At 70.4% G+C, this 54,106-nt stretch carries 62 protein-coding genes (2 of these 62 running past the window's edge); 32 read left to right on the top strand and 30 right to left on the bottom strand.

Annotated features, from left to right (window positions below; translation table 11 throughout):
- The 5 genes from AB0383_RS31895 to AB0383_RS31875 form a co-directional block, all read left to right on the top strand.
- Window positions 1-326, top strand: the 3' portion of a protein-coding gene (locus tag AB0383_RS31895; protein ID WP_364171705.1) for an FAD-dependent oxidoreductase. 910 nt of this gene lie to the left of the window's left edge; only the last 326 of its 1,236 coding nucleotides appear in the window; its start codon lies beyond the left edge, outside the window; its stop codon occupies window positions 324-326.
- A gap of 26 nt (window positions 327-352) precedes the next feature.
- Window positions 353-1,528, top strand: a complete 1,176-nt coding sequence (locus AB0383_RS31890; protein ID WP_364171703.1) for a 4-hydroxybenzoate 3-monooxygenase — start codon at window positions 353-355, stop codon at window positions 1,526-1,528.
- A 490-nt stretch (window positions 1,529-2,018) separates the two neighbouring features.
- Window positions 2,019-2,834, top strand: a complete 816-nt coding sequence (locus AB0383_RS31885) for a MerR family transcriptional regulator (RefSeq protein ID WP_364171701.1) — start codon at window positions 2,019-2,021, stop codon at window positions 2,832-2,834.
- A 56-nt stretch (window positions 2,835-2,890) separates the two neighbouring features.
- On the top strand, window positions 2,891-3,622 hold the full coding sequence (locus tag AB0383_RS31880) for a Clp protease N-terminal domain-containing protein (RefSeq protein ID WP_364171699.1): 732 nt from the start codon (window positions 2,891-2,893) through the stop codon (window positions 3,620-3,622).
- Window positions 3,623-3,688: 66 nt separating this feature from the next.
- A complete protein-coding gene (locus tag AB0383_RS31875; protein ID WP_364171697.1) occupies window positions 3,689-4,213 on the top strand; it encodes a hypothetical protein in 525 nt (174 codons plus the stop codon).
- 47 nt (window positions 4,214-4,260) lie between these two features.
- On the opposite strand, the gene gndA is transcribed toward AB0383_RS31875, so the two are convergent.
- Together gndA and AB0383_RS31865 are read right to left on the bottom strand one after the other, a co-directional pair.
- Complete coding sequence (gene gndA, locus AB0383_RS31870; RefSeq protein ID WP_364171695.1) at window positions 4,261-5,697, bottom strand: NADP-dependent phosphogluconate dehydrogenase; 1,437 nt, start codon at window positions 5,695-5,697, stop codon at window positions 4,261-4,263.
- A 74-nt stretch (window positions 5,698-5,771) separates the two neighbouring features.
- On the bottom strand, window positions 5,772-6,332 hold the full coding sequence (locus tag AB0383_RS31865; RefSeq protein WP_364171693.1) for a PadR family transcriptional regulator: 561 nt from the start codon (window positions 6,330-6,332) through the stop codon (window positions 5,772-5,774).
- A gap of 104 nt (window positions 6,333-6,436) precedes the next feature.
- Between AB0383_RS31865 and AB0383_RS31860 the strand changes: the two genes are divergently transcribed.
- On the top strand, window positions 6,437-7,234 hold the full coding sequence (locus AB0383_RS31860; protein WP_366189308.1) for an SDR family NAD(P)-dependent oxidoreductase: 798 nt from the start codon (window positions 6,437-6,439) through the stop codon (window positions 7,232-7,234).
- A 3-nt stretch (window positions 7,235-7,237) separates the two neighbouring features.
- Here AB0383_RS31860 and AB0383_RS31855 read toward each other — a convergent pair whose 3' ends face one another.
- Complete coding sequence (locus AB0383_RS31855; protein WP_366189307.1) at window positions 7,238-8,155, bottom strand: MBL fold metallo-hydrolase; 918 nt, start codon at window positions 8,153-8,155, stop codon at window positions 7,238-7,240.
- A 273-nt stretch (window positions 8,156-8,428) separates the two neighbouring features.
- Here AB0383_RS31855 and AB0383_RS31850 point away from each other — a divergent pair, with 273 nt between their 5' ends.
- Window positions 8,429-9,286 carry a helix-turn-helix transcriptional regulator gene (locus AB0383_RS31850; RefSeq protein WP_366189306.1) on the top strand — a complete coding sequence of 286 codons (858 nt, stop codon included), beginning with the start codon at window positions 8,429-8,431 and terminating at the stop codon, window positions 9,284-9,286.
- Here AB0383_RS31850 and AB0383_RS31845 read toward each other — a convergent pair.
- Window positions 9,243-10,397: a glycosyltransferase gene (locus tag AB0383_RS31845; RefSeq protein WP_366189305.1), complete on the bottom strand. Its 1,155-nt coding sequence runs from the start codon at window positions 10,395-10,397 to the stop codon at window positions 9,243-9,245. The genes AB0383_RS31850 and AB0383_RS31845 overlap by 44 nt on opposite strands.
- A gap of 170 nt (window positions 10,398-10,567) precedes the next feature.
- On the opposite strand from AB0383_RS31845, the gene AB0383_RS31840 reads away from it, so the two are divergent.
- The gene (locus tag AB0383_RS31840; protein WP_364171683.1) at window positions 10,568-11,416 is read left to right on the top strand and encodes an SAM-dependent methyltransferase; all 849 of its coding nucleotides are present in this window, start codon (window positions 10,568-10,570) and stop codon (window positions 11,414-11,416) included.
- 62 nt (window positions 11,417-11,478) lie between these two features.
- Here the strand turns inward: AB0383_RS31840 and AB0383_RS31835 are convergent, their stop codons facing one another.
- Window positions 11,479-11,733: a hypothetical protein gene (locus AB0383_RS31835; RefSeq protein ID WP_285970871.1), complete on the bottom strand. Its 255-nt coding sequence runs from the start codon at window positions 11,731-11,733 to the stop codon at window positions 11,479-11,481.
- A 523-nt stretch (window positions 11,734-12,256) separates the two neighbouring features.
- Here AB0383_RS31835 and AB0383_RS31830 point away from each other — a divergent pair.
- Window positions 12,257-12,517: a DUF397 domain-containing protein gene (locus tag AB0383_RS31830; protein ID WP_364171681.1), complete on the top strand. Its 261-nt coding sequence runs from the start codon at window positions 12,257-12,259 to the stop codon at window positions 12,515-12,517.
- Window positions 12,518-12,684: 167 nt separating this feature from the next.
- Here AB0383_RS31830 and AB0383_RS31825 read toward each other — a convergent pair whose 3' ends face one another.
- The 4 genes from AB0383_RS31825 to AB0383_RS31810 are packed head-to-tail and all read right to left on the bottom strand — an operon-like array spanning window position 12,685 to window position 16,184.
- The gene (locus AB0383_RS31825) at window positions 12,685-13,233 is read right to left on the bottom strand and encodes a hypothetical protein (RefSeq protein ID WP_364171679.1); all 549 of its coding nucleotides are present in this window, start codon (window positions 13,231-13,233) and stop codon (window positions 12,685-12,687) included.
- Window positions 13,226-14,356: a hypothetical protein gene (locus AB0383_RS31820; RefSeq protein ID WP_364171677.1), complete on the bottom strand. Its 1,131-nt coding sequence runs from the start codon at window positions 14,354-14,356 to the stop codon at window positions 13,226-13,228. The genes AB0383_RS31825 and AB0383_RS31820 overlap by 8 nt, the downstream gene beginning before the upstream one ends.
- A 14-nt stretch (window positions 14,357-14,370) precedes the next feature.
- On the bottom strand, window positions 14,371-14,772 hold the full coding sequence (locus tag AB0383_RS31815) for a FixH family protein (protein ID WP_364171675.1): 402 nt from the start codon (window positions 14,770-14,772) through the stop codon (window positions 14,371-14,373).
- A complete protein-coding gene (locus AB0383_RS31810; protein WP_366189304.1) occupies window positions 14,769-16,184 on the bottom strand; it encodes a hypothetical protein in 1,416 nt (471 codons plus the stop codon). Before AB0383_RS31810 ends, AB0383_RS31815 begins: the two co-directional genes overlap by 4 nt.
- 197 nt (window positions 16,185-16,381) lie before the next feature.
- Between AB0383_RS31810 and AB0383_RS31805 the strand changes: the two genes are divergently transcribed.
- Together AB0383_RS31805 and AB0383_RS31800 are read left to right on the top strand one after the other, a co-directional pair.
- Window positions 16,382-17,401: an aldo/keto reductase gene (locus AB0383_RS31805; RefSeq protein ID WP_364171672.1), complete on the top strand. Its 1,020-nt coding sequence runs from the start codon at window positions 16,382-16,384 to the stop codon at window positions 17,399-17,401.
- A 12-nt stretch (window positions 17,402-17,413) separates the two neighbouring features.
- Window positions 17,414-18,271: an LLM class flavin-dependent oxidoreductase gene (locus AB0383_RS31800; protein ID WP_364171670.1), complete on the top strand. Its 858-nt coding sequence runs from the start codon at window positions 17,414-17,416 to the stop codon at window positions 18,269-18,271.
- Here AB0383_RS31800 and AB0383_RS31795 read toward each other — a convergent pair.
- Entirely contained in the window at window positions 18,268-19,122 is an 855-nt protein-coding gene (locus tag AB0383_RS31795; protein WP_364171668.1) for an alpha/beta hydrolase, read from the bottom strand. The two genes, AB0383_RS31800 and AB0383_RS31795, sit on opposite strands and share 4 nt — an antisense overlap.
- Before the next feature lie 55 nt (window positions 19,123-19,177).
- Between AB0383_RS31795 and AB0383_RS31790 the strand changes: the two genes are divergently transcribed.
- Window positions 19,178-19,717, top strand: a complete 540-nt coding sequence (locus AB0383_RS31790; RefSeq protein ID WP_364171666.1) for a CGNR zinc finger domain-containing protein — start codon at window positions 19,178-19,180, stop codon at window positions 19,715-19,717.
- 1 nt (window position 19,718) lies between these two features.
- On the opposite strand, the gene AB0383_RS31785 is transcribed toward AB0383_RS31790, so the two are convergent.
- From AB0383_RS31785 to AB0383_RS31775, 3 genes are read right to left on the bottom strand one after another with little or no spacing between them, the layout of a single operon-like run.
- Window positions 19,719-20,564: an oxygenase MpaB family protein gene (locus AB0383_RS31785; RefSeq protein WP_364171664.1), complete on the bottom strand. Its 846-nt coding sequence runs from the start codon at window positions 20,562-20,564 to the stop codon at window positions 19,719-19,721.
- 1 nt (window position 20,565) lies between these two features.
- Entirely contained in the window at window positions 20,566-21,138 is a 573-nt protein-coding gene (locus AB0383_RS31780) for a TetR family transcriptional regulator (protein WP_364171662.1), read from the bottom strand.
- Window positions 21,105-22,493: an amidase gene (locus AB0383_RS31775; RefSeq protein ID WP_364171660.1), complete on the bottom strand. Its 1,389-nt coding sequence runs from the start codon at window positions 22,491-22,493 to the stop codon at window positions 21,105-21,107. The genes AB0383_RS31780 and AB0383_RS31775 overlap by 34 nt, the downstream gene beginning before the upstream one ends.
- A gap of 146 nt (window positions 22,494-22,639) precedes the next feature.
- Between AB0383_RS31775 and AB0383_RS31770 the strand changes: the two genes are divergently transcribed.
- Window positions 22,640-23,668: a D-cysteine desulfhydrase family protein gene (locus AB0383_RS31770; protein ID WP_364171658.1), complete on the top strand. Its 1,029-nt coding sequence runs from the start codon at window positions 22,640-22,642 to the stop codon at window positions 23,666-23,668.
- A gap of 1 nt (window position 23,669) precedes the next feature.
- Here AB0383_RS31770 and AB0383_RS31765 read toward each other — a convergent pair whose 3' ends face one another.
- Together AB0383_RS31765 and AB0383_RS31760 are read right to left on the bottom strand one after the other, a co-directional pair.
- A complete protein-coding gene (locus AB0383_RS31765) occupies window positions 23,670-24,347 on the bottom strand; it encodes a DUF998 domain-containing protein (RefSeq protein WP_364171656.1) in 678 nt (225 codons plus the stop codon).
- A gap of 60 nt (window positions 24,348-24,407) precedes the next feature.
- Window positions 24,408-25,181, bottom strand: coding sequence for a hypothetical protein (locus AB0383_RS31760; RefSeq protein ID WP_364171654.1), 774 nt, complete (start codon window positions 25,179-25,181; stop codon window positions 24,408-24,410).
- Window positions 25,182-25,267: 86 nt separating this feature from the next.
- On the opposite strand from AB0383_RS31760, the gene AB0383_RS31755 reads away from it, so the two are divergent.
- Together AB0383_RS31755 and AB0383_RS31750 are read left to right on the top strand one after the other, a co-directional pair.
- Window positions 25,268-25,477: a sigma factor-like helix-turn-helix DNA-binding protein gene (locus AB0383_RS31755; protein WP_004559389.1), complete on the top strand. Its 210-nt coding sequence runs from the start codon at window positions 25,268-25,270 to the stop codon at window positions 25,475-25,477.
- A complete protein-coding gene (locus AB0383_RS31750; protein WP_364171652.1) occupies window positions 25,477-26,019 on the top strand; it encodes a Clp protease N-terminal domain-containing protein in 543 nt (180 codons plus the stop codon). Before AB0383_RS31755 ends, AB0383_RS31750 begins: the two co-directional genes overlap by 1 nt.
- On the opposite strand, the gene AB0383_RS31745 is transcribed toward AB0383_RS31750, so the two are convergent.
- Complete coding sequence (locus AB0383_RS31745) at window positions 26,016-26,657, bottom strand: hypothetical protein (protein WP_364171650.1); 642 nt, start codon at window positions 26,655-26,657, stop codon at window positions 26,016-26,018. The genes AB0383_RS31750 and AB0383_RS31745 overlap by 4 nt on opposite strands.
- A gap of 61 nt (window positions 26,658-26,718) precedes the next feature.
- On the opposite strand from AB0383_RS31745, the gene AB0383_RS31740 reads away from it, so the two are divergent.
- A complete protein-coding gene (locus tag AB0383_RS31740) occupies window positions 26,719-28,173 on the top strand; it encodes a PLP-dependent aminotransferase family protein (RefSeq protein ID WP_364171649.1) in 1,455 nt (484 codons plus the stop codon).
- A gap of 470 nt (window positions 28,174-28,643) precedes the next feature.
- Here the strand turns inward: AB0383_RS31740 and AB0383_RS31735 are convergent, their stop codons facing one another.
- Window positions 28,644-29,618, bottom strand: coding sequence for a hypothetical protein (locus tag AB0383_RS31735; RefSeq protein WP_366189303.1), 975 nt, complete (start codon window positions 29,616-29,618; stop codon window positions 28,644-28,646).
- Window position 29,619: 1 nt separating this feature from the next.
- Here AB0383_RS31735 and AB0383_RS31730 point away from each other — a divergent pair, with 1 nt between their 5' ends.
- The gene (locus AB0383_RS31730) at window positions 29,620-29,793 is read left to right on the top strand and encodes a hypothetical protein (protein WP_366189302.1); all 174 of its coding nucleotides are present in this window, start codon (window positions 29,620-29,622) and stop codon (window positions 29,791-29,793) included.
- An 827-nt stretch (window positions 29,794-30,620) separates the two neighbouring features.
- Here AB0383_RS31730 and AB0383_RS31725 read toward each other — a convergent pair.
- The gene (locus AB0383_RS31725; protein WP_366189301.1) at window positions 30,621-31,787 is read right to left on the bottom strand and encodes a pyridoxal phosphate-dependent aminotransferase; all 1,167 of its coding nucleotides are present in this window, start codon (window positions 31,785-31,787) and stop codon (window positions 30,621-30,623) included.
- Between the two features lie 29 nt (window positions 31,788-31,816).
- Here AB0383_RS31725 and AB0383_RS31720 point away from each other — a divergent pair, with 29 nt between their 5' ends.
- Window positions 31,817-33,115, top strand: coding sequence for a DUF445 family protein (locus AB0383_RS31720; protein ID WP_366189300.1), 1,299 nt, complete (start codon window positions 31,817-31,819; stop codon window positions 33,113-33,115).
- 251 nt (window positions 33,116-33,366) lie between these two features.
- Here the strand turns inward: AB0383_RS31720 and AB0383_RS31715 are convergent, their stop codons facing one another.
- Window positions 33,367-33,834, bottom strand: a complete 468-nt coding sequence (locus AB0383_RS31715) for a CGNR zinc finger domain-containing protein (protein WP_366189299.1) — start codon at window positions 33,832-33,834, stop codon at window positions 33,367-33,369.
- 86 nt (window positions 33,835-33,920) lie between these two features.
- On the opposite strand from AB0383_RS31715, the gene AB0383_RS31710 reads away from it, so the two are divergent.
- The 3 genes from AB0383_RS31710 (at window position 33,921) to AB0383_RS31700 (ending at window position 35,799) form a co-directional block, all read left to right on the top strand.
- Window positions 33,921-34,289: a VOC family protein gene (locus AB0383_RS31710; RefSeq protein ID WP_366189298.1), complete on the top strand. Its 369-nt coding sequence runs from the start codon at window positions 33,921-33,923 to the stop codon at window positions 34,287-34,289.
- A 33-nt stretch (window positions 34,290-34,322) separates the two neighbouring features.
- Window positions 34,323-34,709, top strand: coding sequence for a zf-TFIIB domain-containing protein (locus AB0383_RS31705; protein ID WP_366189297.1), 387 nt, complete (start codon window positions 34,323-34,325; stop codon window positions 34,707-34,709).
- 469 nt (window positions 34,710-35,178) lie between these two features.
- The gene (locus tag AB0383_RS31700) at window positions 35,179-35,799 is read left to right on the top strand and encodes a nucleoside kinase (protein ID WP_366189296.1); all 621 of its coding nucleotides are present in this window, start codon (window positions 35,179-35,181) and stop codon (window positions 35,797-35,799) included.
- A gap of 470 nt (window positions 35,800-36,269) precedes the next feature.
- Here AB0383_RS31700 and AB0383_RS31695 read toward each other — a convergent pair whose 3' ends face one another.
- On the bottom strand, window positions 36,270-37,445 hold the full coding sequence (locus AB0383_RS31695) for a methyltransferase domain-containing protein (RefSeq protein ID WP_364171631.1): 1,176 nt from the start codon (window positions 37,443-37,445) through the stop codon (window positions 36,270-36,272).
- A 109-nt stretch (window positions 37,446-37,554) separates the two neighbouring features.
- Here AB0383_RS31695 and AB0383_RS31690 point away from each other — a divergent pair, with 109 nt between their 5' ends.
- From AB0383_RS31690 to AB0383_RS31665, 6 genes are all read left to right on the top strand, one after another.
- Window positions 37,555-37,995: a helix-turn-helix transcriptional regulator gene (locus tag AB0383_RS31690; protein ID WP_366189295.1), complete on the top strand. Its 441-nt coding sequence runs from the start codon at window positions 37,555-37,557 to the stop codon at window positions 37,993-37,995.
- A complete protein-coding gene (locus AB0383_RS31685) occupies window positions 37,992-38,657 on the top strand; it encodes a hypothetical protein (RefSeq protein WP_364171627.1) in 666 nt (221 codons plus the stop codon). The genes AB0383_RS31690 and AB0383_RS31685 overlap by 4 nt, the downstream gene beginning before the upstream one ends.
- 681 nt (window positions 38,658-39,338) lie before the next feature.
- On the top strand, window positions 39,339-39,638 hold the full coding sequence (locus AB0383_RS31680) for a DUF2516 family protein (protein ID WP_364171625.1): 300 nt from the start codon (window positions 39,339-39,341) through the stop codon (window positions 39,636-39,638).
- Between the two features lie 25 nt (window positions 39,639-39,663).
- Entirely contained in the window at window positions 39,664-40,209 is a 546-nt protein-coding gene (locus AB0383_RS31675; protein ID WP_364171623.1) for a YbaK/EbsC family protein, read from the top strand.
- The gene (locus tag AB0383_RS31670; RefSeq protein WP_364171621.1) at window positions 40,206-41,213 is read left to right on the top strand and encodes an ornithine cyclodeaminase family protein; all 1,008 of its coding nucleotides are present in this window, start codon (window positions 40,206-40,208) and stop codon (window positions 41,211-41,213) included. Before AB0383_RS31675 ends, AB0383_RS31670 begins: the two co-directional genes overlap by 4 nt.
- Window positions 41,213-42,610, top strand: coding sequence for an aromatic amino acid lyase (locus AB0383_RS31665; RefSeq protein ID WP_364172003.1), 1,398 nt, complete (start codon window positions 41,213-41,215; stop codon window positions 42,608-42,610). Before AB0383_RS31670 ends, AB0383_RS31665 begins: the two co-directional genes overlap by 1 nt.
- Before the next feature lie 66 nt (window positions 42,611-42,676).
- Here the strand turns inward: AB0383_RS31665 and AB0383_RS31660 are convergent, their stop codons facing one another.
- Genes AB0383_RS31660 through AB0383_RS31650 form a run of 3 tightly spaced genes read right to left on the bottom strand, consistent with a single transcriptional unit; the run spans window position 42,677 to window position 44,433 of the window.
- On the bottom strand, window positions 42,677-42,985 hold the full coding sequence (locus AB0383_RS31660; RefSeq protein ID WP_366189294.1) for a hypothetical protein: 309 nt from the start codon (window positions 42,983-42,985) through the stop codon (window positions 42,677-42,679).
- A gap of 42 nt (window positions 42,986-43,027) precedes the next feature.
- On the bottom strand, window positions 43,028-43,738 hold the full coding sequence (locus tag AB0383_RS31655; RefSeq protein WP_364171619.1) for an ABC transporter permease: 711 nt from the start codon (window positions 43,736-43,738) through the stop codon (window positions 43,028-43,030).
- Window positions 43,735-44,433, bottom strand: coding sequence for an ABC transporter permease (locus tag AB0383_RS31650; protein ID WP_354866993.1), 699 nt, complete (start codon window positions 44,431-44,433; stop codon window positions 43,735-43,737). The genes AB0383_RS31655 and AB0383_RS31650 overlap by 4 nt, the downstream gene beginning before the upstream one ends.
- Window positions 44,434-44,569: 136 nt before the next feature.
- On the opposite strand from AB0383_RS31650, the gene AB0383_RS31645 reads away from it, so the two are divergent.
- From AB0383_RS31645 to AB0383_RS31635, 3 genes are all read left to right on the top strand, one after another.
- Window positions 44,570-45,496 carry an ABC transporter substrate-binding protein gene (locus tag AB0383_RS31645; protein ID WP_366189293.1) on the top strand — a complete coding sequence of 309 codons (927 nt, stop codon included), beginning with the start codon at window positions 44,570-44,572 and terminating at the stop codon, window positions 45,494-45,496.
- Window positions 45,497-45,647: 151 nt separating this feature from the next.
- The gene (locus AB0383_RS31640; protein WP_364171615.1) at window positions 45,648-46,082 is read left to right on the top strand and encodes an SRPBCC family protein; all 435 of its coding nucleotides are present in this window, start codon (window positions 45,648-45,650) and stop codon (window positions 46,080-46,082) included.
- A 129-nt stretch (window positions 46,083-46,211) separates the two neighbouring features.
- A complete protein-coding gene (locus AB0383_RS31635; RefSeq protein ID WP_366189292.1) occupies window positions 46,212-47,225 on the top strand; it encodes an NADP-dependent oxidoreductase in 1,014 nt (337 codons plus the stop codon).
- Here AB0383_RS31635 and AB0383_RS31630 read toward each other — a convergent pair.
- Window positions 47,218-47,862 (bottom strand): haloacid dehalogenase type II, encoded by a 645-nt coding sequence (locus tag AB0383_RS31630; RefSeq protein ID WP_364171611.1) that lies wholly within the window; start codon window positions 47,860-47,862, stop codon window positions 47,218-47,220. The genes AB0383_RS31635 and AB0383_RS31630 overlap by 8 nt on opposite strands.
- A 515-nt stretch (window positions 47,863-48,377) precedes the next feature.
- Window positions 48,378-48,989, bottom strand: a complete 612-nt coding sequence (locus AB0383_RS31625; protein WP_366189291.1) for a TetR/AcrR family transcriptional regulator — start codon at window positions 48,987-48,989, stop codon at window positions 48,378-48,380.
- A gap of 105 nt (window positions 48,990-49,094) precedes the next feature.
- Here AB0383_RS31625 and AB0383_RS31620 point away from each other — a divergent pair, with 105 nt between their 5' ends.
- Window positions 49,095-50,144, top strand: coding sequence for an NAD(P)-dependent alcohol dehydrogenase (locus AB0383_RS31620; protein WP_366189290.1), 1,050 nt, complete (start codon window positions 49,095-49,097; stop codon window positions 50,142-50,144).
- 21 nt (window positions 50,145-50,165) lie between these two features.
- Here AB0383_RS31620 and purU read toward each other — a convergent pair whose 3' ends face one another.
- The 5 genes from purU to AB0383_RS31595 all read right to left on the bottom strand — a co-directional run bounded on the left by purU (window position 50,166) and on the right by AB0383_RS31595 (window position 53,762).
- Entirely contained in the window at window positions 50,166-51,038 is an 873-nt protein-coding gene (gene purU, locus AB0383_RS31615) for a formyltetrahydrofolate deformylase (RefSeq protein ID WP_364171604.1), read from the bottom strand.
- A 15-nt stretch (window positions 51,039-51,053) separates the two neighbouring features.
- Window positions 51,054-51,656, bottom strand: a complete 603-nt coding sequence (locus tag AB0383_RS31610; RefSeq protein ID WP_364172002.1) for a maleylpyruvate isomerase N-terminal domain-containing protein — start codon at window positions 51,654-51,656, stop codon at window positions 51,054-51,056.
- A complete protein-coding gene (locus AB0383_RS31605) occupies window positions 51,559-52,347 on the bottom strand; it encodes a VTT domain-containing protein (RefSeq protein ID WP_366189289.1) in 789 nt (262 codons plus the stop codon). The genes AB0383_RS31610 and AB0383_RS31605 overlap by 98 nt, the downstream gene beginning before the upstream one ends.
- Before the next feature lie 135 nt (window positions 52,348-52,482).
- Window positions 52,483-53,283 (bottom strand): class I SAM-dependent methyltransferase, encoded by an 801-nt coding sequence (locus AB0383_RS31600; RefSeq protein ID WP_364171600.1) that lies wholly within the window; start codon window positions 53,281-53,283, stop codon window positions 52,483-52,485.
- Complete coding sequence (locus AB0383_RS31595; RefSeq protein WP_364171598.1) at window positions 53,262-53,762, bottom strand: DUF2505 domain-containing protein; 501 nt, start codon at window positions 53,760-53,762, stop codon at window positions 53,262-53,264. Before AB0383_RS31595 ends, AB0383_RS31600 begins: the two co-directional genes overlap by 22 nt.
- A 25-nt stretch (window positions 53,763-53,787) precedes the next feature.
- Between AB0383_RS31595 and AB0383_RS31590 the strand changes: the two genes are divergently transcribed.
- Window positions 53,788-54,106, top strand: the 5' end (the start) of a protein-coding gene (locus AB0383_RS31590) for a UDP-N-acetylmuramate dehydrogenase (protein ID WP_364171596.1). The gene runs 752 nt beyond the window's last position; only the first 319 of its 1,071 coding nucleotides appear in the window; the start codon lies at window positions 53,788-53,790; its stop codon lies off the right edge, out of view.

Below are 54,106 nucleotides of genomic sequence, written 5' to 3'. Positions count from 1 at the left end.
GCGTCGCCGCCGCGATCACCGGCGACGCCGCGCCGTATGAGAGCCTGCCGTGGTTCTGGACCGACCAGACGGGCGCGAAGCTGCAGATCGTCGGCATCCTCGCGAACGCCGACCAGACCGTGGTGACCGGCGAGCGGGCCGAGGGACGGTTTTCGGTGCTGTCCTTCCGCGACGGTGTGCTGATCGCCGTCGAGTCCGTGAACCGCCCGCCCGACCACATCGCCGCGCGCCGGCTGTTCACGGCGGAGCTGCGCCCGTCGTACGCCGACCTCGAAGCCAGCTCGTTCGATTTGAAAGCCCATGTGAAGTCGCGTTCCGCGGCTTGACGTTTATTCGTTCGGAGGTACCCCCGTTGCGCACCCAGGTCGCTGTGATCGGCGCCGGCCCGGCCGGTCTGCTGCTTTCGTACCTGCTCCACTCCGAAGGCGTGGACGCCGTCGTACTGGAGGCGCGCGACCGCGAGTACGTGCGGCAACGCGTGCGCGCGGGGGTCTGCGAACAACCGACGGTCGAGCTGTTGACGGAGATCGGGCTCGGCGACCGGCTGGCCCGGGAAGGCCTGCCGCACGAGGGTTTTTCGCTGCGGTTCGACGGCCAGGACCACCGCATCGCGCTGACCGAGCTCACCGGTCGGTCGATCACGGTGTACGGGCAGCAGGAGATCGTCAAGGACCTCGTGGACGCGCATGAGCGTCAGGCTTTGCCATTGGAGTTCGAGGTTTCGGACGTCGCCGTGTCTGATGTGGACACACCTCGGCCAGTGGTCCGGTATGTGGATTCCGCTGGTGCTTCGCAGGTTCTCGAATGCGACGCCATCGTCGGCTGCGACGGTTTCCACGGCGTGTCTCGTCCGTCCATTCCGGACGGTGTGTTGCAGTTCTTCGAGCGCGAATACCCCTTCGCGTGGCTGGGTGTTCTGGCGCAGACGCCGCCTTCGCACGAGGAGCTGATTTATACGCATCACCCACGTGGCTTCGCCTTGCACAGCATGCGCTCGCCGGAAATCACGCGCCTCTACCTGCAGGTCGACCCTCACGAGGACCTCGCGGCCTGGTCCGACGACCGCATTTGGTCCGAGCTGTCCGTGCGCCTGGCGGTCGACGGCGAGTTCACCCTGCGCGAAGGCCCGATCCTCGACAAGGGCATCACGCCCATGCGCAGCTTCGTCGCCGAACCCATGCGCCACGGCAGGCTCTTCCTCGCCGGCGACGCCGCCCACATCGTGCCGCCGACCGGCGCCAAGGGCATGAACCTCGCCGTCGCCGACGTCCGCGTGCTCTCCCGCGCTCTGGTCACCCTGCTCAAGGGCGACCCTTCCCTGGCCGATGCCTACTCCGACACGTGCCTCCGCCGCGTCTGGCGCGCCGAACACTTCTCCTGGTTCATGACGACCATGCTCCACGTCGACCCGGGCGCCGACGCTTTCGCCCGCCGGCTGCAGCTCTCGCAACTTCGCTACACGGCTTCGTCGCGCGCCGCGGCGACGAGCGTGGCGGAGAACTACGTGGGGTTGCCGTTCGCGGCGTGACGCTTCAGTCTCGCCGGCGGGCGAGTGGACCTTTCGCGCCACGCTGAGGTCGCGAGTGGACTGCTCGCGCGCCGGCGCTGGTGCGAGTGGACCTTTCGCGCTGCCGCGACGGTGCGGAGGGACCTCCGTGTAGTGCCGCTGCGACTGGACCGGCCGGACCGCCGCGATGCCACGAGTGGACCTTTCGTGCGGTGGAGTTTGCGCGACTGGACCGCTCGTGTCACGGCTGAGGCGCGACTGGACGTTTCGCGCGGCGGTGCGGGCACAGCGGGACCATTTATCCTGCCCCGGGGTGCGAAGGGACCTGTCGCGCGCTGGCGAACGACGCGAGGGGACCGTTCGGGTCGGGGCTCTGCATGCGAGGGGACCGTTCGGGCCGGGGCTCCGGACGCGAGAGGACCGCCGGCGCCCCCAAGTCGCACCGATTGCGAACCACCCGCCAAGCGCGCTTGACTCTGACACCGTGTGAGACCCGAACGTAGGTGGTGTCATGTTCAGCATCGGAGAGTTCGCCAAGGTCGGCCGCGTGTCCGTGCGGATGTTGCGGCACTACGACGCGCTCGGGCTGCTGAGGCCGGCGCGGGTGGATCCGCACAGTGGGTACCGCTACTACGCGGCGGACCAGCTCGCGCGGCTCAACCGCATCCTGGCGTTGAGTGATCTCGGCATCGGGCTCAAGCAGGTCGCCGAGGTGCTCGACGAGCGGCCCAGCGCGGAGCAGCTGCGCGGGATGCTCAGGTTGCGCCGCGGGGAGCTGGCGGAGCGGGTCGCGGCGGAGACGGCGCGGCTGGCGCGCGTCGAGGCGAGGCTCCGGTTGATCGAAGTGGAGGACACCATGTCCGAAGTGGACGTTGTGGTCAAGCCGGTCGAGGGTGCTCGCGTTGTTGCGGTCGGCGGGATTGCCGAGTCGTTCGAGTACGACGACATCGGGCCCGTCGTCGGCGGGCTGTGCGCGAGTCTCGCGGAACGGATGGAGCGTGCGGGCTTGAAGTTCGCCGGGCCGGCCATCGCTTGGTACGAGCCGGCCGACGATCGGGTGCACGTGCAGGCCTGCGCGCCCTACGTCGGGTCGCCGGAGGGCACCGGGCTGGACGAGGTGGAGCTGCCGAGCCTCGCCCGCGCCGCGACGCTCGTCCACCGCGGCACGATGGCCACCATCGCCGAGTCGTACCAGGCCCTCGCGCGCTGGATCGACGACAACGGCTACCGCGCCGAACCGGGCCACGCGCGCGAGGTCTACCTGCACACCGACGGCGACGAGACGGGCTGGGTGACCGAGTTGCAGATCCCGGTCTCGGCCGTCTGACGGACATCGTCAACCCAGGGTTGACGATGGGAGATCGTCAACCTACAGTTGACGCCATGACCTACCCAGTAAAGCTCGACGACCTCATCAGCGCCATCAAGGCGAACAACGACAAGGACGCCCTCGCGCAGCTGTCGGATGCCGTGTACATGGGGGAGCACCTCGGGGAGCTCGCCGATCACCTCATCGGGCACTTCGTGGACCAGGCGCGGCGGTCCGGCGCTTCGTGGACGGACATCGGCACGAGCATGGGTGTCTCGAAGCAGGCGGCTCAGAAGAGGTTCGTGCCGAAGGTGGACCCGGGAGGTGATCCGGGCGGGATGATCGAGCGCCTCTACGGCCGCTACACCGATCGCGCGCGGCACGTCGTCGTGGCGGCGCAGCAGGCGGCCAAGGACGCCAAGAGCCCGGGCATCGACACCGTGCACCTGGTGCTCGGGCTGCTCACCGAACCGGCCGCGCTGGCCGCCGGGATCATGGTGTTCCAGGGTGCGAGCCTCGACGCCGTGAAGGAAGCGGCGCAGGCGCGGTTGCCCGAGCCCGTCGACCCGGTGCCGGACCCCATGCCGTTCACCGCGGCCGGTAAGAAGACGCTCGAGCTGACCCTGCGCGAAGGCCTGCGCCTCGGCCACAACTACATCGGCACCGAGCACATCCTGCTGGCGATCCTGGAGCAGGGCGAAGGCGCCGGCTATGAGGTGCTCGCCGGGCTGGGCATCACGAAGGAGCCGGCGGAGGCGAAGATCCGCGAAGCCCTGGCCGAAATCCTGGCCGCGCGAGGGCAGTGAATGCTCAGGCGGTCGTCGTTGCCCTAGCTCTGGTGGCGGCGACCGTCTGACCCCTAGGCTGGCGCGATGGCCGACCGGTTCATGGAAGAGTTCCGCCAGGCGTTCGAAGACGCCCAAGGCGACGGCCCTCCCGCCATCCAGAGCTTCGAAATCGTGGACACCCCGCCGCCGGACAACGACGAAACCCTCGCCGCCGAAGCCAGCCGCCTGCTGGAGCCGATCGTGCAACAGCTGGCACTTCTCGGCCCGCAAGGCTGGGAATGGTTCTCCGCCGAGTTCTCCTTCACCGTCTCCGCGGAAATCGCGCTCCTGCGCTTCTTCGCCGGCAACCAGCACCAGGACGTCTACGTCCCCGAGCCCATCACGGCCATGCTGCGCAACCAGCGCCACGTCGCCGCGCAGATGTCCGCCGGTCCGTGGTGGCGCCTGATCCTCAGCGTCCTCAACAGCGGTCAGCTCAGCGTCACCTACGACTACGGCGACGAACCCTTCCCGCCGCACCAGCTCCTGCCGCCGCAGCACTACCGCGACGACCTCAAGACCTACCGCCGCCCGCAGGTCCCGCCCTGGCTCACCCAGTACACGCAATGAAAAAGGGACCCCCGCCGAGAAACGGCGGGGGTCCCTTCAGCAAAAGATCAAGCACCGACCTCGTCACGGGAATCCGTGGCCCACAGCGTGTGGAACGAACCCTCGCGGTCCACCCGCCGGTACGTGTGCGCACCGAAGAAGTCACGCTGACCCTGCACCAGCGCGGCCGGCAGCCGGTCGGCGCGCAGGCCGTCGTAGTAGGCGAGCGCGGTGGAGAAGCCCGGCGTCGGGATGCCGAGCTGCACCGCCGTGGAGATGACCGAACGCCAGGAATCCTGCGCGTCCTCGACGGCCTTCCGGAACGCGCCCGCGGTCAGCAGCGTCGGGAGAGCCGGGTCCTCGGCGTAGGCCGCGGTGATGTCGTTCAGGAACTTCGCGCGGATGATGCAGCCCCCGCGCCAGATCGACGCGACGGCGCCCAGGTCGATGTCCCAGCCGTACTCCGTGGCGCCGGCCTGGATCTGGTTGAAGCCCTGCGCGTACGCGACGACCTTCGACGCGTACAGCGCCTGCTCGACGTCGTCGGCGAACGTCTCCAGTGCGGCGCCCTTCAGCGGCGTACGCGCCGGCCCCGCCAGCCCGCGGGCGGCCGCGCGAAGCGGCTTCGAGCCCGAGAGCGAACGCGCGAACACGGCCTCGGCGATGCCGCTGATCGGCACACCCAGGTCGAGACCGATCTGCACGGTCCAGCGGCCCGTGCCCTTCTGCTCCGCCGCGTCCTCGACGATGTCGACGAACGGCTTGCCCGAACCGTCGACGTGCTTGAGCACCTCGGCGGTGATCTCGATGAGGTACGACTCGAGCCGGCCGGTGTTCCACGTCGAGAACACGTCGGCGGTCTCCGCGGGCGAATAGCCGGCGGCGCCGCGCAGCAGGTCGAACGACTCCGCGATCAGCTGCATGTCGGCGTACTCGATGCCGTTGTGGACCATCTTCACGAAGTGGCCCGCGCCGTCCGCGCCGATGTGCGTGCAGCACGGCTCGCCCTCGACCTTGGCCGAGATGTCCTCGAACAGCGGGCCGAGCGACTCGTACGACTCCTTCGACCCACCCGGCATGATGCTCGGGCCGTTGAGCGCGCCCTCCTCGCCGCCGGACACGCCCGTGCCCACGAAGTGCAGCCCGCGCTCGCGCAGCGCGGCTTCGCGGCGGCGGGTGTCGGCGAAGTGCGCATTGCCGGCGTCGACGATCACGTCGCCCGGCTCCAGCAGCGGTGCGAACTCCTCGATCACGGCGTCGGTGGGCCCACCGGCCTGCACCATGATCACGATCTGCCGCGGCCGCTCCAGCGCGTCGACGAACTCCTGCGCGGAGTACGCCGGGATGAAGTCGCCCTCGTCGCCGAACTGCTCGACGAGCGTGCGCGTCCGCGCCTCGGAGCGGTTGTGCAGGGCGACCGTGTGCCCGTGCCGGGCCAGGTTCCGCGCCAGGTTGCGGCCCATGACCGCCAAGCCGGTGACCCCGATGCTCGCCTTCTTGCTCATCCGAACCCTTTCAGAAGTCTCTTCTCCGGTGCGAGCCTAGCGTCGTTCGGGCCGCGGCGAACCTGCGAGAACATTCACCGGGAGTTCGGGAATGGCCCGTCCTCGGCCGTTGTCGCCGGGGGCACGGTCTGTGCCCACTCGGCCCAGTCGGCCATCGCCTGGTAGATCCGGATCGCCGCCTCCACGGCCACGCGCATCGCCTTGGTCTGCGGGCTCGTGCCGAAGTCACTGCGGTCCTTGGCCGCCGCGTAGGCACGCATGGTTTCGGCGGTGCCGCTGAAGAACTCGTGCTCGCGACGCAGGTGCTCGGTCAGGTCGTCCTGCTCCATCAGCCAGAAGAAGAACGACCGCAGCACCGACTCCGTGCGCAACGTGTGGTCGACCTCGCCTGCGGCCAACCACGCACGCACGGCAGTGAGCCCGGTCTCGGTTATCCGGTACGCCTTGCGCCCGCGCGGGCCGTGGCTGTCGACCTCGATCAAGCCGGCCTCGGCCAGCCGGGACAGCTCGGCGTAGATCTTCGGGTGCTGCGCCGGCCACACCGGGCCGAGCGCCTCTTCGAACCGCCGGGCCAGGTCGTAGCCGCTGGCCGGCCCCTCGGCGAGCAGGCCGAGCAGCCCATACCGCAACGACAAGGCGACACCTCCGGCGCGAAGCCTACCTTGACATGTCCCTAGGGACATGTGGAAGATCCGTCGTGTCCTGGGGTACATGTCCTTGAGTACATGTGGAGACGTTCATGCTGGAACAGAAGGCATTGGTGACCGGTGCGACCGCCGGGCTCGGCCGCGCGGTGGCCCTGGCGCTCGCGGAGCAGGGCGCGCACGTCGTCGTGCACGGGCGCGACGCCAAGCGCGCCAACGCGGTCGTGGAGCGGATCGCCGAGGCGGGCGGCAAGGCCGAGGCGTGCCTCGTCGACTTGGGTTCGCTCGCGCAGGTGCGCGACCTCGCCGAGCAGGTGGGCGAAGTCGGGTTGCTCGTCAACAACGCCGGGGTCGGCGCGGGCCGGCCGCCGTACCGCAAGCGGGAGCTCAGCGCCGACGGCCATGAGCTGCGGCTGGCCGTGAACTACCTCGCGCCGGTGCTGCTCACCCGGCGGCTGCTGTCCGGGCTGGGCTCCGGCGCCCGGATCGTCAACGTCGGCTCGGTCGGCCAGGCGCCGGTGGACTTCGCGGACCTGCGCCTGGATCGCGGCTACCGCGGCTCGGAGGCGTACTTCCGCAGCAAGTTCGCGCTCGCCGCGTTCACCTTCGACCTCGCCGCGGAGCTCGACGGCCGCGACGTCACCGTCAACTGCGTGCACCCGGCGTCGCTGATGAACACGCACATGGTCCGCGAGTCGCTGATCCCGCCGATGTCGACCGTCGGCACCGGCGCGAAGGCCATGCTCAACGTGGCGACCGGCGCGGCCGGCGAGCGCAGTGGCCGGTACTTCGACGGACTGAACCCGGCCCCCGCGCACGAAGGGACCTACGACCTCGCGACGCGCGCACGGCTGCGTGAGGCCACCGCGGAGATGCTCGCGTCTTTCCTGTGAACGTCAGGAGAAACAGCGGATGGGCGCGCCGTTGTAGGCGACCATGTCGGTGATCGCGGCGACCAGGTCGATCGGCGCGCCCCACTCCGCACCGTCCAGCTCGGCGTACGCGCGGTGCAGGTTGCCGGCCAGCCGTTCCTTTTCGGACAAGTCCGAAAAGGTCCCGAGGTCGGTCTCCTTCGCCAGCTGCAACGGGGAAAGGCCGGCCGCCTTGCCGCGTTCGGCCGTCTCCTGCACGAACTTCAGGTACGCGTCGACGACGTCCACCGTCTCCAGTCCGCACGGGCCGCCGTGGCCGGGCAGGATCAGCGCCGGCTCCAGCTCGCGGATCACGTCGAGCGCCGCGCGCCAGCCGGCGACCGAGCCCATCAACGCGAACGGGCTGCCGCCGTGGAAAATCAGGTCACCCGCGAACAGCACGCGCTGCTCGGGCAGCCAGGCGAGCACGTCGTTGGTGGTGTGGGCGGCGTGGCCGGGGTGCACGAGCTCGATCGCGGTGTCGCCCGCGTGGACGGTCAGCCGGTCGTCGAACACGACGTCGGGCGCGCGCAGCTCCAGGTGGCCCCAGTCGTTGCCGACGAGCACGCCGTCGTAGGTCTCGATGCCGGCGGCGAGCATCGCGTCGCGCGTCTTGCGCTGGCCGATGATCGTCGCACCGCCGACGAGGTAGTTGCCGTTGGTGTGGTCGGAGTGGTGGTGGGTGTTCACGAGCGTCGTGACGGGTCCCGTCGTGGCCTCCGCGGTGGCCAGCAGGGCGCGCGTGCGCCGTTCGGTGGCACACGTGTCGATGAGCACGGTGTGGTCGCCGGCCGCGACGAACCCGCAGTTGTTGATGAACCAGGAACCGTCGGGCTGCACGTAGCCGAAGACACCGTCTGCGAGGCGCTCGACCTTCGCGGCGCCGGGGGAGCGATCGATCACGTCCGCCACTATGCCGCAGAGCCCAGCGCCGCGGAACCACGGGCGAAGTAGTCCGGATGGAGCAGTGGCAGTGTCCAAAAGGCGCTGGATGGCCTGGTCCAGGCGAGTGACACCCGGGGTGACTGGCTTTTCGGATCATTTCCTGGAACGCTGCGCGGTGTCATCATCGAACCCCGTTGGGTAAAGGTACTAACCTGGGTGGTTCGAACGTTCGCGCGTCGGCAGTGGTCGAGAGACCGCTACGGCGGTTAGTGGTCCGGGAGAGCAAGGCTGATGGCGAGCACCGTCACCTCGCGCCGGAAGCAGCTCGGAAACGAGCTCCGGCATGCTCGAAACGCCGCGCGGATGACACAGCAGCAGGTCGCCGAAGTTCTCGGCTGCACCCAGGGCAAGGTCAACAAGATCGAGTCCGGAGCAGTGGGGGTCAAGCTCGGAGATGTGCGATCGATGCTGAACGCGTTCGGGATCAACGGCGAAGAAGCCGACACCCTGATGAACCTGGCCCGCGCCGCCGCCGGGCAGCGCGGCCACTGGTCGGGCTACCGCTCGGTGGTGCCGCACTGGTTCCGCACCTTCACCGACCTCGAGCCGGCCGCCGCGGAGATCCTCACCTGGCACGGTGAGCGCATCCCGGGCCCGCTGCAGTCCGAGCACTACATGCTCAAGCAGTTCACGGAGGCGGGTGCGACCGACGTCACGTCACTGGTGCGCAACCGGCTCGACCGCAAGACCGTGTTCGACCAGCAGCAGCCGCCGTACTACCGGTTCATCGTGAGCGAGGGTGCGCTGCGCCGCGCTCCCGGCGGGTCCGCCCCGGCCGTGATGCTGGACCAGGTCGAGCACATGCTGGCGCTCGACCGCTACCCCCGCGTGTACGTGCACGTGCTGCCCTTCGGCGCGAAGCTCGCCGCGGTGCCCAACGACTTCACGATCATGCGCTTCCCCGACCGCACACGGGACTTCGTCTACATCGAACACTCCGCGGGCGGGCTCTACCTCGACGACGTCAAGGACTTCAACATCTTCGTCGACTCGTGGGACCGGCTGCGCGGTGCGGCGCTGGAGCGCGCCGAGACGCGGCAGTTCCTCAAGGAGCTCGCCGAGGGCTACCGGGCGCAGATGTCGCAGTGATTTCCAGCAATGGCACGGTTTCTGCCGCGCCGGGCTGGCCGTTGATCTCCTCCTGCACGCGCTGAGCCGTCTCGCGCCACCGCGGTTCGGTGAGCAGCCGCACGGCCGTTTCGTGGATTTCGTCCAGTGTCGCGGTTTCCGGGTCCAGCGCGACGCCGGTGCCGAGCCGGTTGGCCTGGCGGGCGTTGCCGGGCTGGTCGGCGCCCATGGCGAACACGAGCGACGGCAGGCCGTGGGCCAGCGCGCCCAGCAGGCTGCCGGACCCGCCGTGGGACACCACGAGGTCGATCGACGGCAGCAGCTCGGCTTGGGGCACGAAGCGTTCGACACGCACGTGCGCGGGTTGCGGCCCGAAGACGGCCGGGTCGAGCTGGGTGCCGACGGTGGTGGTCACGTTCGCGGTCAGCCGCGCGAGCCCCGCCAGCACGCGTTCGAAGAGGTCGCCGGACGCGGTGTTGAAGTCCGTGCCGAGCGTGAAGTACACGCCGGGCGGCTCGTGCGGTGGCCGCGGCGGGATCGGGTCGCCCTGGCGGAAGGAGAACGCGCCGGGCGGTAACGGCGAGGCCGGGTCGCGAACCGACGGCGGGAACGGCGACAGTACGAGCTGCCCCTCCAGCATCGTCAGCTCCGGGTCCGCCGGCAGGCCGTGCGCGGCGCGGATCTCGTGCAATGGTTCGGCCACGAGGTCCTTGCGCAGCAACGTTCCCGCGGCCAGCACGAGGACGTTCACGCATGGCACACCCAGCCGTTCGGCGGCGATCGCGGCGCCGAAATCGACCTCGTCGCGGATCACGACGTCGGGCCGCCAGTCGCGGATGATGTCCAGCAACGCGGCGGCGCGCTCACGGCCGGCACGGCGGGCGAAGAGCTCCCGGATCTCCCAATCGTCGCGCGCCGGGTCGACGGGCGGCAGTGGCTCGCGCACCGGCGCCACGTCGGCCCTGGGGGCGCTCGTGGCCAGCGTCGTGAACCCTGCGCGCTCGATCGCCGGAACGTGGCTGCCCGCCCCCGCCACGGCGACGGTGTGCCCGCGCGCCGCGGCGGCCCGCGCGACGGGCGCCGTCGGATCGAAGTGGCCGCGGCCGCCGACGAAGGTGAAGAGGAAGCGCATTCCCGGCAAAATAGTGGTTGACGACGGGGCCGGTCTCGTCGTTTTTCCTGGGTTCTCGTCATCACAAGCCCCGATCGGGTGTCACCTGATCGGGGGTCGGCTGCGGGACGCGCCGGGAGATCGGCAGACTGGTCCGCACCAGCACACCGCGGGTCGGAAAGGGACAGCTGATGACACAGGTACCGGATCCCGAAGCCCCTGAGGGCATCGACCTCGATCGGCCCAACGCGGCCCGTATCTACGACTGGTTCCTCGGCGGCACGGCCAACTGGGCCATCGACCGCGAGTTCGGCGAACGCGCGGTCCAGACCTTTCCAATGATCAAGACGATCGCGAAGTCCGGGCGCGAGCTGCTCGGCCGCACCGTGCGCTACATGGCGCGCAACGGCATCGACCAGTACCTCGACCTCGGCTCCGGTGTGCCCACGGCGGGCAACGTTCACCAGATCGCCACGTCGGTGAACCCCGACGCGCGGTGCGTGTACGTGGACAACGAGCCCGTGGCCGTCGCCCACTCGCAGATCCTGCTGGAGCGCGAGGGCGTCGCCGACCGGCACGCGGTGCTGCAGGGCGACCTGCGCCACCCGGGGGACATCTGGCCGCGTGCGCTCGACACCGGCGTGCTGGACCCGAAGCGCCCGATCGGGTTGATCATGTCCGGCGTCCTGTACTTCATCGGCCGCGAGGAGGGGGCGCACGAGATGGTGCGCAAGTACCTCTCGCTCGTGCCTTCCGGCTCGTTCTTCATGGCCTCGCACATCACGCTCGACGGCGTGCCGGAGTCCGACGGCGACAGCCGCGAGTCGATCCACGAGCAGTACAAGCAGTCCAGCACCCCGATCCACTTCCGCTCGCGCGCGGAGTTCGCGGAGTTCTTCGACGGTCTGGAGCTCGTGGACCCCGGGGTGGTCTGGGTTTCGGAGTGGCGGCCGGAGGAAGGCGAGTCGCGCAACAGCGACCGCATGGCTGCCGACCCGTCGTTCAGCGGCGGCATCTGCGCCGTGGGACGGAAGCCGTAACGACGAAAGCGCGCCCCGGGAGGGTGACCCGGGGCGCGCTGGTTCGGTGGTCTGTGTCGCGCCTACGCGCGGGACGGGCCCAGTCCGTGGACGAGTGGTGCGAGGTCGACGCGCGCCTCCAGCGGCCTCGTGGCGCGGACCAGGTCCGGCTGGCGTGGGGCGGGCACGTCGAGATCGGTGTCCCAGGTGACCGGGCTGCGCAGCGGTGCCTGGATCAGGCTGAAGCCGAAGCGGCTCCGCAGCTCGTGGTTGATCCCACGCCGGCCGTGGGTGTGTTCATCCTCACGGCGGAAGAGCGTGGTGAGCCGGACGGCCATGAGATCACACCCCTAGTTCCGATAGCGGTGACCGGGGCAGATCCGCTCCGGCGAGACCGAGGCAGCTTTCGCACGGCATGCCCACACCCGGCGCCAGCCACTCGACGTGCGTCCGGGGAAGTGATTCCCCGCAGCGCGCGAGCACCACAGTGGAAGAACCGGCTGTGTCCACCTCGAACACGTGCACGACACGGCGGGATTCGCCGGCCCTGCCGGGAGCGAGCCTGCCCGTCATGAGCACGTTCGCCGTCATGCTGTCCTGGATGATCACGCGGTCCCTCCCCCCGAGGTCGGCGACGGTTCGTGGGCTCCGTTGGCGGGCTGGGCCGAATGCAGCAAGCCATTCACCCACCACCGACGCCCCGATCGATGCGATTAATCCTACTCCTGGAATAATCTTCATGTCGAGATCGGGTCGAGTTGATCACCCGCTTGGCCCTGCGGTTTGCTCCGTAGTGACAGAAAGAAGCCGGGGACGTGCGTGGCGACCGCACGCCCTGCAGGAGGCTCGGAGGTACGACCCATGACGGATTATCCGTCGCTCCAGGATTACGACCCGGGCAAGGCCGAGGGGCTGTTCGAGGACGCTGCCTGGGAGAAGTCGTTCGCCAGTGAGCCCAACGGCGGCAGCTGCGTCGAGGTCAACCTGGGCCGTTCCGACCTCGTCGGCGTCCGCGACACGAAGCTCGCGTCCAGTCCGGTCTTCGTGTTCGACCGGGGCGAGTGGGAGGCGTTCCTGGTGGCGGTGAAGGCCGGGCAGTTCGACCTGCCGCCCGGCGCTTGACGCGCGGTTCGCGATTTGCGCAAGAGTCCGCATACGGGCCTTGACGTGAATGGTTCACCAACTGTCACTCGAACGAGTGAGTTGCGCTGACCCAGGGTGGTCAGCGGGAGAGGGCTGGTGATCAACCGGCCGGGAGCACCTCATCGGTACCCCCGGCCGGAACCGCATCAAGCGGCGGCCGGAACCCCGCCGCCGCGCAGCCGGCCTCGCGTGCGGCGCCAGGCGATGACCACGAGCACCACCAGGCCGACCAACGGCAGGCTGCTGATCGCCCAGCTCAGCCCCATCGGCGGTCCCGGCTGTGCCAGCACCGGCAGGCTCTTCAGCTCGCCCGTGCCCTGGCCCTGGGGGCCGTTGATCGTGAAGTGGAACGCCCACGTGCCTTCCGTCGGCAGGGCGCGGATGTCCAGACCCCAGGCCTCGCGCTTCCGCGGGTGGCGCGCCAGCGGCTGCGGCCGTTGGAACGCGGCGACCGACGGGTTGTGCATGGCGAGCGTGCCCGTTTTGGTGCCGATCCCGCCGTCGGGGATGAAGGTGAAGTCGAGTGACTGCATGGCCCGCAGGGGCCACGTCGAAAAGCCGACGGTGAGGCCGTAGGGCCCGGCCTGCACGCGTTCGGTGTGGACGATGTTCACCGGCTCGTACGCGTTGGCCGGCAGCGCGGTGGCGAGCAGCAGGCCGATGACCGCGCCCAGTGCCAGCAGTGTCTTACGCATGGGTCTGCACCTCCGAAGCCGGGGCGAGCAGGCGGAGCATGCCGCCGAAGCGCCAGCCCGCGAAGCCGCCCGCCAAACCCAGCACGCCGGCGGCGAGGCCGGTCGCGAGAACCGCCGTGAGGTCACCGACGTGACCGGAGTAGACCAAGCCGCGCTGCACCAGCAGGGTCGCGCCGACCAGCAGCCCGGCCAGCCCGCCCGCGAGCGCGGGCACGCGGCCCAGCTGCCAGCCTCGTCGTCGCGCGAGGAGCAGGTAGGCCTCGACCAACGCGGCCACCGGCAGGAGCGCCATCGGCATCAGTGCGGGCATGTCGGGCACGCCGCTCACGTAGTCGCGCACCGGTAGCCCGACGAGATCGGCGTACGAGCGCGCGGCCCACGGCGAGAACCACCAGAAGACGGCCTGGATCACGGCCAGGATCGCCGCTGTCGCCACGGCGCCAGCCGGCCGGCGCAGGAACCCGGCGCCGGCGAAGACGAGCAGCACGGACAACAGCGCCGACCCCACCGACGTCGCCTCCACCGGGTCGAGGTCCACCTGCTGCAGGCCCAGCGCCGTCACCGCGCTGAACGCGATCAGCACGGCCAGCGAGCCGAACACCCCGATCCGCCCCCAGCGGTGCTCCCGCGCGGCCGCGAAGACCATCGTGGTGCCGATGATCGACAGCGTCACCGAGAGCAGCAGCCCGATGTGCGGCGGCGAGTCGATCACGGCGTCGAAGCCGTACAGTCCGTGCCACCACTGGTCCCACAGCCCGTAGAGCAGGAACAACGCGGCGCCGACGCCGGACACGAGGTAGCCCGCCGGCGCCGCGAACGTCCGGCCGAACACGCCGATCGCGCGCCCGCCGATGCGCGGGTCCACCGGCCGCCCGGCGCGTTGCGCGGCCGTGGTCAGCAGCACCACGGCCAGGCTCGCGAGCCCGACGATCGCGCTGCCCGAGTACAGGAACAGGTGCGGCAGCGTGAAGAACGTGTCCGGGCCGACGTCGTCGTGCCACTGCACGTCCCAGGTGAGCCCGACCATCGAGATCACCGAACCCGCGAGCACCGTGCACGCGGGCGCCAGCCCCGGCCTTCTCGTCGCGGTGACCACCCGGGCCCCCGACGCGGTGAGATCCATCCCCAGCCCCCTCCTTACTGGTTGACCAACACGGGAAACACGACTTGACCGGTGCCCGCCGGCCCACGCAGGGAAACCGTGATCTCCCACTGGCCCGCCATCGGCAGGCCGACGTCGGCGGCGCGGAAGTGCCCCGGGCCGTCGGCGGTCGCCGGCACGGGCGTGATGGCGTGGCCCATCTGCGGCATCACCGGCTCCACCGTCACGCCGTCGACGGCGGGACCGGTCACCGCGAACGCGAACGTGTTGCCACCGACGCGTGGCGCGTCCGCGGACAGCTGCACGGTGTACGGACCGGTCGTCGACTTCAGCACGGTGGGACCGCTCGACCCACCGCCGAACAGCAGCCAGCCCGCGATGACCGCGGCCACCACCACGACGACGCCGATCAGCGTCACCGGAGGTTTCGTTTTCATTGGCCCCCTCCAGGAACAGCCGGCACGTCGAGCACCACCGGCACGGTCAGCACGGACCAGCCGCGTTCGGCCTGCAGCCACAGCCGGTAGCGGCCGGGCGCGGGGAAGGTGAACGTGAAAGGCACGTTGGGCCCATACGCGGCGACGGTCTCGTCCGGCACGCCCGTGAGGCCCGGTACGTACGGCGGCATCGCGTGCGCGTGGGCCCACGTCGGTGCGGTGGCGGCCACGGCGCCGAGGTCGTTTTCCGAGGGCAGCGGCCCGACGACGATCAGGTGGCCCAGCATGCCCAGCCACGGCTGGAGATCGCCGGTGGGGAAGTGTGCGGTCACGGTGACCGACGTGCCGGCTTGCACCGTCGTGGTGGTCACGTCGATCGGCACTCCATCGACGACGCGTTTTCCCGGCCCTGTGGGGACTTCGGCGGAGCTGCCGGTGACGCCCTCGAAGTCCACGGTGGACCTTGCCAGCTGAACTCCGCCGCCCCGCCGTTCGAGTTCCGCGGCGACCGCGTAGGTCCCGGGTTCCGGCGGGGTGAAGTCGACGCGGTATTCGCCGGGCGCCACCCGCACGGGGTGCAGGTGCCACAACCGGCCCGAAGGTGAGACGACGATGAGGTGCACCAGCGCGTCGTCGTGGATCACGAGGTCGTCCGCGGGCCGGCCGGTGGAGCCGTCGGTGAAGTCGAGAGCGAGAGACTTTCCTTGCGTGCCAACGCTCAGGTTCACCGGCGGCCGCGAGTAGTCTGTGCCGGGCAGGCGCGACAGCGCGTATGGATCGGTGACGTTGTCGACGGTCGCGTCGAGCTGCACGCCGGGCGCGGGCGGAGGGGGAGTGCTGGTGGACAGCAGCGCGCCGGTGACCGCGACCGCCAGTGCCGCGACCATCCCGCCCGCCGGCAGCAGGGCGTAGGCGGTTCTGCGTGACCGCACCGCCACGACCAAGGCGATGAGCAGAAACGCCCCTGCCGCAACGAAACCGCCGTACGCTGCCTTCTCCCACGGCGGCACCACGCGCGCCGGGACGACGAACGGAATGGTCGCGGTGGTCGTCCCGTCGGCCAGCCGCAGTTCCCACGGTCCGGCGTGGTCGACGCCGACCGTGCCCGGGTAGAGCCCGGGTGTCGCGCCGAGTACGACGTCGCCGCGGGAGAACACGACGCCGTCGGCGGCCGCTGCCAGGCGCAGCGTCCCGGGTGCGGTGCCCGCGTGTGTGGCGATGTCGACGTGCAGGTCGCCCGGTGTCACGTCGATCCGCCGGATGATCACGGTCAGCTCGCGGGCACCGAGCGTTTGCGCCACCTGGATGTCGGCTCCGACCGGCGCCCCGTCGGCGTGCGCCGTGCCGCCGCCGAGCGCGATGCCCAGCGCGCACAGCACCATCAGCAGCGCCGTTCTCTTCGTGGTCCCCATCGAGGGAAAAGGTAGCGAGGTCACGGCGGCCGAATCGTCACGGAAGCGGGGGAAGATCCATCCCCGGTTCGGGGGATGCCGACCCTGAGGTGCCGGTCTCCTTGCACGGCGTCCTTGAACTGCATCCTTGAAAAGTGGAACGATGCTCCGTATGGTTAACGGAGCAACGTTCCGCTTGTTTCTCGGAGGACCATCCCATGCAGTACCGCACCTTGGGCCGCACCGGTGTGCAGGTCAGCGCGCTCGCGCTCGGCGCCATGAACTTCGGTGCGATCGGCCGCACCACGCAGGACGACGCAACGGCCATCGTCGACGCGGCGCTCGAAGGCGGCATCAACGTCGTCGACACGGCCGACATGTACGGCGCCGGCGAGTCGGAGGTGATGGTCGGCAAGGCCATCGCCGGCCGCCGCGACGACCTCGTGCTGGCCACGAAGGCCGCCATGCCGATGGGCGACGAGCGCAACCACCGCGGCGGCTCGCGCCGCTGGCTCGTCACGGAGCTCGACAACAGCCTGCGCCGGCTCGGCGTCGACCACGTCGACCTCTACCAGATCCACCGCTGGGATCCCGCGACCAGCGACGAGGAGACGCTTTCCGCGCTCACCGACCTGCAGCGCGCGGGGAAGATCCGCTACTTCGGCTCGTCGACCTTCCCCGCGTACAAGATCGTGCAGGCGCAGTGGGCCGCGCGTGAGCATCACCTGAGCCGCTACGTCACCGAGCAGCCCAGCTACTCGATCCTGCAACGTGGCATCGAGGCCGACGTGCTGCCGATGACCGCGGAGTACGGCCTCGGCGTGCTGGCGTGGAGCCCGCTCGCGTCCGGCTGGCTGTCGGGCGCCGTTCGCGAGGGGCGCGAGATCACCACGAGCCGCTCGCAGGTTCTGCCTCAGCGGTTCGACTTGACGCTGCCCGCCAACCAGGCTCGGCTCGACGCCGTGGAGCGACTGGCGAAAGTCGCCACCGACGCCGGCCTCACGCTGATCCAGCTCGCGCTCGGCTTCGTGACCGCGCACCCGGCCGTGACCAGCGCGATCATCGGCCCGCGCACGCTGGAGCACCTGCGTTCGCACCTCGCGGCCGCCGACACCGCGCTCTCCGCCGACGTGCTGGACGCGATCGACGAGATCGTCGCGCCCGGCGTGGACCTGGCCGCGCACGAAAAGTTCGACACCCCACCCGCTCTGCTCGATCCCTCATTGCGTCGCCGCTGAAAGGAACCTCCCATGCCACCTCGGTTCGGCATCATGACCGCCCCGATGCAGGTGGGCTACGACGACCTCGTGCGCGTCTGGCGCGAAGCCGACGCGCTGCCGGAGATCGAGCACGCCTGGCTCTTCGACCACCTCCTGCCCATCGCCGGCGACCCCGACGGCCCGATTTTCGAAGGCTGGACCCTGCTTTCAGCGCTCGCCGCGCAAACTTCGCGCCTGCGCCTCGGCCTCATGGTCACCAGCAACCGCTTCCGCCCGCCCGCCGTGCTCGCCAAGATCGCCACGACCGTCGACGTGGTTTCGGCCGGCCGCCTGGACTTCGGCATCGGCGTCGGCTCCCGCCCGAGCCATCCGCTGGCCAGGCGCGAGTACGAAGCCCACGGCCTGCCGTTCCACGAAACCACGTACGCGGTCCAGGCCCTCGCCGAAGCCTGCACGGTCATCCGTCGCTTGTGGACGGACGACACGCCCTTCGACTTCGTCGGCGACACCGTCCAGCTCAACGGCGCGTTCGGCAACCCGAAGCCAGTACAGCGCCCCCACCCCCCGATCGTCATCGGCGGCCGCGCGGCCGCGACCCTGCGCGTGGCCGCCGCCCACGCCGACATCTGGAACATCCCAGGTGGCGACCTCGAAGACGCCGTGAGCCGCAGCACCCTCCTCGACCGCTACTGCATGGAGCTCGGCCGCGACCCGGCGGAGATCACGCGCTCGATCCACCTGCAGGCGTCCTACGAGGACTCCGGCCTCACACGCAAAGCCATCGCCGAGGCCGTCGACGCCGGCTTCGAACACGTGGTTCTCGGGCTGCCGTCGCCGTTCCCTGAGGGCGTCGCGCACTGGGTCGTCGACGAGCTGATCAAGGCCTAGCCCAAGAACTCACGCAGGTGTGACACCACCACCTCCGGTTGTTCCTCCGGCAGGAAGTGGCCGCAGTTGTCGAGGCCGACGCCGGTGACGTTGTCGGCGTAGTCGCGCCAGATGTCGAGCGTTGGGAGTTTGCCGAGGAGGCCGGCCTGGCCCCACATCGCGAGCAGGGGCTGGGTGAGGCGCTTGCCCGCGGCGTAGTCGGCGTCGTCGAGGGTGGCGTCGTCCGGGAAGGAGGCGCGGTAGTCGTCGAAGCCGGCGCGCAGGGCGCCCGGGGCGGAGAATGCGCGCACGTACTCCTCGACGTCCTCGGCGGGCAGGCCCTGGCGCTGGAACGTCCAGCGTTCGAAGAAGTAGCCGAGGTACGCGGCGATGTTGCTGCCCGCCAGCAGTTCAGGCAGGTCGGGCTGCAGGTGGAACAGCCAGTGCCAGTAGCCCTTCGCGACGTCGGAGTCGAGCCGCTTCCACATCTCGCGTGTGGGCGCGATGTCGAGCACGGCCAGGCGCTCGACCTGCTCGGGCCGGTCCAGCGCCCAGCGGTGCCCGACGCGGCCGCCGCGGTCGTGGCCGACCACGGCCAGCCGGTCGAAACCGAGCTGCTCGGCGAGCTGAGCGAGGTCGGCGGCCATCGTGCGCTTGTCGTAGCCGCCGCGCGGTTTGTCGGTGCGGCCGTAGCCGCGCAGGTCGGGCGCGATCACGGTGTGGGTTTCGGCGAGCGGGCCCGCGACGCGGTGCCAGCAGTGCGACGTCTGTGGCCAGCCGTGCAGCAGGAAGACAGGCGGACCGTCGCCGCCGCGCAGGTAGTGCATCCGGAGGTCGCCGACCTGGGCCATCGAAGATTCTAACCGGATCATGAGGTTAGACGCTACCGGAGGCGGCTAACCGGTGGCAAGGGTTAGAATCCACCCCATGGAGTGGGTCTTCGACGGCGGCCGGCCGAGTCTCGACCTCGTCAACACGCTGCGCAATCGCTACCAGGCCGAGGGGTTCGAGCAGCTGACGTCGCCCGAAGCGCTCGCCGAGTGGCTCTCGCTCGCGGGTCTCACCGAGGGCCGGGTGCCCGTCACGGAGGAAGACCTCGAAACGGCGAAATGGCTCAGGGAGGCCGTGAACCGGCTGGTCACCACCCCGCCGGCACAGGAGGACGTCGAGCTCGTCAACAAAGCCGTCGAGGAGCCGCTGCCCAACGCGCGCCTGCGGTTGTCGGGCGGTGAGCTGCACAAAGCGGCACCCATCCCCGGTAACCCGGTCGCCGCCGCCTTCGCGCTGATCGCCGCCGACGTGATCGAACTGGTGACCAGCCCGGTGGACGTCCGCGTCTGTGCGGCCGACGACTGCGGTCTCCGCTTCGCGGACGCATCACCCCGCCGCACCCGCCAATGGTGCTCGATGTCCCGCTGCGGCAACCGCGCCAAGGCCCGGGCCCACTACGCCCGCACCCGCGGCTGACTCACGAGATCAGCCGGTACGCCCACGGGTGGGCACGGAGCCACACGTTCAGCTTGCCGATCCACCGCATGTGCGCCGTCCGTAACGACGGCGGCACCACAACACCGACAACGCGAACCACACCACAGAACCGCCTGAACCGGCGCTCGTCAGCATCCGTCCACTGTAGACCAAGCTGCTCCCGCAAAGCCGACGGCAACGTCGCCCGGATCAAGAAAAGCTGCCCCGCGGCCTGCGCGTTCCGCATCCGAGGCCACCACCGATCCGGCAGCCACCGCACGGGTTTCGGCACGGTGCGGATGGTCTCGAACAACGTCGTCATCGTCTCGTTCGGCCGGAACGACGCGACCATCTCGTCGTAGTACCGCTCGAACGCGGCCCAGTCCGCCGGCAGATCCCGCTGCCGCACCCCGAGGACCCGGCCGATGTCGCACATCTGCGCGTAGTACTCGTCAAGCTCGGCACAACTCAACGGACGACCGAAAAACCGTTGCACATCAACCGGAACCTTCACCAACGTCGCATGCACCCACGCATACGCGCCAGGGTCGAGACCGCTGTACCGCCGCCCATCGGCCACCCCGGTGAACGTCCGATGCAGCTCCCGCAACCGCGAAGCCTCGAACCGTGCGCCCGAAGCACCGCCGTACACGTAGATCGACAGCGAAGCCCCGGTGCGCATCAACCGCGTCCACGGGTCCTCGGTGTAGTTCGAGTGGTCCCGCACCCCGGCCGCGACCACGGGGTGCGCCACCTGCAGCACCAGCACCTGCCCCGCCAGCAGCAAGTCGCGGAAGTCGCCGAAGTACCGCCAGGCGGCGGTGCCCCGCACGACCGGCGGCCCCACGTCAGGCTCCGCGCAGCAGCATCATCAGCGGCTCGGCGGCCGGCACGTCGGTGCCCGTCGACAGCCGGCGCAGCTGCAGCCCGGCGATGAGCGCGACGACGGGACCGGCCACCCGCGCGGGATCGGCCACGCCGAGCGCACGCAAGATCGTCGTGGCCAGATCGTCGTACGCGGCGAAGCAGCGCGCGGACGCTTCGCGCAGCCCGGGGTCGCGCGCGGCTTGGAGATACAGCTCGTGAGGCGCGAGGTCGTCGGTGCCGAACGGCAACTGCTCGATCACGTGCTCCACCACGGCAGCGGCCTGCTCGAGGCTGAGGCCGTCGGCTCGGTGCGCGTCGGCGATCGCGGCGAGTTTCGCCGTTTCCTCCTCGGCGAACAGCAGCATCGCCTCGCGCAGGAGCTCCGTCTGGCTGGGGAAGTGGTAGGTCAGCGTGCCGAGCGAGACGGCCGCGGCGGCCACGATGCGCCGGTTGGTGAGCCCGCCGACGCCTTGCTCGCCGACGACCTCGAGCGTCGCCCGCAGGATCGCGTCGCGGGTGTTCACCACACCCTTGCGGGCCGGCGCAGGTGCCACCGTTGGACCTCTTCCAGTTGCGCGGCAACGGAGATCAGCCGCTCCTCGGCGTGCGAGGGACCCAGCAGCTGGGCGCCGAGGGGGAGCCCGTCCGCCGTCTGCCCGGCCGGGACGTTGATCCCCGGCCAGCCCAGCACGTTCCACGGCCAAGCGTAGGGGCATGCGGCGATCATCGTCTGGTCGGTGCGCCAGCCGGTGAGACCGTCGAACGCGCCGGTCTTCGGCGGCGGCGTCGCGGTGGTCGGGGTGAGCAGCACGTCGACGCGTCCGAACACCGACCCGATGCGGCGCTGCAGCGCGGGTTCGAGCGCGCGGGCGAGTTTCAACACACCGGCGAGGACGGTGCCCTGCTGCGCATTGCCGCGAGTGCGCGGGTCGAGCTTGGCCTTCTCGGGCACGCGAGCGGCCCAGTCGCGCACGCCGGTGAGCGAGCGCGGCAGGAAGGTGAGCCCGATGAGCCCGTAGCCGGGGTCGATCTCGACGATCTCGTGGCCCAGGTCCGCGAGTGCCTCTGCGGTGTTGCGCACGGCCGCTTCGACCACCGGGTCGAGGGTGGTTTTCGTTGCGGTGAAAGGAATCCTCGTCGACAGCCCGATGCGCAGCCGGCCGGGTTCCCGGCGGGCCGCACTGCGGAAGGTGCTGTCGGAGCCCGTGGTGACATCGAGCAGGGTCGCCGCGTCGGCGACGGTCCGGGCGAGCGGCCCGAGCACGGTGAGGCCGTGGAACAACTCTCCGCCCAGCGGCACGCGTCCGCGCTGCGTCTTGATGCCGACGAGCCCCGTCCACGCCGCCGGGATGCGCACCGATCCGGCGCCGTCCGAGCCGAGCGCCGCCGCGACCACGCCGCCGGCCACCGCGGCCGCCGAGCCGCCGGAGGACCCGCCGGGCGTGTGGTCGGGGTGCCAGGGGTTGCGCGTGACCCCGAACGCCTGCCCTTCCGTGAACGGCCATTGCCCCAGCTCAGGCGTGTTCGTCTTGCCGATGATCACGGCGCCGGCCCGCTTGAGCAGCCCGACGGCCGGCGCGTCCTGCGTCGCGGCGGGGAAGTCGCCCGCGCAGCCGAACGCCGTCGGCAGGCCCGCGAGGTCCACGTCGTCCTTGACCGCGACGGGCACGCCCAGCAACGGCGTCCGGTCACCTCGCGCCCGTCGTCGATCGGCTTCTTCGGCCTCGACGAGGGCTGCTTCGTCCCGGATCCGGCGGAAGGCGTTCAGTACAGGTTGGCTCGCGTGCGCCTCTGCCAGGGCCGCGGCCGTGAGCGCCACGGACGTCGTTTCGCCTGCTTCAAGCGCCGCCACCTGCTCGGAGACGGTCGTGAACGCGACTGCGCTGATCTCAGAAGCCCTGACGGTCATCGGGCCACCCCCGAGGTTCTCGTTCGTTCGAACGAACGTTACCACCGGACTGTGATTCCGGCTCCCTGGTTCGACAGCCGCCCTGCCCGAGGCCGACGATTGTGCCCAATCCCGGCACCAGCCCGCCCCAGCACCACGGAGGATCGATGACGTTCGACTTCGACCGGTTTCCCGTTTTCGACGCGTTCCCGCGGGCGGGGCTCGGCAGCGGACCGACGCCGCTGCTCGCGGCGCCGCGGCTGGGCGAGGCGCTCGGGCTGCCGCGGCTGATGCTCAAGCGCGATGACGTGCACCCACTCGGCGTCGGGGGCAACAAGCTGCGCAAACTCGACTTCCACCTCGGTGCGGCGCTTGCGGCCGGCGCCGACACGGTGATCACCTTCGGCGCTCTGCAGACCAACCACGGACGCCAGACCGCGGCCGCGTGTGCGCGGCTCGGGCTGCGCTGCGAGCTCGTGCTCACGGCGAAGGTGCCGCGCGAGGGCGAGGCCTACGAGCACTCCGGCAACATCCCGCTCGACCTGCTCTTCGGCGCCCGCGTGCACATCTGCGCCACGGCCGAAGAAGCCGAGCGCACGTACGAAGAGCTGCTCGCGTCGGCCGACTATGAGGGCCGCAAGGTCTTCACCGTCCCCGTCGGCGGGTCCGACGCGCTCGGCACTCTCGGCTACGTCGCCGCGTCCCACGAGCTCGCGCAGCAGCTCTCGGCGCTCGGCCTCGACACCGCGCGCATCGTCGCGCCCCACGCGAGCGGCGGCACGTCCGCCGGCCTCGCCCTCGGCACGGCGCTGCTCGGCAACCTCGGCGCCGATTTCGCGTGCGTGAGCCACCCGCTCGACGAGGCCACCGACAACCTCACGCACCTCGTCACCTCGGCCGCGCAGCTGCTCGGCGTCGACACGCCGTCGCTCGACCACGTGCGCATGAGCGACTCCACCATGGGCGAGGGCTACGGCATCCCGGCGCCCTCGACGTGGGGCGCGCTGCGGCTGTTCGGCCGCACCGAAGGCGTAGTGCTGGACCCGGTCTACTCCGGCAAGGCCGCCGCCGCGCTCGTCGAATGGGCGGCCGACGGCCGGTTCGACCCGGAGGAGACGGTGGTGTTCGTGCACACCGGTGGCCTGCCCGGGCTGTACGGCTATGCGCCGGAGTTCGTCGCCGCGATGCAGGAGTGAGTCAGTCCCGTGCGGTGGCCGGTTGCAGCTCGGCCGCCGCGCGGGTGGCGTCGACCCGAACCGCCACGCGGATCAAGCCCAGCAGCAGCACGACGTCGGCGACGAGCATCAACCGTTGCGTGGCCCCGACCGGTAGCAGTTCGGTGACGGTGTGGACTCCCAGCCCGGCCTCGTCGAGGCGCGCGAACAGGAAACTCACGCCGAACACCACCAAAACGGCCACTCCGAACCGCAGCCACCGCGCCAAGAGTGCGCGTTCGGCCGTGCCGCGCAACGGTTCCAGCAATGTCAGCGCCGCGGCCGGCAGGCTCGCGAACGCCACCACACACGAGTACAGGTGGATCTCGCCGCTCGCCAGATCCGGGTGCGGCGGGTAGCTCGCCGGAAACACCGCGGCCGTTGCCAAACCCAAGGCCCACAACGAAATCAGCACCCGCGTGGTCCGCGGCAGCGGCACGCCACCGGCGGCCAGGCAGCCGAGCACGGCCAGTGAACCGACGGCGAGCGCCAGCACGCTCGCGCTCAGCAGGCCGGGGTCGGTGGTGGTGTAGCTGGACAACGTGTCGTGGATCGGGTCGTGCGAGCTGATCACGTGCATCAGGGTGATCGTGAACAGCCCCCACCCGATCGCCACCAGCGCGCCCGTCCGCCAGATCCGCAACCCCCGTGAAATCCCCATGGTCCCCAGCGTCGCGGGGTTGGCGCGATCCGTGATCCGGGATCACCCTGAATTCGACCCCTATTCGACCGCGCTGGTGAATTCCGCGAGAACCAGCGCCTGGTCGTCGTGGCGCTTCGCGCGCGGCCAGCGCGAACCGTCGGGATCCTGCGTTTCCGCAGTTCGCACGACATCCAGCACCGCGTTCGGACCGCTCGCGCGAGCCAGCCGCAGGACGTCGGGCCAGCCGAAGAGCCCGTAGTCGTCGACCCCGGTGGACACGCCGTCGGTGGCGAGCAGCACGGCGTCGACCTCAGGGCGGGGCCACGAGCGCCGCACGGCCTTCGACGCCGCGGCGGGATCGGCTTCGGCGACCCAGAAGCCGCCCTCGGCGTTGCGCCGGCGGCGGACGTCGGCGCCGGTCTGGAGCAGGCCGCCGTCGCGCAGGGAGACCAGCCGGTCGTCGGCCACGACGTCCACCCCGAACTGTCCGAACGCGACAACCGGACTGTCCGCCAGCACAAGGGATTCGACCTCGGCCGCGTCCCAGCGCAGGATCGACACGGTGCTCGACGGCGAGTGCCCGGGCTCCAGCCCGTGCTCCGCCGCGACACCGGCGATGGACGACGCCAGCGCGACGGCGAGGTCCTCCTTGGGACTTTCTCTCAGCTCGTCCGCCAGCCGGCGCACCAGCAGGTTCGCGTACCAGCCGCCGGGCGGCAGGTCCGGGCTCGGTGACGTGGCGCCGTCCAGCAGCAGCACGGCGTTGTCCAGCACCACGACGTGGTCTTCGCTCGCGCGAGGCAGGCCGTCCGCGCCTACTCCCGCGCGCTCCGCGATCGCGATCTCGGGCATCACCCGATGCTAACCCGAACGCCTGACCACGACCGGCCTGTCAACTTCAGTTGACAATCGCGACGCTGTCAACCTAGATTGACAGCATGACTGAAGCAACAGACCTGGCCGCGAGGGCGGGCGACCGTGATCCCCGGGTGGGGCTTCGCGCGGTCGCGGCGCTTCGTCGGCTCCTGGAACAACTCGAAGCCGTGCAGGTGCGCAGCGCCCGCGTGCACGGCTGGTCCTGGCAGGAGATCGCCGCCGAGCTGGGGGTCAGCCGGCAGGCCGTCCACAAGAAGTACGGGAGGCACTGATGTTCGAACGGTTCACGCTCGACGCGCGGCTGGCCGTGGTCGAGGCCCAGATCGTGGCGCGCGAAGCCGGTGCACGGCAGATCGAGCTCACCGACGTGCTGGCCGGGCTCGCGCGCACCGAGAACGGCGCCGGCCTGCGGCTGCTGGAAGAGCTCGGCGTGTCGCGCGAGGACGTGCTCGCGGAGCTCGACCGCATCCGCCGGCGCGGCGGGATCAGCGACGCCGACGTGGCCGCGCTCACCGAATTCGGCATCGACGTGGAGCAGATCGTCGAGCGCGTCGAGGAGACCCACGGCCCGGGCGCGCTCGCCGGTGGTGGCAGACGCGCCAAACGCGGCCACATCCCGTTCGCCGCCGACGCGAAGCGCACGATGGAGCTCAGCCTGTGCGAAGCCGTGAAGCTGGGAGACAAACACCTCGGCCAGGAGCACCTGTTGCTCGCGCTCGTGCAGCAGAAGGGCCCGGTGCCCGACCTGCTGGCCGCCCACGGCGTCGACTACGTGTCGGTGCGCCGCGTGGTGGCGCAGCGGGAGGCCGGCTAGTGCTGCTGCTCTTCGCGGCGCCCGGTCCGCCACGTGACCAGCGGCAACAGGGCCTGCGTGAGCGGTCCGATCGTGACGGCGTAGAGCACGGTTCCGACCCCGAAGGTGCCACCGAGCAGCCAGCCGACGGCGAGCACGGTCACCTCGATCCCGGTGCGCACCAGCCGAACCGACCAGCCGGTGCGCGCGGTGAGGCCGGTCATCAGCCCGTCGCGCGGCCCCGGGCCGAGGCGGGTCCCGACGTACACGGCGGTGGCCACGGCGTTGAGCACCCCGCCGCCGACGAGCAGCAGGATCTGGAGCGCGAGCGCGTGCTGGTCGGGCAGCACCGCGCGCACGGCGTCGACGGTCACGGAGATCACCACGACGTTGGCCACGGTGCCGATGCCGGGCCGCTGGCGTAGCGGGATCCACAGGAGCAGCACGAACACCGACGCGATGGCCGTGACCGTGCCGAAGCTCAATCCGGTGAGCTTGGTGATGCCCTCGTGGAGCACGTCCCACGGGTCGAGGCCGAGGTGGGCGCGGGTGAGCATGGCCATGCTGGCGCCGTAGAGCGCGAGCCCGGCCAGGAGCTGGGCACCACGGCGGACGGGTGCCCGGCGGACGCTGAGGGGACTGAGGTCGAGAACTGCCACTTCTCCACTATCGGTGACAAGTGGACTGGTAATCCATGGCCAATGTCGGATAATTGGTCTTATGACTTCGCATCTTCCGCTGGGTAGCCGCGTCTCTGGCACCCGATTGGCCGTGTTGCTGGGGGAGTGGCGTCGGCGCGGCTCTCGGCAGGGCGCGGCGGATCTGGCCGCGGCCGTCGAGCTTCAGGTGCTCGACGGCCAGCTCCCCCTCGGCACTCGGCTGCCCGCGGAACGCGAGCTCGCCGACGCCCTCGGCGTCAGCCGCACGCTCATCGGCGCGGCGCTGGACCGGCTGCGTTCCATCGGTGTCGTGGCGAGCCGCCGCGGCGCCGGTTCGTGGATCTCGGGTGCCGGCCACCGTTCGGCGGCGCCGGCCCAGCACGAACGCGACGGTCTGATCGACCTCGCGCGCGCTGCGCCACCCGCGTTGCCCGGCCTGATCAACGCCGTCGACGCCGCGCGGCTCGACCTCGTGGAGCACCTGAGCGGCAACGGCTACCTCACCGGCGGGCTGCCGCTGCTGCGCGAGCGGATCGCCGAGCGCTACACCGCGCGTGGCCTGCCGACGTCTCCCGACCAGGTGATGCTGACGGCCGGCGCGTACTCGGCTTTCGTGCTGTGCCTGCGCATGCTGGCCGGCCCCGGCGACCGCGTGCTGGTGGAGCAGCCGACGTATCCCAACGCGATCGACGCCGTGCGCGCCGCCCACGCGTTGCCGGTGCCGGTGGCACTCGACCCCGTGCGCGGCTGGGACCTCACCGGCATCGAGGCCGCGCTGCGCCAGGCGTCGCCGCGGTTCGGCTACCTCGTGGTCGACTTTCAGAACCCCACGGGCCTGCGCCTCGACGCGGCCGGCCGAGAACGCCTCGGCGGTCTGCTGGCGCGCTCGCGCACGCCCGTGGTGGTCGACGAATCGTTGGTGGAGCTGGATTACGAGGGCGATCCGCTCGACGCGCCGCCGCCGCTGGCCGCGTTCGCGGGCGACTTGGCCCTGACGGTCGGTTCGGCCGCGAAGTCGCAGTGGGGCGGGCTGCGGCTGGGCTGGATCCGCGCGTCGGCCGAGCTGCTCGACCGGCTGCTGTCGTCGCGCTTCGCCGTGGACCTGGGGGCGCCGGTGTTCGACCAGCTGGTGCTGGCTTCGCTTTTGGAGCCCGAAGGTTACGCGGCCTTGGCCCAGCGCCGCGTGGATTTCCGGCTGCAGCGCGATTCCCTGATCGACGCCGTACACGCCTACTGTCCTGAGTGGACGTTCGAGGTCCCGCCCGGCGGCCTTTCGCTGTGGTGCCGCCTGCCCGAACCGATGAGCACGCGCCTCGCCGTCTCCGCGGCGAACCACGGCGTGCAACTGGCGCCCGCCTCGCGTTTCGGCGTACACGGTGGCCTCGAACGCTGGCTGCGCCTGCCGTTCGGCCTGCCACCCGATCAGCTGTTGGAGGCCGTGCGGCGGCTGAGCCTGGCCGTCGAGTCGGTGCGCGGCTACGCGGACGTGCCGGCGGCGAACGTGCCGGTGACCTGAGGTTCGGGTTTCCCTCGAAACAGGACCACAAACGATAAACAGCCGGTCCACCGGATGTTCCAACCACTCCAGGGATGGTGGTGGTCGCATCCGGCGCACCGGCTGTTCGTCACCCGCTCCGTTCAGAGCGGGCACCGCGGCGGCTTCCCGGCACAGCCCCTCGACGTGCCGGGAAGCGCCGACGGCTCAGGCGGGCTTCGGTTGGCGCAGGTTCCCGCTCGGCGCGGTGAGCGGGAACCTCCGGAGCACGCCCGTTGTGGGTCCCGGCGCCGCGGGGGCAGCGCGGCGCCGGGACCAGGACCCGATTCGGCCGGGCGCGGTCGGCCGGTCGGGAAGGCTGGTCGTACGCATGGATCGCCCCTTGTCGAATGATTGGTGCGAAAGGGTGAGCCAGGCGCAGCGAACGGGCGCGCGCTCCAAGAAGTTGATCTTGGTTTGGACGTGGCTCTCCCCGGTGGACCGGGTGCCGGTCAGTCCGGGGAGGTGGTGGGCAGGGCTGCGTCCCTGCCCGCGCCGTCGACCTCGTGGTCGCGGCTGACGCCGATCAGCTTGAGCTGCGTGGTGGTCACGCTGTCCCCGACGACGGCGAACGGCTGCCGCGCACCGCCCGAGCCGTCGTGGCCCGGGTTGGCGGTGGTGGTCGGCGCGACGGGCGCGCTGGGCGCCGCGGGCAGGCCACCGCCGCCCCCACTGCCGCCGCCACCTGTGACGCCGACGTGGGAGTTCTCGTTGTTCGCGTGCTGCGCGCCGGTGCTGCGCTGCTGCGCTGGAATCAGGTGCACGACACTCGGGTAGTGCACCAGAGCGGCCGTCTTGGGCACGGTCACCGGCGCCGGCTGAGGCACCACCGCCGGAACCACGGCGCTCACCACTTCACCGGGCTGGACCGTCAGCTCGGGCACGGTCGCCGTGACCCCGCCACTCACCGTCCCACCCGAGAACACCGGCCCGAGCACATCCCCGATCGGGATCAACGGCGGCGCGTCATCCCCACCCGGCACCGTCGTGACCGGCGGCAACACGGTCTCCCCGACGTCGTCCACGGTTCCGACCACGCCGGTGATCGAGTGCACCGTGTTGTCGACCAGACCGAGCGCACCGTCGAGCAATCCGCCCAGCAGCCCACCCTGTTCCTGCGACGGCGTGGCGCGCAGAGGTGCTTCGGTGTCGGCGCTGGGATCCGTGGCAGTGCTGGGGCTGGTGGCCGTGCTGGGGCTGGTGGCCGTGGTGTCGGTGGTGGACTGGTCGGTCGCGCTGTGGTGGGTCTCGTCGCAGCCGCCGGTGCCGTGCTGCTTCGCCCCGCCTGACCCATCGGGCACGACCTCGGCGGAGCCGGCGTCGGTGCCGCCCTGGCTCGTGCCGGTCGTGGCAGCGGAGTCGGTGCTGCTGCCGGAGTTGGCGGGTGTAGCGGTGTGGTCTGACCCGCTCGCGTCGAGAGCGCTCATCGTGGCAGCGGAGTCGGTGCTGTCGCCGGAATCGGCGGGTGTCGCAGCGTGGTTTGACCCGCTAACACCGGCAGAGCTCGTGTCCGAGGCGCTCGTGTCGGAAGTGTCCGTTGTGGCAGCGGCCGCGGTGGCGCCCCGGCTCGAAGTCGCGGCCGAGCCCGAACCCTTGCTGTGACCGGAAGTTCTCGCAGCACCCGAGTCCGTAGTGGACCCGGTCCAAACGCCGTGCCAAGGATGTCCGCGCGGCTCTCGACGGTGCTCCCGAGCCTCGCCGTGCCCGGTGTGCCCCGGCGCGGTCGCCACGGTGTTCCCTGACGCGTCCCCGCCGTGCGGCTGTTCCGCCGCCTCCGCGCCGGCTCCGGCGACCAACGCGCCGAGCAGCCACCCGGCCAACGTCAACCCGCCTGCCAGCGCGATCCGCGCGGCCGGCCTCGCCAACGGGGCCGCCCACGGCCGCGGCCTGCGCACCGAATCGAGGCCGCTCGAACCCGAGCCCGTCGCCGGAGCGCCGGCGGGCGGAAGCGCAGAAGCCACAACAGCGGGAGCCACAACGGCGGGAGCCGGTCCGGGATCAGCGCTGCTCACGAGTGGTGCGTCGGTGCGTGCGGCTGCCGTGTCGATCACGCCACCACCACCGTCCGCGCCTGAAGCTCATGCGGCTACCGCACGAGACTGATCCAACTGGGGTTCTTCTCCGGCCAGGTCGCAGTTCCCCCGGGGCTGCACTCTTTCTAGCACCGGTCGCGAGTGTTTCATCTTCCCTTCGTTCGATCCACCCCGTAAGGCGGAACGGACTTACCGGCTCCGGTGTCCGATCAGCCGAAGTTGATCACTCAGCGTGTGCCCGGTGGGACCCTCTGCGGCCATCCGGGCGGACCCCTGCACGGCTGCTGACCTGATGTTTCATCTCAAAACCATACTCTCGGTATCGCATCACTAACACATCGTCGATGAATCTGGAGCGTAACCGCCTCGCAACTCGTTATTCGGTAACCGCAGTGGTCAGACGAGTTCGCGCAGTCGCCCGACGGCCTCGTCGATGACTTCGTTCCGCTTGCAGAACGCGAAACGCAGCAGGTGTTTCCACTCGTCCGGGTGATCTGTGAACACCTTCACGGGCACGGCCGCGACGCCGACGCGTTCGGGCAGCTTCCACGCCAGCTCGGCGGCGTCGGTGAAACCGAGCGGGCGGACGTCGGCTGTCACGAAGTACGTGCCGCTGCTGGGGCGAACGGCGAAACCCGCGTCCGCGAGTCCGGCCGACAGCCGGTCGCGCTTGTCCTGCAGGCTCGTCCGCAGCTCTTCCACCCACGGCAGCTCGTGGTCCAGCGCGTACGCCACCGCCGGCTGCAGCGGCCCGCCCGAGACGAAAGTGATGAACTGCTTCGCCGCCTTGACCGCGGCCACGAGCTCGGGCGTCGAGCAGACCCAGCCGATCTTCCAGCCGGTGCAGTTGAACGTCTTGCCGGCACTGGAGATCGACACCGTCCGCTCGCGCATGCCGGGCAACGTGGCGAGCGGGATGTGCGACGCGTCGTCGAACACGAGGTGTTCGTAGACCTCGTCGGTCACCGCGATGAGGTTGTGCTCCACGCACAGCGCCGCCACGACCTCCAGCTGCGCGCGTGAGAACACGGTGCCGGTCGGGTTGTGCGGCGAGTTCAGCAGCACCGCGCGGGTGCGCGGAGTGATGGCGTCGCGCAGGGCGTCGAGGTCGAGCTCGAGGCGCCCGTCGGCCGTCTCGACCAGGCCGATCACGCGCCGCTGGGCGCCGGCCATCGCGACGGCCGCGGCGTAGGAGTCGTAGTACGGCTCGACCACGATCACCTCGTCGCCGGCCTCGGTCAACGCGATGAGCGCGGCCGTGATGGCCTCGGTCGCACCCGCCGTGACCAGGACTTCGGTGTCCGGGTCGTACTCGGTGCCGTAGCGCAGCCGGTGCCGCGCGATGGCGGCGCGCAGCTCGGGGCGACCCGGGCCCGGCGGGTACTGGTTGTCGCCGCCGAACAGGGAGTTCTTCGCCGCTTCGAGCATGCCGGCGGGCCCGTCGGTGTCGGGAAAACCCTGGCCGAGGTTCACGGCGCCGTGCTTCACGGCGAGCGCCGTCATCTCGGCGAAGATCGTCGCGGTGAAGGGGCGGAGGCGAGGGACGAGAGCTGGTTCACGCACGAAAACGCATCCTCACGGACAATGGCGTCGTGGAGCAACTCACCCCAGCCAAGGTCACGCCCGCAGACCCGCCCGGTGGCGCCGCCGGTGACGCGGAAAAACGGCGCGGCTTGCGGAGGATGAAGCAGGTCGCGCTGTCCTTCCTCCTCGGCGCCACGGTCGTCTTCCTGCTCACGAGCTGGGCGGAGTCGGCCGGCTGGCCCGCGTGGGTCGGCTACGTGAAGGCGGCCGCCGAGGCCGGCATGGTCGGCGCGCTCGCCGACTGGTTCGCCGTCACCGCGCTCTTCCGCCACCCGCTGGGCCTGCGGATCCCGCACACGGCGATCATCCCGAACAAGAAAGACCAGCTCGGCAACAGCCTGGGCGATTTCGTCGGCTCGAACTTCCTCTCCGAGGACGTGATCCGCGACAAGCTCAAGCGCGTCGAGATTTCGCGCCGCCTCGGCGGGTGGCTTTCGCAGCCCGACAACGCGGAGCGCGTGACGTCGGAGCTGGCCACGGTCGTGCGCGGCGCCGTCACGGTCCTGCGCGACGAGGACGTGCAGGCGATCATGGAACAGGCCGTGGTCAAGCGCATCGTCGACCGGCCGTGGGGCCCGCCGCTGGGCAAGATCCTCGCGGGCGTGTTCGAGGACGGCGCGCACCACAAGCTCGTGGACCTGATGTGCGACCGGGCCTACGAGTGGGTGCGCGACAACCACCAGGCGATGCTGCGGGTCGTCTCCGACCGCGCGCCGAGCTGGTCGCCGAAGTTCGTCGACGAGATGCTGGCGGACAAGGTCTACGGCGAGGTGCTGTCGTTCGCGTGGGCCGTGAAGACCGACGTGAACCACCCGATGCGCCTGGCGCTGGACAAGTTCCTCGGCGAGTTCGCGCAGGATCTGCAGAACGACCCGAAGACCATGGAGCGCGCCGAGCAGATCAAGGGTCAGATCGTGCACCACGACGAGGTGCAGAAGCTGATCGGCAACGCGTGGGCCACGGCGAAGGAGATGCTGCTCAACGCGGCCGAGGACCCGTCGAGCGAGCTGCGCCGGCGCGTGCGCGCGGGCCTGCAGTCGCTCGGCGAGCGGCTGATCGCGGACGACTCGCTGGCGTCGAAGGTGGACAGCTGGGTCGAGGGCGCCGCCGCGTACCTGGTGAAGAACTACTCGAAGGAGATCACCACGATCATCACCGACACCGTCGAGCGCTGGGACGCCGAGGAGACGTCGCGGAAGATCGAGCTGCAGGTGGGCCGCGACCTCCAGTTCATCCGCATCAACGGCACGGTGGTCGGCGCGCTGGCCGGCCTGGTGATCTACACGGTGGCGCAGCTGCTGTTCTGACCTGGGCTTTCTTGGTTTTCTCGGTGTTGTTCCGTGCTTTGCGATTGTCGGAGCGTGGCCATTCATGCGCAGCCGGTGCGTATACCACACCCGGGGGACCTTCAAACCAGTTGTCCACAGGAAGCTGAGTTATCCCCCGGGTTATCCACAACTTTTCACGGATCTGGCCTAATGCTCATCCACAAGGTGTGGGGATCCGGTGCGGCTGCACGTGCATATCTGGTGGCTGTGCATGAGTTGTCCACAGGTGCTCAGTTGTGCACACCCGTCGCGCGGGCGCGCCAGGTCCGGGCCTTCTCGCGGTTGCCGCAGACGCGCATGGAGCACCACGTGCGCGAGCGGTTGCGGGACTCGTCGTAGAAGGCTTCGAGGCAGTCGTCGGCCGGGCAGATCTTGAGCCGGACCCAGTCGCCGCGGATGGAGAGCCGGGTGGCGGCGACCAGCACCGCGGACACGGCGGTTGTCCCCAGGAGCTGCGGGCCTTGGTTGTTCAGCGAGAACGTCAGCGGGACTTCGAGCTGTTCCTGGGGGAGCCGCGGATCTCCGACGGCGGCGCGCAGCCCGTCGCGGATGGCGCGGGCTTCTTCCGCGTTGCTCGGGGAGACGCCGCGTTCGGCTGACCAGTGTTGCCACAGTCCGGGGTCGTCCAGCAGGTCCTCGCCGCGCTCGATGTCGACGGTGTTGAGGAAGTCCACCACCAGGATCGCGTCGGTGTGCACGCAACCAGTGTACGAGCGAGGGTGGTTGCTTCGTCGGCTGATAACTCCCATAATCCGAATACCGGTTACTGGAGGGAGACGCGATCATGGGTGCTGTTCCGACGTTCGGCTCGACCGTCTTGGACTGCCCGGACCCCGCCGCGCTCGCCGGCTTCTACCGCGCGGTGCTCGACTGGCCCGAGCCCGCGGTGCGCGCGGACGGCTCCTGGGCCCGGCTCGTCAACCCGACCGGCGGCGCGCGCTTGGAGTTTCAGCAGGTGACGGACTACCGCGCGCCCGAGTGGCCCTCGGCTTCGCAGCCCCAGCAGGCCCATCTCGACCTGGACGTGGACGACCTGGAAGCGGCGCACACCCGCGTGCTCTCCCTGGGCGCCAAACTGCTCGACGACTCGCCCTCGACCTTCCGCGTCTACGCCGATCCGGTGGGTCATCCGTTCTGCCTGTGCGCCTGCTGACGCGCCGGGCGGAATCTGCGTAGTCTCGGATGCGTGATTTGTCCGAAGTGTCAGAACCGGATGCGGACCGTCGACAAGAACGGCATCCACATCGAACAGTGCGAGGCGTGCCGGGGGATCTTCTTGGACCACGGTGAGCTGGAGCAAATCGCCGGGGCCGAGAGCTCGTACTACGGCGTGGCGCAGCCACCGCCGCGCTACGGGCGGGCGGACTCGCCGCGCCCGTACCGGGGCGGGCATGGCGACTCGCCGAAGCCCTATCGCGGCGGTGGGCATTCGGATTCGCCGCGGCCCTATGGCGGTGGTGGGGGGTACTCGGACTCGCCGCGGCCCTACGGCGGGCATCGCGGCTACGCGGACTCACCTCGCCCCCACGGGGGTCACCGCAAACGCGGCTTCCTCGAGAACCTGTTCGACTGAGTTGCCTTCCGTCGATCAGGGTCCCGGCACGGGCTCGGCGCCGGCTCTTCGGCCGGAGCCTGGCGCGGGCGAGGCACGTGAGGGGCCTCCCTTTCTTGCGGGATCTGGCTCAGGTTCGGTGCCCGTCCTCGTTGCGGCCTCGGGTCCCGCGCCTGAACCCGGTCGGAGACCCGCATCGGACCCGGTGCGGGTCTCGGGTCGGCAGCCAGGCGCGCTGCCTGGGCTCGATCTGATGGCCGCTCCGGGCTCGGACCCGGCCCTCGGCCCGGACTCGGCCCTCGGTTCGGCTCCCGACGCGGGCGAGGCACGCGAGGTGTCTCCCATTGATTCGGGATCTGGCTCAGGTTCGGCGCCCGCCCTCGTTGCAGCCTCGGGTCCAGCGCCTGAACTCGGTCGGAGACCCGCGTCGGACCCGGTGCTCGCTCCTGGTCCGGCGCCCGGCGCGGGCCGGGTGTCCGCCTCGGGTGCGGTGTCCACTCTTGATCCGGTACCTGGCCTCGACCTGCGGATTTGTCCCGCGTGCGGCGATCGTGCCGACCGCCCGCGGGTCGAGGGTGCGGTGGTGGAGTGTGTGCTCTGTGGACACCGGTGGCCGTTCCGGCGGCTGCCGCTGTTCGCGCTCACGGGCCCGAGCGGCGGGGGCAAGTCCACTGTCGGCCCGACGCTGGCCGCGCGGCTGGCCGGGGATGCGGTGGTGCTGGAACAGGACGTCCTGTGGACGGGCGCCCTCCGCGACGACATCCCGGCCTTCCGCGCGGCCTGGCTCCGCATGGCGGCGATGCTGCACCAGAACGGCCGGCCGGTCGTGCTGTGCGGCACCGTCGCCCCGCAGGAAATCGAGCCTCTGCCGGAACGCACCTTCTTCTCCGACGTGCACTACCTCGCCCTCGTCGCCGACGACGCGGCCCTTCGCAAACGCTTGCGCGCCCGCCCCGCGTGGCGCGAATGGGACGAGCCGCGCATCGACGAGATGCTCGAGTTCAACCAGTGGATCCGCACCCAGGTCCCGCACCTCGACACGACCGCCACCCCGCTCGATGACGTGGTCACCCAAGTGGAGAAGTGGGTTAGGTCGAACCTGATCGGCTGACCGGCCAGTGGGGCGGGTGAGGTCGGACCTGGCTTCCGGGTTCTGGCGGCGGCGGCGGTTAGGTCGAACCTGATCGCCTGGCTGCGCAGTGGGGATGGGCTGGGTCGGACCTGGTTCGGGGTGTGGGCGGCGGGTGCGGGTGGGTCGAACCTGGCCGCCGGGCTGCGCAGCGGGATGGGCGAGGTCGGACCTGGCTTCCGGGTGCGGGCGCCGGGCGCGGGTGGGTCGGGCCTGACCGCCGGGCTGCCCAGCGGGATGGGCTGGGTCGAACCTAGTTTCCAGGCGCTGGAGGCGGAGGCAGATCGGTCGAACCCAGCCCGCGAAGCGCCTGCGCAGGCTGTTGATTGGGCCGAACCCCACCGCGAGCGATCTGCGCTAGGCCGACCCCCGGCAACCGTCCACGGCCCCCCGCCGGCTGGGCCGGACCTAGCGACTTGTCCACAAGCACAGCGAACACCGTTGGGTCCGACCTAACCCAACTCCCACCGAAGCCCATCCGGCTCATCCAGCCAGAACTCCTGCCGCGAACCATCCACGGTCAGGCCGAAGCGGTCGCGCTCCGGGCGGCCCAGGGAGTCCCACAGGACGAGGGCGCGCTCGGCGAGGTCCCACAAGCCGCGGGGGCCGCCTTGGGCGGTTTCGAACGTGTCGCCGTGGGTGCGGAAGCGGGCCCACGAGCCGTCGGGGTGGGTGAGGGCGAAGGGGCCCGCATGGGGGTCACCCGAGGAAATCGCGTCGGTCGAGCCGTCGGGGAGTTCGCGGACCGGGTGGACGCCCGGGAGTTCCAAGGAGGCGAAGAACTCGAACTTCAAGTGCGGCTTCAGCAGCAAATCAACCGGCAGCCGCGTCGGCCGCCAATCCGCGGAAGCGGGCGAAGGCAGGGCGGCCGGAGCCGGAAGGCGGTGGGCGCGCAGGGGCATGAAGCGACCGTCGCGGGCCAGAACCCGCCCGTGGCCCGTCGCGCCCGAGCCGGCGACCAGCCGGACCAGCCCCGCGCCCAGCGGCCGGTTCAACGTAGTCACCACGAGACCGCCCGGCACCGTCTGCTCAAGCCAGGCCGGCGGCACCGAAGAAACCGAGGCCGTACACAGCACCCGGTCGAACAGAACCCCAGCCGGAAACCCGAGCGCCCCATCGCCAACCTCGCACGACGGCGCGTACCCCGCTTCCTGCAGATGCCCACGCGCAGCCGAAACCAGCCCCGCATCCACGTCCATAGTGGACACCGAACCCGACCCGCAACGATGGCTCAGCAGAGCTGCGTTGTACCCCGTCCCGGTCCCGATCTCCAGCACCCGCTGCCGGTCCTCCACGCGGAGCTCCTCGAGCATGATCGCCATGATCGCGGGCATGCTCGAAGAACTTGTCGGCACTCCGTCGATCGGCCCGTCGCGCCGAGCCTTGTCCCACAGGGACGAATCGTCGTCGAGCTGAGTCACCAGCACGTCGGGGGAGTAGACCCGCTCCAGCCACCCCGGATCGTCACGTTCGACAGCCGCCCAGCCCTCGTCGACGCGCGTGAAGAACCGCGGCAGGAACACGTGGCGCGGCACGCTGCGAAAAGCCTCGACCCACTTCGGGTCGTGCAGCACGTCCTCGTCGACCAGGTGCTTGACCAGCCTGCGGCGCAATCGCTGAGTCGCCATGGGACCACCGTAGCCGGGTGAGCGGAACCACACCCACTAGTGCAAGCAGAGTGCTTGCAATAGCTAGCACGTCCGCGTACGGTCGGAAGTGTCGCGAGGAGGTGACCGGATGACAGAACCCGGCGGGGCCCAAAACCCGATCGAGAAGGTCGCGGACATCGCCTCCGACATCGGCGAGTACATCCGCCAGCAGCGGAGTTCGGCGAAGATTTCGTTGCGCCAGTTGTCGAAGCTCGCCGGCGTGTCCAATCCGTACCTGAGCCAGATCGAGCGCGGGGTCCGCAAACCCAGCGCGGAGATCCTGCAGCAGATCGCCAAAGGTCTGCGGATTTCGGCCGAAGCGCTTTACGTGCAGGCGGGAATCCTCGACGTGCCCACGGGAGGCCCGGTCGGCGACGCGATTCGCGCCGACACCGTGCTGACCGAGCGGCAAAAGCAGGTTCTGCTCGACGTCTACGAGTCCTTCCGGCGGGAGAACGCCGCCGGCACGCCCGCTGAGCCACCGGCAACCACCAAGACCACCCACGACACCACAGAGGAGTCGGCATGACCTCGCCCAAGACCGAGGATGTCCGCAAGGCCGTCAGCACCGCCATCGACCAGGTCCGCACCCCGCTGCTCGCCGCACTCGGCGCCGGCAACCTCGCGAGCCAGGCCGTGACCGACGCCGTCGCGAAGGCCCGCAAGAGCGGCGAGAACGCCCGCAAGAACCTCGAAGAGCTGCCCACCGACGTCGAGAGCCTCCGCGGCAAGCTCGACCCGGCCGAGCTGCGCAAGGTCATCGACGAGTACACCGAGGCCGCGCTCAAGCTCTACAACAAGCTGGCCGAGTCCGGCGAGCAGACCTGGGACAAGATCTCCGCGCAGCCGCAGGTGAAGAAGGCCCTCGACCAGCTCGAGGACGCGCTGACCACCGCGCAGGAGCGCGTGGACGGCCTGGCCGGCGAGACCCGCGAGCGCGTCGACGGCGTGCTGGCCAAGGTCACCAAGCGCACCCGCTCCGCCGGCGAGAAGGCCGCCCGCAAGGTGACCGAGGTCGCCGACGAGACCGCCGAAGCCGTCGAGGACCTCGGCGACGACCTCGCCCACGAGACCCGCTCGGTCGCCCGCAAGACCGCCAACCGCACGGCGCCGAAGACCGCTTCGCCCGCCCGCCGCACCACCACGACGGTCGCGAAGAAGCCGGCCGCCGCGCCGAAGACCGAGAAGTAAGCCCGAGAACGACACCAGCCCGCTCCCGGCGCGCCGCACCGACAGGTCGGCCGCCGGGGAGCGGGCTTCTCGCGGTTCGGGTGGCAGGAGCGGCAACGCCGGGGCCGCTTCCACCCGCCGGGCCGGCGAGGTCGGTCACCAGGTGGCCCGCTCCCGATGGCCGGCAACGAGGGATGGCCGCCTTTTCGGACGCGCGCGACAACCCTGCCCGTTCGCCGGGCAGCCGCTCGCGATGGCGGACAAACGGGGACGGGCCGCTTTCCGGCCGCGGTACGACCCGGGCAGCCGGTCGCGATGGTCGAGAAGCAGATGCGGATTCCGCCGTACTGCGTGGCGCGACCCCGCCTTTTCGCCGGGCAGGCGCGTTCACGAGAGCAGAGAACGGGCCGGCGCCCGCGGCTGACTCGGTGGCTGGGCATGCCCCGGGCCGAGTCCCGCCGTAAGGCCGGCAACGGTGGGACCGCGTTCTCGCGACTGCCGCGGACGCCCGCCCCGGTTCAAAAGCCGGACCGAGGAGCCCGTTCCCCACCCGCCACACCACCGCATCGGCAACCCGAAGCACAGGGCCGAACGCAAAATCCCCACCAGGACAGAGAACTAGGTCACACCACCCCTACGTCCCGGCGCCAGTGAAGTGCCGGGCCATCGGCGCGTTGGGTGGTTTGCCGTAAGCTGACGCCCGTGCTGGTTGCCGTTTGGATCCTTCAGGTCATCCACTGGGGCAGCGCCTTGGTCGGGCTTTTCGCCTTCGTTCACGCGCTGCTGCAGCGCTCCGACGCGTACCAGGCGGCGGACCGCAGGACCAAGCCGATCTGGTTGCTGATCACCGGCGGCGCGACGCTCGCGATGGTCCTGTTCGGCAGTAACGTCAGCGGTGCCGGGTTCATCTTCTGGGTGCCCGCGATGGCCGCCGCGCTCGTGTACATCGTGGATGTGCGGCCGCGGCTCATCGAGGTGCAGCGAGGCAACCGCAACTGGTAGCGGGCCCACGCGTAGATTCGAATGCGTGACCACCTGGACCATCGCCGGGAGCCTCACGGTCGTCCCCGCGCCCACCCGCATCGACCTGCTCGCCGAACCCGTCGCGAAGGCGCTCGCCGCCCTCGCGGAGCCCGACGCGGTCGGCGTCACGGAGATCGATCCCGAGCTCGCCGACACCGCGGCCTTCTGCGAGACCTACGGCTCGCCGCTCGACGCGTCGGCCAACTGTGTCGTCGTCGCCGGCAAGCGCGCCGGCGAGGTGCGTTTCGCGGCGGCCCTCGTGCTCGCTACCACGCGCGCCGACGTGAACGGCGTGATCAAGCGCCGTCTCGACGTGCGCAAGGCGTCCTTCGCGCCCATGGACGAAGCCGTGTCCCTCACCGGCATGGAGTACGGCGGCATCACGCCCGTCGGCCTGCCCGCCGAGTGGCCGATCCTCATCGACGCCCGCGTGGCCGCCGCGCCGGAGCTCGTGATCGGCAGCGGCATCCGCGGCAGCAAGCTCCTCATCTCCGGCGCCGCCCTGCAGACGCTCCCCAACGCCGAGGTCATCGAGGACCTCGCCCGGTGACGTCCGTCTGGCTGCGCTACCTGACCGGCGAGGACATCGACAGCCTGGGCATCACCGACGCCGACATCGTGGGCGCCGTCGAGGACGTGCTGGCCGACCACGGCCGCGGCGACGTCGTGTTCGAGCCGCGCACGCACCTCGTGCCCGACAACGGCGGCAAGGGCCACTTCAACATCCTGCGCGGCCACCTCTCGGCCAAACAGGTCAGCGGCGTGAAGGTGGTCGGCGACTTCGTCGGCAACTTCGAACGCGGCCTGCCCAGCGAGATGGCCCTGATCCTCCTGCTCGACCCCGAGACGGGCATGCCGCGCGCGATCGTCGACGGCACCATGATCACCGAGGCCCGCACGGGCGCGATGACGGCCGTCGGCGCGAAACACCTGGCGCGGCCGGGTTCGAAGGTGCTCGGCCACGTCGGCGCGCGCGGCACGGCGTGGTGGAACGTGGTGCTGCTCGACTCGATCTTCGACTTCGACGAGATTCGCGTGACGAGCAAGCGCCCGGAATCACGCGAGGACTTCGCCCGACGGCTGAGCGAACACCTCGGCAAGAACGTCCACGTCCGCGAAACCGCCGCCGAAACCCTCGACGGCGCCGACGTGCTCGTCGAAGCATCCCGCCTGACGGAGCCGGAAGCGCTGGTGCGCAAGGAGTACCTGCGGCCCGGCGCGTTCCTCGTGCCCTACGGCACCATCAGCGCCCTCGAGCTCACGCTGCTCGACGCCGTGGACAAGGTCGTGGTCGACAACTGGCGCGAGTCGCAGTCGGGCAACCCCCGCTTCGGCGCCCTGCGGCCCCACCTCAACGCCGGGCTGCTCACCGAAACCGGTGTCCACGCCGAGATCGGCGACGTCGTCGCGGGCAACCGCCCCGGCCGCGAAAGCGACGACGAGCGCATCCTCTTCTGGCACCGCGGACTGTCCACAACGGACGTCGCCGTCGCGCACATGATCCTGCAGCGCGCGGAAGCGGCGGACGTCGGCACGATGCTGCCGTACCGGTGATCGTCCGCGAGCCCGCCGACGTCCTGGCGGCCGGCAGCGAGCCGGGGGAACCCCTCGAACTGCACCCGGACCTGCTCACGCACGTCAAAGAGAACCGCGCCGCGATGCTGGCCGTGCTCGACGCCGCCGACGGCCCGGTCTACGGCGTCAACACCGGCATGGGCCGCCTCGCCGGCGTCAAGCTCACCGTCGCCCAGCAGTCCGAGCACCAGCACAACCTGCTGGTCGGCCGCGCCGTCGGCGGTCCGCCGTGGCTGTCCGCGGAGCTCACCCGCGCGTTGCTGCTCATGCGCCTGCGCAGCTTTCTGAAGCCCGAGACGGCGGTGAGCCCGGAGCTCGTCACGTTCCTCACCGATCGCCTCAACGACGGTTTCCTGCCCGCTGTCCCGCGTGGCGGCCTGGGCAGCGCCGGGGAGATCATCCCGCTCGCGCACGCGTTCCAGACGTTCGTCGGCCTCGGCTCCGTGCTGGAGGACGGCGTGCTCACACCGGCCGCGACCGCGCTGGCGCGCAGGGGTGTCGAGCCCTTCAAGCTCGGTCCCAAGGAAGGCGCGAGCCTGATCCAGGGCGCACCGCTGGCGCATGCGGACGCGTGGCTCGGCGCCCGGCGTGCCGAACAGCTGCTCGACCTGCAGACGCAGTGCGCCGCGATCGCCGTCGACGCCATGGGCGCGCCGCACGCGATCTACCGCTTCGAGGCGTCGGCGCGGTTCCAGGAGCTCATCGCCGGCGCCGAGCCGCGCGCCGGCGTGGTGCAGGCGCCGGTCTCCGTGCGGGCCGGGCCCCGCGTGCTCGGCCTGCTGGCCCGGACGATCGCGGACCTGCGCACCGAACTGGCCACGGACTGGGCGTCGCTCACCGATTCGCCGTCCTTTGTGGATGGTGAGTTCGTGACGACCACCGGCTACCACGCGGCCGGCCTCGGCCTTCGCATGGACGCGCTGAAGGCCGTGCTCGTCCACGTCGCCGAGATCGCGGTGCAGCGCCTGCACCGGCTGCTCGACCCGCAGTTCAGCGGGCTGCCGGCGCAGCTCGCCGTCGACCCGGGACCGCAGGCGGGGCTCGTCCCGTTGCACAAACGCGCGGTCGGCGAGCTGCACGCGCTGCGCCGCCTGGCCACGCCCGCCACCCTCGGCTCACTCGACACGTCGGCGGGTCAGGAGGACGTGCAGGCCTTTGCGTGGGCCGCGGGAGCCGAACTGCACGACGCCCTCGCGCACCTCACCGCGATCACGGCGTGCGAATTGATCGCCGGCGCCCAGGCCCGCTACCTGCGCGGCAAGGGCGCGCCCGCGCTGGAGCCGCTCTACGCGTGGATCGCCGAACGCGTCGAGCCCCTCGAAACCGACCGCTCGCTGGGGCCGGAGATCACGCGGCTGATCGAGGACCTCGGCTAGCGGTCAACCACAAGGCCGTCGTCCTGGCCGCCGTCATCGTTCGGCTCCGCAGCTGAGCCACGGTCGTCAGTAGAGCTCGACTTCCCAGCCTTCGAATGCTGGTTCGCCCGGCGGCGTGTTCCCGGTGCAGTAGTGGTAGATCCACGCCGCGGCGCGGCGCTCGGCGAACTCCTCGTTCACGGGTTCGCCCTGATCGTCGAATTCCAGGACGTTGGCGAAGATCGCGAACAGGAACTCCATCTGGCTCGGAGAGTCGCGCAGCTCGTCCCAGTAGTCGATCCCGCCGAGGAGCGGATGCCCGACCGAGCCGCGAGCAACCCAGCCCGCGAAACGCCGCAGCGCTCCTGATGCCCCGTGGGACAGCTTCGTGGTCACCGCGGAGATCCTAGGGCAGCGCCGCCCGTTCGAAGACCTGCGCTAGTCGCGCCGAGCCGCCTGCAGCGCGACACCCTTCGGCGTCGCCCAGCGGGTCAGCAACGCGAAGATCCCTTCGCACAGCAGCGCCAGGATGATCACCGCCAGGCCGCCGCCGAAGATCTCGCCGTAGCCCTGGGCGCCTTCGGCGAAGCCGTCGACGATGTAGCGGCCGAGCCCGCCGCCGTCGTTCACGATGGCGCCGATCGCGACCGTGGCCACGAGCTGCAGGAACGCCACCCGCGCGCCGGCGACGATCACGGGCGAGGCCAGCGGCAGTTCCAAGCGAAGCATGATCTGCCACTCGCGGTAGCCGGTGCCGCGTGCGGCGTCCACGGTTTCCTGTTCGAGCTGCACCACGCCGGCGTAGGTGTTGGTGAACAGCGGTGGCAGCGCCAGCCCGACGAGCGCGAGCAGCAGCGGCCAGAAGTCCGTGTCGGCGCCCCAGCGGCTGGCCAGGAACCAGAACAGGATGATCAGGCCGAAGCTCGGGATCGCCCGCCCGATGTTCACGGCGCTGCTCGCGAGGAACGCGCCGCGACGGTAGTGCGCGAGCCACAGCGCGAGCGGGATCGTGAGCACGGCCGCGACCACCAGCGACAGCACGGAGAACCACAGGTGCTCCACCGTCCGGTACGGCACTCCCGCGGGGTCGGTCCAGCTCCAGCGGTTCGGCGCCGAGAGCCACTCGCCCAGCTGCGTGAAGACGTTCATCGCGCCCGCACCTTCCGCACCCACGGCGCCAGCGCGCGCTCGCTCAGCCACAGCAACAGGTCGACGACCACCGCGAGCACCACCGACAGCACCACGCCGACGATGATCGGGCTCGGGTTCGGCGTGGTCGTCTGGATGCCGGCACGGATGAAGTACCCGAGCCCGCCCATACCGAGCAGCGACGTGACCGTGACCAGGCCGATCGTGGTCACGGCGGCCACGCGCAGGCCCGCGATCACCACGGGCAGCGCCAGCGGCAGCTCCACCTGCCACAGCAGCCGTCCGCGCGTGAAGCCCATGCCGATCGCGGCCTCGCGCACCTCGGCGGGGACCTGCTGCACGCCCGTGACGATGTTGCGGATCAGGATCAGCAGCGTGTAGGTGGCCAGCGGGATCACCGCCGTGGTGAACGTGAGCCCGAAGAACGGCACCAGCAGCGCGAACGCCCCCAGGCTCGGGATCACGTAAAGGGCACCCGCCGTGCCCAGCACCAACGGGTAGAACCAGCGGTACCGCAGGCAGAGCGTGGCCAGCGCCAGCGACACCACCAAGCCGATGCCCAGGGCCGTGGCCGTGAGGGCGATGTGTTCACCGAGGCGTTGGCCGATGGCGTCGGCGTTGCGCTCGACCCACCGCCACTCGAAGATCGGCCGGCTGCTCTCGGTGAGCAGCGGGGTGACCGAAGACGCATGCACCACGGAAGGTTACCCCGTTCGAGCGCTGCGATTTCGGTTGTTGAGATTCGGTGCCGGTGATTCCCGGTATGTGGTTTCTGTCGTGGCTCACGGTTAGGGTCCAATCCTCTGTTCGCGACACGAGGAGTGTGGGGACGTGCGCTGGACCCGGAACATCCGAGCGGCCGCGCTGGTGGCGGTGGCCGCGCTCGGCCTGACCGCGTGCGGGGGTGGGGGCTCCGACAGTGGTCAGCCCGCCGCGCAGAGCAAGGGCGGGGCGCCGATCGTCGTCGCGTCGTTCAACTTCACCGACAGCCAGATCCTGGCGGAGATCTACGCGGGTGCGCTCGAGGCCAAGGGCTACCCCGTCACGCGCAAGCTGAACCTGGGTTCGCGGGAGCTGATCTACCCGTCGCTCAAGTCGGGTGAGCTGCAGTTCCTGCCCGAGTACCAGGGCGCGGCGATCACCACGGGCTTCGGCAAGGACGCCGTGAAGACGGCCGACGGAGAGCACCAGCAGCTCACGGAGCTGTTCGCGCCGGACGGCATCGCGCTGCTGACCTACGCCGCGGCCGAGGACAAGAACACCTACATCATGAAGGCCGACCTCGCGAAGGCCAACGGCATCACGAGCATCAGCGACCTCAAGAAGCTGCCCAAGGTCGTCATGGCCGGGCCGCCGGAGTGCGAGTCGCGGCTGCCTTGTTACAAGGGCTTCACCGACGTCTACAAGCTGACGAACACCTCGTTCCAGACCGTGCAGGAAGCCGGGCCGCGCGTGCAGCAGCTCGACTCCGGCGCGGCGACCGTGATCCCGGTCGACTCGGTGAGCCCGCTCGTCGGCGACCCGCAGTACGTGGCGCTCAAGGACGACCTGCAGATCGTGCCGACGGAGAACGTGGTGCCGGCGGTGAACAAGAAGGTGCTCGACGAGCGTGGCGCCGACTTCGCGGCCGCGGTCAACGCCGTTTCAGCGAAGTTGACCACCGACGGCATGCGCGAGTTGAACAAGCGCGTGGACTCCGACGGTGACCCGGCTGCAGACGTCGCGAAGGACTGGCTGACACAGCAGGGACTCGCCTGAGTGTTTTCAGCGGGAAACGGGCCGTCCGGAACTTTCCGGACGGCCCGTTTTCGTGTGACCCTCGGCGGAAAACCCCTGGTGACGCGGTGCCCGATCGGGTGGTGTGCGAAGGTGGCGCGTGAGGGGTTCTCCAGTACAGCCGAGGAGTGAGATGGGTAAGGTCACGGCCACCGCGGAGCGCACGATCGACGCGCCGGTGGACAGGGTTCGCGAGCTGGTCGCCGACTACGCCGAGACCCGGCCGAAGCTGCTCACCGAGCACTACCGCGACTACGAGGTCACCGAGGGTGGCGTGGGCGCGGGCACCAAGGCGAGCTGGAAGCTGCAGGCCACATCGAAGCGCGTGCGCGACGTCGCCGCGACCGTGAGCGAGCCGGCGCCGGGCACCCTCGTGGAGACCGACGCGAACTCCAGCATGGTCACGACCTGGACCGTTTCGCCTTCGGACTCGGGCAGCGTCGTGCGGATCCAGACCAGCTGGGACGGTGCCGGCGGCGTCGGCGGCTTCTTCGAGAAGACGTTCGCGCCCGGTGGGCTGAAGAAGATCTACGACGGCGTGCTCGGCAAGCTCGAGGAGATCGTGTAGCGCTTGCCACATGGTCGGGCATAATCGGAATGATCGCCCCGGTTGGCTCGTTGGGGCGGGTATATGCGGGGCGATGGCCCCGATTTTACCCAGTCTCAGGAAACCAGTCTTCATGAACGGAGTCCCGTGGTGAACGCACCGACCCAGGCGACCGAGATCCGGCTCGCCGCCCGCCCGCACGGCATGCCGACGTCGGCCGACTTCGACGTCGTCGACACCGACATCCCGGCGCCGGCCGACGGTCAGCTCCTGGTGCGCAACGTGTTCATGAGCGTCGACCCGGCCATGCGCGGCCGGATGAACGACGCCAAGTCCTACGCGCCGCCCTTCGCGGTCGGCGAGGCGATGAGCGGCGGCGCGGTCGGCGAGGTCGTTGAGTCCACTGTGGACGGCTTCAAGCCCGGTGACCACGTGCTGCACCAGCTCGGCTGGCGCACCCACGCCGTGGTCGACGCGACGAAGGTCGTGAAGGCCGACGGTTCCGTCGCGCCGCTTTCGACATACCTGGGCGTGCTCGGCATGCCGGGCCTCACCGCGTACACCGGGCTCCTGGTCACCGCGGAGTTCAAGCCGGGCGACACGGTGTTCGTCTCCGGTGCGGCCGGCGCGGTGGGTTCGCTCGTCGGCCAGCTGGCGAAGCTCAAGGGCGCCAAGCGCGTGATCGGCAGCGCGGGTTCGGCGGAGAAGGTGCGCCACCTCGTGGAGGATCTCGGCTTCGACGCCGCCTTCAACTACAAGGACGGCCCCGTCGCCCAGCAGCTGGCCGCCGCCGCGCCCGAGGGCATCGACGTGTACTTCGACAACGTCGGCGGCGAGCACCTCGAGGCCGCCATCGCGTCGATGAACCTGCACGGGCGCATCACCGTGTGCGGCATGATCTCGCAGTACAACGCCACCGAGGCGACCCCGGCGCCGCGCAACCTGGTGCAGATCATCGCCAAGCGCCTGACGATCCGCGGCATGCTCGTGCTCGACCACTGGCACCTGCAGCCGCAGTTCGTCTCCGAAGTGGCGCCGCTGGTGGCCTCCGGCGAGATCAAGTACTCGGAGACCATTGTGGACGGTATCCGCAACGCGCCGGACGCCTTCCTGGGCCTCCTCAGCGGCGCGAACACCGGCAAGATGCTGGTGCGGCTCAGCTGATTTTCGCGGCCAGCTCGGGCAGGCTCGTCGCCGTGTAGGTGGCGGGCCGGCCTGGGAGGGGCCGCTGGTTGTCCCTCGCGATGAGGGCGGTTTCCATCCCGACCGCCTCGGCCCCCGCCAGGTCCCACCCGTGCGCGGCGATCATCACGGCTTTCGTTGTGCCGCAAGCATTCAGCACCTGCCGGTACGGCTCAGGCGCGGGCTTGAGCCGGCTGACCTGCTGCGCCGAGAAGATCCGGTCGAACCTCTTCGCGAGCCCCGCGTTCTGCAACTGCGCCTCCGCGGTGGCCAGCGGCGAGTTCGTCAACGCGACGACCTGGTGGCCGGCTCGCTTGAGCGTTCGGAGGGCTTCGTCGACATCGGCGTGGGCGGGCAGGGACCGCAGCCCGTCGCCGATCCTGGACAGGTCGTTGTCCGTCAGCTCGCGGCCGTACCGGTCCGCGGTGTCCACGGCGGCCAGCCCGGCGATCTCGGCGAAGTCCCGGTAGCCGCCGGCCGCCGTCACGGTCAACGCCGTGTGCACCACCAGCGCGAACCACTCCTGGCGCGCCGTGGGGCTCCCGGTGAGCTCGCGGAACAGCTCGTCGAGCGCCCGGAGGTCGAGCAGTGTCTCGTTCACGTCGAACACGCAGAGCATGCGGACTCCATCGGTGGGTCGGGCACACCTCGTGGTGGAGGATAAGCCGGTGCTGACCGGCGAGGCGATGTGGCGGCTCCTGAGGGAGGCCGACGAACCCGGCAACCCCGAGATCCCGCACGACTACGACCACGACGAGACCCGCCGCCGCTTCCTCGCGCTCGCCGAGCGGCTGAGCGCGGATTTCGGCCACCCCACCGAAAACGACCTGTGGGCGAAGGACGCCACTCTCCACGCACGCCTGAACATCCCGGTCGAGGCGACGCGCGGCGGGGAACAAATTTGCGTGGCGGTGAGCAACTTCGCGTCCCTCGCCATCGCGGGCCCGGGCAATCCCGGCGTGTACGACAGTGAAGAGCGCGACGTCCGCTTCGAGGCTGAAGACCGCCGGCTTGTCGGGACGGCGCTGGCCGATCTCGGGTACCGGCTGGTGGACGAGCCGGAGATCTGGCAACGGTGCGACGGCGCCAACGAGGACATCCTGCCTGCGTGGAGTGGTTCGGCAGGTACTTCGACTACCTCTGACCCGCCGTCCGGTAGGCCTCGATCACGATTCGCGCCGCCCTCGTCGACTTGGCCACCACCTGGTCGGCCGAGTACCCCATGCGCGGCGACACCCCGTCCAGGTACAGCGCGCCGTAGCCGTGGGACTGGGCGTTGAGTTGTTCGAGCAGTTCGAGGGCCGTGGCGTGGCCGTCGGTGACGGCGAGGCTGAGGGTGAGGAACGTGTCGAACATGGCGCGGCGCTGGTCGTGCATCTCGGTGTACTCGGGGTTGGCCAGGCCGTCGGCGAAGAGGACCGGGAAGCCGAGGCGCGTGTCGATGAAGAAGCGCGTGTAGGTGCCCTGCGCGGAGGCCAGGCGGGTGACCGGGTCGGGCTCCTCGGTGATGACCTTGTCGACCAGGTCGCGCAGCCGGCAGGCGGCCGCGGCGGCGACGGCGGACATCAGGCTGGACCGGTCGGGGAAGTGGCGGTACGGCGCGGCGGCGGAGACGTTCGCGCGCTTCGCGACCTGGGCGACGGAGAACCCCTCCACGCCTTGCTCGGCAATCAGGTCGAGCGAGACGCGCACGAGCTCGGCGTGCAGGTCGCCGTGGTGGTACTTGCCGCCCATGTCGTGGATCACACCCGATCTCGGTCGCGCGGATGTAAGACCCCTCTTACTATAGAAGATGTAAGGGGGGTCTTACATGGTCCGGGCGGCTGAGCCCGGAATCGTCTGGAGGATTTCATGACCACCACCACGCCCGCCATCGCCGCACCGGCCGTGGGGCAGCCGCTCGCGCCGACGACGATCGTGCGCCGCGACCTGCGTCCGGACGACGTGCTGATCGACGTCGCGTTCGCGGGCATCTGCCACAGCGACATCCACCAGGTCAAGGAGGACTGGGGCACCGCCATCTTCCCGATGGTGCCGGGCCACGAGATCGCCGGCGTCGTCGCCGCGGTCGGCTCCGGCGTCACCAAGTACCAGGTCGGCGACCGCGTCGGCGTCGGCTGCATGGTCGACTCGTGCGGCGAGTGTGAGTACTGCGTCGCGGGCACCGAGCAGTTCTGCGTGAAGGGCAACGTGCAGACCTACAACGGCGTCGGCTTCGACGGCGAGAACACCTACGGTGGGTACAGCCGCAGCATCGTCGTGAAGGACGCTTTCGTCTGCCGCATCCCCGAGGGCATCGGCCTCGACGTCGCCGCGCCGCTGCTGTGCGCGGGCATCACCACCTACTCGCCGCTGCGGCAGTGGAACGTCGGCCCCGGCAAGAAGGTCGCCGTGATCGGCTTCGGCGGGCTCGGGCACATGGGGGTGAAGCTCGCCGCCGCGATGGGCGCCGAGGTCACCGTGCTGAGCCAGAGCCTGAAGAAGCAGGAAGATGGCCTGAAGCTCGGCGCCAAGGACTACTACGCCATCAGCGACGAGGCCACTTTCGACACCCTGCGCGGCCGGTTCGACGTCATCCTCAACACCGTGTCCGCGAAGCTCCCGGTCGACGCGTACCTGAGCTTGCTGCGGGTCGGCGGCGCGATGGTGAACGTCGGCGCGCCCGGCGAACCGTTGGAGTACAACGTCTTCTCGCTGCTGGGCGGCAACAGGAAGCTCGCCGGGTCGATGATCGGCGGCATCGCCGAGACGCAGGAGATGCTCGACTTCTGCGCCGAGCACGGCATCGGCGCCGAGATCGAGACGATCACCGCCGACCAGGTCAACACCGCCTACGAGCGCGTGGAGAACAGCGACGTGCGCTACCGCTTCGTGATCGACGCGTCGACGATCGGCGCCTGATCGCCGGCGCGCGGCCCGCGCTCAGAACACCATCGTCCGGTTGCCGTGCACCAGCACGCGGCCCTCGAGGTGCCAGCGCAGGCCGCGCGCCAGCGTCACCTTCTCGATGTCGCGGCCCTTGCGCACGAGGTCGTCGACGGAGTCGCCGTGGTCCACGCGGATCACGTCCTGCTCGATGATCGGGCCGGCGTCGAGGTCGGCCGTCACGTAGTGGCAGGTCGCGCCGATCAGTTTCACGCCGCGTACGTGCGCCTGGTGATACGGCCGCGCGCCGATGAACGACGGCAGGAAGCTGTGGTGGATGTTGATCGCCCGCCCGGCCCACTCGTCGCACAGGTCGGCCGGCAGCACCTGCATGAAGCGCGCCAGCACCACGGCGTGGGGGTCGTACCCGTCGACGAGCTTGCGCACCTGGGCGAACGCTTCGGCCTTCCCGTCGGCCGGGAAAGGCACGTGGTAGAACGGAATCCCGTGCGCCCGCGTGATGTCCGCGAGCGACGCGTGGTTGCCGATCACCGCCGCGATGTCCACGTCGAGCTCCCCGGAAGCGACGCGGCCCAGCAGGTCGTACAGGCAGTGCCCCGCCTTCGAGACGAGCACGACGGCGCGCGGGCGCTCACCCGTGTCGCGCACCTGCCAGCTCGACTCGGCCGACAGCTCCTCCGCGACTGCCGCGAACCGCTCCCGCAGCCCGTCCGCGTCGAACGACAGCGACCCCGCCAGCACCACCTGTCGCGTGAAGAACCAGCCCGAGTCCGGGTCGGTGTGGTATGCCGCCTCCACGATCATCCCGCCGTGGTCGGCGAGGAAGCCCGAGATGCGGGCGATGATGCCGGTGCGGTCGGGGCAGCCGAAGGTGAGCACGTAACGCTGGGGATCAGGCACGTCCACCATTCTCGCCGGTGCTGGTCAGGGCGCCGCGAGGGGCTCCAAGAGTGCGACGTGGCCCACGATCCGCGCGGCGTGGGGGCGGCCCCAGAGCGCGCGGTAGACGTCGTCGGGTGAGCCGGTGACGGTGAGGTCCGCGGCACCGCTGGACTCGACCACCGGAGTCTCGCCGGGACGAAGAACCACCGTCCACGCCCGGTCTCCGGCTTCGATCCGCACGACGCCGTCCTGGTGAGCGGCCCGGCGAGGAACGAAGAACGTCAAGAACTCGTCGATGCCGTCCACCGCGAACGCGTCCGCGTACCGCGTGGCCGGCGGCTCAGGAAGAGCGCTCTCCGCGTCCAGCCGGTGGATCGCCGTCTCGTGGGCCAGGCGCCGGACCCAGCGGCCGACGGTCAGCAGTCCGCCGGCGGGGAACGGCGACCGCACCGGGGTATCGGCAGGCAGCCGGAGGGCTTCGCGGACGGCGAGGCGCTGGCCGTCCCACCGGCCGAGCGCGTCGGCCCAGTCGGTGCGTGGCGCGGGCTCAGTGGGTCGGTCCGTGATCGCCGCCACCGTGGACGAGAGCACTGTCGTCAGGTGCGTCACCAGGTCGTGCATCGTCCACTTCGGACAGTTGCGCAGGCGCGCCGACGGGCCCGCTGTCAGGGCCGCCGCCTTCAGCCGGTCGGCGTGGATGTCGATCGCCTCGGTCAGGTGCATCGCCCGACCGTAGTCGCCGCAATCGCAGGCGCCGCCCGAACTCGATGAGGGTGACCAGGCCGAGCCCGAGGAAGAACGACAGGAGCAGGCCCTTCACCGGCTCGTCGGCGAACGTCGAGCCGCCGGCCAGCCCGATCAGCACGCTGTAGACCGCCCACACGGCGGCGCCGGCCGCGTCGAGCGGCATGAAGCGGCGCAGCGGGTAGCCGAGGCTGCCCGTGGCCAGGGCGCTCGCCACGCGGCCGCCCGGCAGGTAGCGCGCGGCGATGATCAGCAACGGCGCCTGCCGCCGCACCTGCTCGCGCGCCCATTCGTAGCGCTGCCGCCCCGCCGGCCCGCGCTGCAGCCGCGCGAGCGCCTGCGGTCCAGCCGCCCGGCCCACCGCGTAGCCCAGGCAGTCGCCGGCCCACGCCCCGGTCGCCGCGACGAGCGCCAGCAGCGCCAGCCGCTCCGGGTCGGGCCCGAGCAGCACCGCGACCGTCACCACGGTCGTCTCGCTGGGCATGAACGGCAGCAGCGCGTCCAGCCCCGCGACGGCGAACACGAGCACCCAGAGCCACGGCGAACCCAGCGCGCCGCGCAGCAGGTCGGTGACGTGTTGAAGCAGTTCCACCTGCCTATCGTGATCACCGCAGGTCACCACCGGGTGACACCGCGGGGGTGGGTCGGTGAACAGGGGGGATTCGTACCCGGACGACGCATTCGTACCCCCACTGATCAGCCCAGTCCGGCACTGTCCGTAGTCACTTCAGAGGGGGTTCACGCTTTCCCACGGCACCGTCAGCTCGCCGAGGCGCCAGCGCTCCGGCCGGCCGAGCAACGGCCAGCCGCGGTCCCGCAGCATCCCCACCGCCGACACCCACCGCGCCCGCACCCCGAACGACCGGTGCGGCGCCGCGGCGGCCCAGCAGTCGTCCAAAGTGGACAGGAACGAGTGCACCGGCTCACCGAGAACGTTGCGGTGGATGAGAACCTTGGGCAGTCGTTCGGCCACAATGGACGGACGATCCAGGTCCGCGAGCCGCATCGACACCGTCAGCGACACCGGTCCGTCCGCGCCCACGACGACCCACGAGGCCAGCCGCCCGATCTCGTCGCAGGTGCCCTCGACGATCAGCCCCTCGTCGGGCATCGCGTCGAGCATCACCTTCCACGCGCCGGCGACCTCGTGCTCGGCGTACTGGCGCAGCACGTTGAACGCCCGCACGACCATCGGCCGCGCACCCGCCAGTTCGAAGCCGCCGCGGCGGAAGTCCAGCCACGGAGGGTCAGCGGCGCGGCGCGCGAACGCCACTCGCTCCGGATCGATCTCCAGCCCGAGCACACTGACGTCGGCGCGGACCCGGCGTAGCCAGCGCAGGAGTTCGATGGTCGTGACGGGTGACGCGCCGTAGCCGAGGTCGACCACGAGCGGGTCCGGCGTTCGCCGTAACAGCCGCGTCACCGCGGGGTCGTTCGCGAGCCAGCGATCGACTCTGCGTAACCGATTGGGATTGGTGGTGCCCCTCGTCGGGGCGCCCACCGGGCTCAGGCGTGCTCGGCCAGCCACGACGTGGTGAAGTCGGCTTCGCGGGCCAAGAGGTTCGTCACCTGCTGGGCCACGAACTCCTCGATCTTTCCGCCGAACAGCGGGATCCGCACCAGCACCTCGCCGGACGTCCGGAACTCCACGCGCTCACCACGCGGCGTCAGGAAGGTCTGCGCGCCGATCTCGCCCGGCACGCCGCTCACGCTGACGTCGACCTTGCCCGCGTACGCGTCGCCGGAGCGCTGCCACACCTGCTTGCGGTGCACGACGATGTCGCCCCGGTGCAGGGCCTGCACGGCCTGGGGCAGGCGCTGCGCGGCGATGCCGTGCTGCAGCTCGTAGCGCACGGTGTCGCCGTCGACGGCATGTGACAGGAGTGCGGCGCTGTCTCCGCCCAGCTCCTTCAGGCGCGCCCGCAACGCGTCCTCACCGGACACGGCGGCCAGCACGGCCGCGAGTCCGGCGGAGAACTCGGCACGGTGCTCGATCCGGGATCCCATGGGCCGGACAGTACCGTTAGGCAGCGTGAACCCCGTCGAAACGCCCGCGCCGCCGCGCCTCGCCGAGTACACGACGCTGCGCCTCGGAGGGCCCGCGCGCCGGTTCGTGCGGGCCACGACCAGCGACGATCTCGTCGCCGCCGTGCGCGAGGCCGACGCCGCCGGCGAACGCGTGCTGCTCCTCGGCGGCGGTTCGAACCTCGTGGTCGCCGACAGCGGTTTCCCCGGCACGCTCGTCCAGGTCGCGAACACCGGCTGGACCTGGGCCGGCGACACCGGCGACGTCATCGAGGCGGCCGCCGGACAGGAGTGGGACGCGTTCGTCGCCGGGCTTGTGGCGGCGG

The organism is Amycolatopsis sp. NPDC051373 (genome assembly GCF_040689465.1).
Lineage (GTDB): Bacteria > Actinomycetota > Actinomycetes > Mycobacteriales > Pseudonocardiaceae > Amycolatopsis.
Note: the sequence above shows the minus strand (reverse complement) of the source record. Positions and strands in the feature narration are given on the sequence as shown.

What these genes read in the sequence shown, in the direction of transcription:
- AB0383_RS31885 (WP_364171701.1), top strand. Translation starts at nt 2,019, where the DNA reads ATGTTCAGCATCGGAGAGTTCGCCAAGGTCGGCCGCGTGTCCGTGCGG.
- AB0383_RS31880 (WP_364171699.1), top strand. Translation starts at nt 2,891, where the DNA reads ATGACCTACCCAGTAAAGCTCGACGACCTCATCAGCGCCATCAAGGCG.
- AB0383_RS31875 (WP_364171697.1), top strand. Translation starts at nt 3,689, where the DNA reads ATGGCCGACCGGTTCATGGAAGAGTTCCGCCAGGCGTTCGAAGACGCC.
- gndA (WP_364171695.1), bottom strand. Translation starts at nt 5,697, where the DNA reads ATGAGCAAGAAGGCGAGCATCGGGGTCACCGGCTTGGCGGTCATGGGC.
- AB0383_RS31860 (WP_366189308.1), top strand. Translation starts at nt 6,437, where the DNA reads ATGCTGGAACAGAAGGCATTGGTGACCGGTGCGACCGCCGGGCTCGGC.
- AB0383_RS31850 (WP_366189306.1), top strand. Translation starts at nt 8,429, where the DNA reads ATGGCGAGCACCGTCACCTCGCGCCGGAAGCAGCTCGGAAACGAGCTC.
- AB0383_RS31845 (WP_366189305.1), bottom strand. Translation starts at nt 10,397, where the DNA reads ATGCGCTTCCTCTTCACCTTCGTCGGCGGCCGCGGCCACTTCGATCCG.
- AB0383_RS31840 (WP_364171683.1), top strand. Translation starts at nt 10,568, where the DNA reads ATGACACAGGTACCGGATCCCGAAGCCCCTGAGGGCATCGACCTCGAT.
- AB0383_RS31835 (WP_285970871.1), bottom strand. Translation starts at nt 11,733, where the DNA reads ATGGCCGTCCGGCTCACCACGCTCTTCCGCCGTGAGGATGAACACACC.
- AB0383_RS31830 (WP_364171681.1), top strand. Translation starts at nt 12,257, where the DNA reads ATGACGGATTATCCGTCGCTCCAGGATTACGACCCGGGCAAGGCCGAG.
- AB0383_RS31825 (WP_364171679.1), bottom strand. Translation starts at nt 13,233, where the DNA reads ATGCGTAAGACACTGCTGGCACTGGGCGCGGTCATCGGCCTGCTGCTC.
- AB0383_RS31820 (WP_364171677.1), bottom strand. Translation starts at nt 14,356, where the DNA reads ATGGATCTCACCGCGTCGGGGGCCCGGGTGGTCACCGCGACGAGAAGG.
- AB0383_RS31815 (WP_364171675.1), bottom strand. Translation starts at nt 14,772, where the DNA reads ATGAAAACGAAACCTCCGGTGACGCTGATCGGCGTCGTCGTGGTGGTG.
- AB0383_RS31810 (WP_366189304.1), bottom strand. Translation starts at nt 16,184, where the DNA reads ATGGGGACCACGAAGAGAACGGCGCTGCTGATGGTGCTGTGCGCGCTG.
- AB0383_RS31805 (WP_364171672.1), top strand. Translation starts at nt 16,382, where the DNA reads ATGCAGTACCGCACCTTGGGCCGCACCGGTGTGCAGGTCAGCGCGCTC.
- AB0383_RS31800 (WP_364171670.1), top strand. Translation starts at nt 17,414, where the DNA reads ATGCCACCTCGGTTCGGCATCATGACCGCCCCGATGCAGGTGGGCTAC.
- AB0383_RS31795 (WP_364171668.1), bottom strand. Translation starts at nt 19,122, where the DNA reads ATGATCCGGTTAGAATCTTCGATGGCCCAGGTCGGCGACCTCCGGATG.
- AB0383_RS31790 (WP_364171666.1), top strand. Translation starts at nt 19,178, where the DNA reads ATGGAGTGGGTCTTCGACGGCGGCCGGCCGAGTCTCGACCTCGTCAAC.
- AB0383_RS31775 (WP_364171660.1), bottom strand. Translation starts at nt 22,493, where the DNA reads ATGACCGTCAGGGCTTCTGAGATCAGCGCAGTCGCGTTCACGACCGTC.
- AB0383_RS31770 (WP_364171658.1), top strand. Translation starts at nt 22,640, where the DNA reads ATGACGTTCGACTTCGACCGGTTTCCCGTTTTCGACGCGTTCCCGCGG.
- AB0383_RS31765 (WP_364171656.1), bottom strand. Translation starts at nt 24,347, where the DNA reads ATGGGGATTTCACGGGGGTTGCGGATCTGGCGGACGGGCGCGCTGGTG.
- AB0383_RS31760 (WP_364171654.1), bottom strand. Translation starts at nt 25,181, where the DNA reads ATGCCCGAGATCGCGATCGCGGAGCGCGCGGGAGTAGGCGCGGACGGC.
- AB0383_RS31755 (WP_004559389.1), top strand. Translation starts at nt 25,268, where the DNA reads ATGACTGAAGCAACAGACCTGGCCGCGAGGGCGGGCGACCGTGATCCC.
- AB0383_RS31750 (WP_364171652.1), top strand. Translation starts at nt 25,477, where the DNA reads ATGTTCGAACGGTTCACGCTCGACGCGCGGCTGGCCGTGGTCGAGGCC.
- AB0383_RS31740 (WP_364171649.1), top strand. Translation starts at nt 26,719, where the DNA reads ATGACTTCGCATCTTCCGCTGGGTAGCCGCGTCTCTGGCACCCGATTG.
- AB0383_RS31735 (WP_366189303.1), bottom strand. Translation starts at nt 29,618, where the DNA reads ATGAGCGCTCTCGACGCGAGCGGGTCAGACCACACCGCTACACCCGCC.
- AB0383_RS31710 (WP_366189298.1), top strand. Translation starts at nt 33,921, where the DNA reads ATGGGTGCTGTTCCGACGTTCGGCTCGACCGTCTTGGACTGCCCGGAC.
- AB0383_RS31695 (WP_364171631.1), bottom strand. Translation starts at nt 37,445, where the DNA reads ATGGCGACTCAGCGATTGCGCCGCAGGCTGGTCAAGCACCTGGTCGAC.
- AB0383_RS31690 (WP_366189295.1), top strand. Translation starts at nt 37,555, where the DNA reads ATGACAGAACCCGGCGGGGCCCAAAACCCGATCGAGAAGGTCGCGGAC.
- AB0383_RS31685 (WP_364171627.1), top strand. Translation starts at nt 37,992, where the DNA reads ATGACCTCGCCCAAGACCGAGGATGTCCGCAAGGCCGTCAGCACCGCC.
- AB0383_RS31655 (WP_364171619.1), bottom strand. Translation starts at nt 43,738, where the DNA reads ATGAACGTCTTCACGCAGCTGGGCGAGTGGCTCTCGGCGCCGAACCGC.
- AB0383_RS31640 (WP_364171615.1), top strand. Translation starts at nt 45,648, where the DNA reads ATGGGTAAGGTCACGGCCACCGCGGAGCGCACGATCGACGCGCCGGTG.
- AB0383_RS31630 (WP_364171611.1), bottom strand. Translation starts at nt 47,862, where the DNA reads ATGCTCTGCGTGTTCGACGTGAACGAGACACTGCTCGACCTCCGGGCG.
- AB0383_RS31620 (WP_366189290.1), top strand. Translation starts at nt 49,095, where the DNA reads ATGACCACCACCACGCCCGCCATCGCCGCACCGGCCGTGGGGCAGCCG.
- purU (WP_364171604.1), bottom strand. Translation starts at nt 51,038, where the DNA reads ATGGTGGACGTGCCTGATCCCCAGCGTTACGTGCTCACCTTCGGCTGC.
- AB0383_RS31595 (WP_364171598.1), bottom strand. Translation starts at nt 53,762, where the DNA reads ATGGGATCCCGGATCGAGCACCGTGCCGAGTTCTCCGCCGGACTCGCG.